Annotated in this window: 47 protein-coding genes, 1 pseudogene and 1 riboswitch; of the genes and pseudogenes, 29 read left to right on the top strand and 19 right to left on the bottom strand. The window is 62.8% G+C overall.

What is annotated here, in order from left to right; genetic code table 11:
- The 3 genes and pseudogenes from BLT65_RS47740 to BLT65_RS43630 all read left to right on the top strand — a co-directional run.
- Window positions 1–250 (top strand): annotated as a pseudogene (locus BLT65_RS47740) (hypothetical protein); the annotation flags it as partial.
- Between the two features lie 62 nt (window positions 251–312).
- A complete protein-coding gene (locus tag BLT65_RS43635; RefSeq protein ID WP_091790333.1) occupies window positions 313–1,023 on the top strand; it encodes an SDR family NAD(P)-dependent oxidoreductase in 711 nt (236 codons plus the stop codon).
- Between the two features lie 67 nt (window positions 1,024–1,090).
- Window positions 1,091–1,327: a tautomerase family protein gene (locus BLT65_RS43630; protein WP_007580254.1), complete on the top strand. Its 237-nt coding sequence runs from the start codon at window positions 1,091–1,093 to the stop codon at window positions 1,325–1,327.
- A gap of 1,079 nt (window positions 1,328–2,406) precedes the next feature.
- On the opposite strand, the gene BLT65_RS43625 is transcribed toward BLT65_RS43630, so the two are convergent.
- From BLT65_RS43625 to BLT65_RS43615, 3 genes are all read right to left on the bottom strand, one after another.
- Window positions 2,407–3,069: an MOSC domain-containing protein gene (locus BLT65_RS43625; RefSeq protein ID WP_091790332.1), complete on the bottom strand. Its 663-nt coding sequence runs from the start codon at window positions 3,067–3,069 to the stop codon at window positions 2,407–2,409.
- Between the two features lie 27 nt (window positions 3,070–3,096).
- Window positions 3,097–4,197 (bottom strand): NAD(P)H-dependent flavin oxidoreductase, encoded by a 1,101-nt coding sequence (locus BLT65_RS43620; protein WP_091790331.1) that lies wholly within the window; start codon window positions 4,195–4,197, stop codon window positions 3,097–3,099.
- Between the two features lie 235 nt (window positions 4,198–4,432).
- Window positions 4,433–5,182, bottom strand: coding sequence for a creatininase family protein (locus BLT65_RS43615; protein WP_091790330.1), 750 nt, complete (start codon window positions 5,180–5,182; stop codon window positions 4,433–4,435).
- 403 nt (window positions 5,183–5,585) lie between these two features.
- Here BLT65_RS43615 and BLT65_RS43610 point away from each other — a divergent pair, with 403 nt between their 5' ends.
- From BLT65_RS43610 to BLT65_RS43595, 4 genes are all read left to right on the top strand, one after another.
- Window positions 5,586–6,926 carry an acetamidase/formamidase family protein gene (locus BLT65_RS43610; protein ID WP_091790329.1) on the top strand — a complete coding sequence of 447 codons (1,341 nt, stop codon included), beginning with the start codon at window positions 5,586–5,588 and terminating at the stop codon, window positions 6,924–6,926.
- A 106-nt stretch (window positions 6,927–7,032) separates the two neighbouring features.
- Window positions 7,033–7,944, top strand: a complete 912-nt coding sequence (locus tag BLT65_RS43605; RefSeq protein ID WP_091790328.1) for a LysR family transcriptional regulator — start codon at window positions 7,033–7,035, stop codon at window positions 7,942–7,944.
- Between the two features lie 34 nt (window positions 7,945–7,978).
- The gene (locus tag BLT65_RS43600) at window positions 7,979–8,896 is read left to right on the top strand and encodes a LysR family transcriptional regulator (RefSeq protein ID WP_042310612.1); all 918 of its coding nucleotides are present in this window, start codon (window positions 7,979–7,981) and stop codon (window positions 8,894–8,896) included.
- A gap of 83 nt (window positions 8,897–8,979) precedes the next feature.
- Window positions 8,980–9,315 carry a hypothetical protein gene (locus BLT65_RS43595; protein WP_233446672.1) on the top strand — a complete coding sequence of 112 codons (336 nt, stop codon included), beginning with the start codon at window positions 8,980–8,982 and terminating at the stop codon, window positions 9,313–9,315.
- A gap of 13 nt (window positions 9,316–9,328) precedes the next feature.
- On the opposite strand, the gene BLT65_RS43590 is transcribed toward BLT65_RS43595, so the two are convergent.
- The gene (locus BLT65_RS43590; protein ID WP_167306658.1) at window positions 9,329–9,751 is read right to left on the bottom strand and encodes a BspC domain-containing protein; all 423 of its coding nucleotides are present in this window, start codon (window positions 9,749–9,751) and stop codon (window positions 9,329–9,331) included.
- 129 nt (window positions 9,752–9,880) lie between these two features.
- On the bottom strand, window positions 9,881–10,303 hold the full coding sequence (locus BLT65_RS48255; RefSeq protein ID WP_091790326.1) for a rubredoxin: 423 nt from the start codon (window positions 10,301–10,303) through the stop codon (window positions 9,881–9,883).
- Window positions 10,304–10,327: 24 nt separating this feature from the next.
- On the opposite strand from BLT65_RS48255, the gene BLT65_RS47535 reads away from it, so the two are divergent.
- Entirely contained in the window at window positions 10,328–10,495 is a 168-nt protein-coding gene (locus tag BLT65_RS47535; RefSeq protein ID WP_167306657.1) for a hypothetical protein, read from the top strand.
- Between the two features lie 363 nt (window positions 10,496–10,858).
- On the opposite strand, the gene BLT65_RS43580 is transcribed toward BLT65_RS47535, so the two are convergent.
- Together BLT65_RS43580 and BLT65_RS43575 are read right to left on the bottom strand one after the other, a co-directional pair.
- Window positions 10,859–11,059 carry a hypothetical protein gene (locus BLT65_RS43580; protein WP_007580266.1) on the bottom strand — a complete coding sequence of 67 codons (201 nt, stop codon included), beginning with the start codon at window positions 11,057–11,059 and terminating at the stop codon, window positions 10,859–10,861.
- 187 nt (window positions 11,060–11,246) lie between these two features.
- A complete protein-coding gene (locus tag BLT65_RS43575) occupies window positions 11,247–12,299 on the bottom strand; it encodes an FUSC family protein (protein ID WP_091790325.1) in 1,053 nt (350 codons plus the stop codon).
- Window positions 12,300–12,419: 120 nt separating this feature from the next.
- Here BLT65_RS43575 and treF point away from each other — a divergent pair, with 120 nt between their 5' ends.
- The 3 genes from treF (at window position 12,420) to BLT65_RS43560 (ending at window position 15,369) form a co-directional block, all read left to right on the top strand.
- Window positions 12,420–14,216 carry an alpha,alpha-trehalase TreF gene (gene treF, locus BLT65_RS43570; protein WP_091790324.1) on the top strand — a complete coding sequence of 599 codons (1,797 nt, stop codon included), beginning with the start codon at window positions 12,420–12,422 and terminating at the stop codon, window positions 14,214–14,216.
- A gap of 184 nt (window positions 14,217–14,400) precedes the next feature.
- Window positions 14,401–14,640 carry a hypothetical protein gene (locus BLT65_RS48250; protein ID WP_042310718.1) on the top strand — a complete coding sequence of 80 codons (240 nt, stop codon included), beginning with the start codon at window positions 14,401–14,403 and terminating at the stop codon, window positions 14,638–14,640.
- Window positions 14,641–14,892: 252 nt separating this feature from the next.
- Window positions 14,893–15,369 (top strand): hypothetical protein, encoded by a 477-nt coding sequence (locus tag BLT65_RS43560; protein WP_042310603.1) that lies wholly within the window; start codon window positions 14,893–14,895, stop codon window positions 15,367–15,369.
- A 60-nt stretch (window positions 15,370–15,429) separates the two neighbouring features.
- On the opposite strand, the gene BLT65_RS43555 is transcribed toward BLT65_RS43560, so the two are convergent.
- From BLT65_RS43555 to BLT65_RS43545, 3 genes are all read right to left on the bottom strand, one after another.
- Window positions 15,430–16,140 (bottom strand): lysophospholipid acyltransferase family protein, encoded by a 711-nt coding sequence (locus BLT65_RS43555; RefSeq protein ID WP_091790323.1) that lies wholly within the window; start codon window positions 16,138–16,140, stop codon window positions 15,430–15,432.
- A 381-nt stretch (window positions 16,141–16,521) separates the two neighbouring features.
- Window positions 16,522–18,606: a putative bifunctional diguanylate cyclase/phosphodiesterase gene (locus BLT65_RS43550; protein WP_091790322.1), complete on the bottom strand. Its 2,085-nt coding sequence runs from the start codon at window positions 18,604–18,606 to the stop codon at window positions 16,522–16,524.
- A gap of 212 nt (window positions 18,607–18,818) precedes the next feature.
- A complete protein-coding gene (locus BLT65_RS43545; RefSeq protein WP_091790334.1) occupies window positions 18,819–19,052 on the bottom strand; it encodes a hypothetical protein in 234 nt (77 codons plus the stop codon).
- A 308-nt stretch (window positions 19,053–19,360) separates the two neighbouring features.
- Between BLT65_RS43545 and BLT65_RS47530 the strand changes: the two genes are divergently transcribed.
- Window positions 19,361–19,504 (top strand): hypothetical protein, encoded by a 144-nt coding sequence (locus BLT65_RS47530; RefSeq protein ID WP_007580282.1) that lies wholly within the window; start codon window positions 19,361–19,363, stop codon window positions 19,502–19,504.
- A gap of 89 nt (window positions 19,505–19,593) precedes the next feature.
- Here the strand turns inward: BLT65_RS47530 and BLT65_RS43540 are convergent, their stop codons facing one another.
- Together BLT65_RS43540 and BLT65_RS43535 are read right to left on the bottom strand one after the other, a co-directional pair.
- Window positions 19,594–21,573, bottom strand: a complete 1,980-nt coding sequence (locus BLT65_RS43540) for a PhoX family protein (RefSeq protein ID WP_091790321.1) — start codon at window positions 21,571–21,573, stop codon at window positions 19,594–19,596.
- A 156-nt stretch (window positions 21,574–21,729) separates the two neighbouring features.
- Window positions 21,730–22,431 carry an SDR family NAD(P)-dependent oxidoreductase gene (locus BLT65_RS43535; RefSeq protein WP_091790320.1) on the bottom strand — a complete coding sequence of 234 codons (702 nt, stop codon included), beginning with the start codon at window positions 22,429–22,431 and terminating at the stop codon, window positions 21,730–21,732.
- A 455-nt stretch (window positions 22,432–22,886) separates the two neighbouring features.
- On the opposite strand from BLT65_RS43535, the gene BLT65_RS43530 reads away from it, so the two are divergent.
- Window positions 22,887–23,387 (top strand): hypothetical protein, encoded by a 501-nt coding sequence (locus tag BLT65_RS43530; RefSeq protein WP_091790319.1) that lies wholly within the window; start codon window positions 22,887–22,889, stop codon window positions 23,385–23,387.
- On the opposite strand, the gene BLT65_RS43525 is transcribed toward BLT65_RS43530, so the two are convergent.
- Window positions 23,342–24,349 carry an AraC family transcriptional regulator gene (locus tag BLT65_RS43525; protein WP_091790318.1) on the bottom strand — a complete coding sequence of 336 codons (1,008 nt, stop codon included), beginning with the start codon at window positions 24,347–24,349 and terminating at the stop codon, window positions 23,342–23,344. The two genes, BLT65_RS43530 and BLT65_RS43525, sit on opposite strands and share 46 nt — an antisense overlap.
- A 200-nt stretch (window positions 24,350–24,549) precedes the next feature.
- Between BLT65_RS43525 and BLT65_RS43520 the strand changes: the two genes are divergently transcribed.
- Entirely contained in the window at window positions 24,550–25,152 is a 603-nt protein-coding gene (locus BLT65_RS43520; protein ID WP_091790317.1) for a phosphatase PAP2 family protein, read from the top strand.
- Between the two features lie 142 nt (window positions 25,153–25,294).
- On the opposite strand, the gene BLT65_RS43515 is transcribed toward BLT65_RS43520, so the two are convergent.
- Together BLT65_RS43515 and BLT65_RS43510 are read right to left on the bottom strand one after the other, a co-directional pair.
- A complete protein-coding gene (locus BLT65_RS43515; RefSeq protein WP_007736501.1) occupies window positions 25,295–25,615 on the bottom strand; it encodes a DUF4148 domain-containing protein in 321 nt (106 codons plus the stop codon).
- Window positions 25,616–25,800: 185 nt separating this feature from the next.
- Window positions 25,801–26,529: a transposase gene (locus tag BLT65_RS43510; protein WP_091790316.1), complete on the bottom strand. Its 729-nt coding sequence runs from the start codon at window positions 26,527–26,529 to the stop codon at window positions 25,801–25,803.
- Window positions 26,530–26,730: 201 nt separating this feature from the next.
- Between BLT65_RS43510 and BLT65_RS43505 the strand changes: the two genes are divergently transcribed.
- From BLT65_RS43505 to BLT65_RS43490, 4 genes are all read left to right on the top strand, one after another.
- A complete protein-coding gene (locus BLT65_RS43505) occupies window positions 26,731–27,075 on the top strand; it encodes a cupin domain-containing protein (RefSeq protein ID WP_007736490.1) in 345 nt (114 codons plus the stop codon).
- A gap of 118 nt (window positions 27,076–27,193) precedes the next feature.
- Window positions 27,194–27,928, top strand: a complete 735-nt coding sequence (locus BLT65_RS43500) for a glycine zipper 2TM domain-containing protein (protein ID WP_091790315.1) — start codon at window positions 27,194–27,196, stop codon at window positions 27,926–27,928.
- Between the two features lie 128 nt (window positions 27,929–28,056).
- The gene (locus BLT65_RS43495; RefSeq protein ID WP_042310712.1) at window positions 28,057–28,347 is read left to right on the top strand and encodes a hypothetical protein; all 291 of its coding nucleotides are present in this window, start codon (window positions 28,057–28,059) and stop codon (window positions 28,345–28,347) included.
- Between the two features lie 97 nt (window positions 28,348–28,444).
- A complete protein-coding gene (locus BLT65_RS43490; protein WP_091790314.1) occupies window positions 28,445–28,720 on the top strand; it encodes a hypothetical protein in 276 nt (91 codons plus the stop codon).
- 10 nt (window positions 28,721–28,730) lie between these two features.
- Here the strand turns inward: BLT65_RS43490 and BLT65_RS43485 are convergent, their stop codons facing one another.
- Entirely contained in the window at window positions 28,731–29,663 is a 933-nt protein-coding gene (locus BLT65_RS43485; protein WP_167306656.1) for an alpha/beta fold hydrolase, read from the bottom strand.
- 176 nt (window positions 29,664–29,839) lie between these two features.
- On the opposite strand from BLT65_RS43485, the gene BLT65_RS43480 reads away from it, so the two are divergent.
- The 8 genes from BLT65_RS43480 to BLT65_RS43440 all read left to right on the top strand — a co-directional run bounded on the left by BLT65_RS43480 (window position 29,840) and on the right by BLT65_RS43440 (window position 38,047).
- Window positions 29,840–31,837 (top strand): sigma-54-dependent Fis family transcriptional regulator, encoded by a 1,998-nt coding sequence (locus BLT65_RS43480; protein WP_091790312.1) that lies wholly within the window; start codon window positions 29,840–29,842, stop codon window positions 31,835–31,837.
- A gap of 181 nt (window positions 31,838–32,018) precedes the next feature.
- Window positions 32,019–32,093, top strand: a complete 75-nt coding sequence (gene pqqA, locus BLT65_RS43475; protein ID WP_006410019.1) for a pyrroloquinoline quinone precursor peptide PqqA — start codon at window positions 32,019–32,021, stop codon at window positions 32,091–32,093.
- A 111-nt stretch (window positions 32,094–32,204) separates the two neighbouring features.
- Window positions 32,205–32,486: a pyrroloquinoline quinone biosynthesis peptide chaperone PqqD gene (gene pqqD / locus BLT65_RS43470; protein ID WP_042310581.1), complete on the top strand. Its 282-nt coding sequence runs from the start codon at window positions 32,205–32,207 to the stop codon at window positions 32,484–32,486.
- A 39-nt stretch (window positions 32,487–32,525) separates the two neighbouring features.
- Entirely contained in the window at window positions 32,526–32,717 is a 192-nt protein-coding gene (locus BLT65_RS43465; protein ID WP_042310579.1) for a hypothetical protein, read from the top strand.
- 582 nt (window positions 32,718–33,299) lie between these two features.
- Window positions 33,300–35,027 (top strand): methanol/ethanol family PQQ-dependent dehydrogenase, encoded by a 1,728-nt coding sequence (locus tag BLT65_RS43455; protein ID WP_091790311.1) that lies wholly within the window; start codon window positions 33,300–33,302, stop codon window positions 35,025–35,027.
- Between the two features lie 19 nt (window positions 35,028–35,046).
- Window positions 35,047–36,282, top strand: a complete 1,236-nt coding sequence (locus BLT65_RS43450; RefSeq protein ID WP_091790310.1) for a c-type cytochrome — start codon at window positions 35,047–35,049, stop codon at window positions 36,280–36,282.
- 293 nt (window positions 36,283–36,575) lie between these two features.
- Complete coding sequence (locus BLT65_RS43445; RefSeq protein WP_091790309.1) at window positions 36,576–37,454, top strand: hypothetical protein; 879 nt, start codon at window positions 36,576–36,578, stop codon at window positions 37,452–37,454.
- Window positions 37,455–37,606: 152 nt separating this feature from the next.
- Complete coding sequence (locus BLT65_RS43440) at window positions 37,607–38,047, top strand: zinc-finger-containing protein (RefSeq protein ID WP_091790308.1); 441 nt, start codon at window positions 37,607–37,609, stop codon at window positions 38,045–38,047.
- A gap of 24 nt (window positions 38,048–38,071) precedes the next feature.
- On the opposite strand, the gene BLT65_RS43435 is transcribed toward BLT65_RS43440, so the two are convergent.
- Window positions 38,072–38,755, bottom strand: a complete 684-nt coding sequence (locus tag BLT65_RS43435) for a DNA-3-methyladenine glycosylase I (RefSeq protein WP_091790307.1) — start codon at window positions 38,753–38,755, stop codon at window positions 38,072–38,074.
- Window positions 38,756–39,058: 303 nt separating this feature from the next.
- Between BLT65_RS43435 and msrB the strand changes: the two genes are divergently transcribed.
- Window positions 39,059–39,511 (top strand): peptide-methionine (R)-S-oxide reductase MsrB, encoded by a 453-nt coding sequence (msrB, locus tag BLT65_RS43430; protein WP_042310568.1) that lies wholly within the window; start codon window positions 39,059–39,061, stop codon window positions 39,509–39,511.
- Between the two features lie 29 nt (window positions 39,512–39,540).
- Here msrB and BLT65_RS43425 read toward each other — a convergent pair whose 3' ends face one another.
- Window positions 39,541–40,044 (bottom strand): MOSC domain-containing protein, encoded by a 504-nt coding sequence (locus tag BLT65_RS43425; protein ID WP_091790306.1) that lies wholly within the window; start codon window positions 40,042–40,044, stop codon window positions 39,541–39,543.
- 114 nt (window positions 40,045–40,158) lie between these two features.
- On the opposite strand from BLT65_RS43425, the gene BLT65_RS43420 reads away from it, so the two are divergent.
- Window positions 40,159–40,479, top strand: coding sequence for a hypothetical protein (locus tag BLT65_RS43420; RefSeq protein WP_091790305.1), 321 nt, complete (start codon window positions 40,159–40,161; stop codon window positions 40,477–40,479).
- Between the two features lie 22 nt (window positions 40,480–40,501).
- Here the strand turns inward: BLT65_RS43420 and BLT65_RS43415 are convergent, their stop codons facing one another.
- Window positions 40,502–41,782: a DUF445 domain-containing protein gene (locus BLT65_RS43415; RefSeq protein ID WP_091790304.1), complete on the bottom strand. Its 1,281-nt coding sequence runs from the start codon at window positions 41,780–41,782 to the stop codon at window positions 40,502–40,504.
- 221 nt (window positions 41,783–42,003) lie between these two features.
- Window positions 42,004–42,107, top strand: a riboswitch (SAM-I-IV-variant riboswitch).
- 28 nt (window positions 42,108–42,135) lie between these two features.
- On the opposite strand from BLT65_RS43415, the gene BLT65_RS43410 reads away from it, so the two are divergent.
- On the top strand, window positions 42,136–42,564 hold the full coding sequence (locus BLT65_RS43410; RefSeq protein WP_091790303.1) for a DUF3293 domain-containing protein: 429 nt from the start codon (window positions 42,136–42,138) through the stop codon (window positions 42,562–42,564).
- Window positions 42,565–43,245 lie beyond the last annotated feature (681 nt).

Raw genomic sequence — 43,245 nt, 5'->3', positions numbered from 1 at the left:
AGCCGCTTTCTTTTGCCTACTTTTCTTTGCGGCGGCAAAGAAAAGTAGGTGCCGCCCCGCACAGGGGCGACGCTTGAAGCACGCTAACAAAACGCGGATGCCAGCGAAAACACAAGCAAACCGCACCGCTTGCGCAGCAGGAAACACAAGCAAACCACCCAGCGTCGCAGACAAAAAAAACCCACTTATTCCTCCCAATCACAACAGTTTGTCCAACCCGGGTGTTCGCAACAACGCCGAGGAAGCCTAGATTTACGACCTAACGGCACTGTCAATTCGGACAGAAAGCCGAACAACTCTTCGAGGTCCATCATGAGCAATTCGCAAAAAGTCGCAATCGTCACAGGTGCATCGCAAGGCATTGGCGCCGAGATCGTCAAGGGCTTCCGTGAGCACGGTTATCGCGTCGTCGCTGTCGCGCGTTCGATCAAGCCGTCGGACGATGCGAACGTCGTGGCGATCGCCGGCGACATCGGCGACCGCGCAGTCGCGCAACGCGCCGTTTCGGAAGCGATTGCACGCTTCGGCCGCATCGACACGCTGATCAACAACGCGGGCATCTTCATCGCCAAGCCGTTCACGCAATACACGGCCGAAGACTACGCCGCCGTGCTGAACGTGAATGTGAACGGCTTCTTCCATATCACGCAGCTCGCCATCGCCGAGATGGAAAAGAACAAGAGCGGCCACGTCCTGCAAATCTCGACGAGCCTCGTCGATCACGCAATCTCGGGCGTGCCGTCGGTTCTCGCGTCGCTGACCAAGGGCGGCCTGAACGCCGCAACGAAGTCGCTCGCCATCGAATACGCGAAGACGGGTATCCGCGCGAACGCTGTTTCTCCCGGCATCATCAAGTCGCCGATGCACGCGCCGGAAACCCACGAAGCACTGGGTTCACTGCATCCCGTCGGCCACATGGGCGAGATGAGCGACATCGTCAATGCAGTGCTGTATCTCGATTCCGCATCGTTCGTTACGGGCGAGATCCTGCACGTCGACGGCGGCCAGAGCGCAGGTCACTAAGCACGCCACGAAGCACGGCGAGGCGCCGGCAACGGCGCCTGTTCCACACGACATTACGGAGATTCTGATGCCTATCGTGACTATTCAGGTTACGCGCGAGGGAAATACGCCCGGCACGAGCGCAGTAACGCCGGAAGAGAAGGCGCAACTCATCAAGGGAACGAGCGAGTTGCTGCTGAAGGTGCTGAACAAGCCGCTGGAAGCCACCTTCGTCGTTATTCAGGAAGTCGAGAAGGAAAACTGGGGATGGGGTGGGTTGCCGGTTGATGAGTATCGTCGGCTGAAAGCCGAGAAGAAGGACTGAGTGTGGGGGCCGCTTGGGCGCCTTGGCGGCGCGGGTGGTTTGGTTTGGTTTGGTTTGTTTGTGTTTGCGCTGGCATCCGGTTTGAGCCTTCGCGGCGCGGGTGTTGCCGGGCGGTGTTTTGGCCTTTGCGCTGGCATCCGCGTTTTTGCCTTCGCGGTGCGGGCGTTGCCGGTTGGTGTGTTTGCCTTTGCGCTGGCATCCGCGTGATGCCTTCGCGGGGCGGGCGTTGCCGGTTGGTGTGTTTGCCTTTGCGCTCGCATCCGCGATTCGTTAGCGTGCTTCAAGCGTCGCCCCTGTGCGGGGCGGCACCTACTTTTCTTTGCCGCCGCAAAGAAAAGTAGGCAAAAGAAAGCGGCTAACCCCGCCAGTGCTAGTTCTTGCCTGAGGGCCCCCACACGGTCTTACGCTTCACACGGCAGCCTTTCTGCTTGCGCGCGTTGCCAACGCGCTGAATGAGCGCCTCACCCGATTCGAATACCCGTACCCGGGCCAGCGGCAGCGAATGGTATGCGCCGCCCAGGTGGCAAACTGTGTGTAGGTTGTCGCGTCGTATAGCTCGGCGCTCTTACAGGGTGGGACGCGTGTACTAACGGTTCGAAGTGAGGCGTGTGGAGCACTTGGACCTACACACAGTTTGCCATCTGGGCGGCGGTGGACGATCTGGCAACGCATGCAGTAATGCGGGCGCGTGAAGCGGGTGAGGCGCTCATTTAGAGCGTTGGCAACGAACATGGGTCACGTGATTGCCGTGTGAAGCGTAAGAACCTTTGGGGGCCCTCACGCAGGAACAAGGGCTGGCGGTGTTAGCCGCTTTCTTTTGCCTACTTTTCTTTGCGGCGGCAAAGAAAAGTAGGTGCCGCCCCGCACAGGGGCGACGCGTGAAGCACGCTAACAAATCGCGGATGCCAGCAAAAAAGCCAAAACACCAAACGGCGACGCTTGAAGCACGTAGGCATCACGCGGATGCCAGCGCAAACGCTAGAACAACCAAACCGGCCGCGCCACGAAGGCAAATCGCGGATGCCAGCGCAAAGGCCCAAACACCAACCGGCAACGCCCGCGCCTCGAAGGCTCAAACCTCATGGCTCCCGCCGAGCCTTCCCGCGCCGCCAGTCGAGAATATTACTCACCGACTCCTCCCTACGCCCCGGCACGACTTCAATCCGTGCGCCAGCCTGAATAAACCCCGTCTGCAAGACACTCAGATACACACCGGCAAATCCACTCAGATACATGTGCTTAACAGCTTTCCTGTACCCCATCGCGGCATTGAGCTTGAAACACGGACTACGCGGCGCTTCCACCCGTAACCTGACCTGATCGATCACAAGCGTATCACCCACCCAAAGATCCGATTCCAGCAAGCCCTGCGTCGTCAGATTCTCACCGAGCATGCCGAATGCCAATGGCTCGCCCGCATCGGGCAGATCGGCCTCGATGCGCCGCTGCCGCCACCACGCATAGTGTTCGAACGGATAGAGATAAACGGCCTTGTCGAGACCCCCGTGAACGCTGAGGTCCGCCTGCTCGTCGCCCACAAGCCCAAGCTTCTTCACCTCGACCACCGCGCCTTCGCTCGCGCTGCTCACCGAACGCTTGCGGATCGCCGACTCGACGCTCAGACCTTCGGACGCGAGTCCCACGTCGAGCGGCTGGCACACGCCGATGTTGATCGAAAGCAGCCTCGCGCCGCTTAGCCGCGCGGTGCTGCCAGTTTCTGCATGCGTTGTCGGTTCATCCATCGGGTGGCCGTTTCTTATCTCTATGGGTCAGCGCGCGAACTGCTGCAATCGACGGATCCCTTCGTCGAGTTCCGCATCGAGCCGCGCGACGAGTTCCGCAGCAGGCAGCGACCGCGCCAGCGCCGCTGCCTGGCCAGCCCACTGCGCGCCGAAGCCGAACTCGCCCTGCGCTTTCGCGGCCGCGTGCAGCGCCTTGCCTGCATCGTAGGTGACGGGGTAATCCGGCGTCGCAGGACGATCGGCGGCCCGGCCCAGTTCCGTGAAGCGGTTGACCATGCTGCGAGCCTGACGGCCCGAAATCGCCGACGTCATCGTCGTGTGAAGCGCGGCATCGCCGAGAATCGCGCGGCGGTAGCCGTCGTCGATCGACGTCTCCGGGCACGGCACGAACGCCGTTCCGAGTTGCGCGGCCTGCGCGCCGAGCGCGAGCACCGCGGCAATGCCGGCGCCGTCCATGATGCCACCCGACGCGATCACGGGCAGATCGAATTTCTCCACGAGAAGACGGGTCAGCGCGAACGTGCCAAGGCCTTCATCGAAGGCTTGCGGGTCGAACATGCCGCGATGGCCGCCCGCTTCGACACCCTGCGCAACGATCGCATCGACGCCCGCATCGACCACCTGCTGCGCTTCGTCGAGATTCGTCGCCGACGCCAGCAGCGTGATGCCCGCGTCCTTCAGCGCCTTGATGACTTCTTTCGACGGCAGGCCGAAATGGAAGCTCACGACGGCCGGCTTTTCCTCGACGAACACGTCGAACATCGCCTTGTCTTCGACAAAGCTCGTGTAGATTTCGGCGAGCTTTTCAGGCGCGCTTGCGCCGTACTTCGCGAACTGCGGCGCGAGCCACGTCAGCCATTCCTGTTCGACTTTCGCATTGGCCGTGGCAGGCTCGTGGCAAAAGACGTTGATGTTGAACGGCGCGCTCGTCAACGCGCGCGTGTCGCGGATCGTCTTGCGCGCCGCGTCGGCTTTCATCGCGCCCACGCCGAGCGAGCCGAGGCCGCCCGCATTGGATACGGCGGCCGCTAGCGCCGGCGTGCTGACGCCCGCCATCGGCGCCTGAATGATTGGCTTACTGATGCCCAACAAACTCAACAGCGGCTTGCCTTCGGAACGAGTGCTCATGTCATGTCCTCATGAAAACGATTAGCGCATGCACGCGGCCCGCAACCGGAAATTGGCCCGGCGACCCAAAGCCGCCTGGCTCCCATTGCAAACGCTCTCGCCATGCTATCTATACCTCAGATCATCTTTTTCAGCGGACGATGGGTCAACCATTAAGCGGGCAATTCAGTCTTGAGTGCTGGGAACAGGTGAAAGGCGCGGCGAAACTCCGCGCCCATCCCACGCATCAGCCGCATCAGCCGGGAAGCGGCTCGTTGGCGAACGCGTTCAGTTCGCGCACGAGGCTCGACGCCGCCAGCCGCACCAGTTCACCACCCTTTTCCGGCGATGCCTGAGCCGGGTCCGAGCCCATGCGGCCATCCGGATAGCGCGCGCGGAAATCCAGCGCTTCGCGAATCGGGCCGGACGGCGCGATTTTCGGCGAGTAGTCGGCGGATTTGATCGCGTCCGGGAAGGCCCACTGCGTGATCGCGATCTCGGACGGCGTAGCGTGAACGCCGTGGCCTTCGGGGAACTGCTCGCGCGCGAGTTCGCCGACGCCTTCCAGATCCCACCAGTTAGCCAGCTTCATCGCAAAACCTGCGCGGCGCTTCGCGAAGCTCGCTTCGACATAGACCTCGGAAAACGCCGCCTCGATCGATGCGATGTTGCCGCCGTGCCCGTTCAGAAACAGGATCTTCTCGAAGCCGTGCGCGGCCAGCGAGCGAATCCAGTCGCCAATGGCAGCAATGAACGTGGACGGCCGCAGCGAAATCGTGCCCGGAAAGCCGAGGTGATGCTGCGCCATGCCGATGTTGAACGTCGGCGCGACGAGGATATCAGCGGACTTTTGCGCTTCACGCGCGATGATCTCCGGGCACAGCCAGTCGGTGCCGAGCAGGCCCGTCGGACCATGCTGCTCGTTCGAGCCGATGGGAACGACGATCGCGCGGCTTCGCTTCAGGTATTGCTCGATCTCGGCCCAAGTCGAAAGATGTAAAAGCATTGAAACTCCTGTTTTTTCTGCCTCGCGCCGCACGCGGCGTGGCGCGTTGATCGTGGGGAAATCCGGGGTTCGCTGCCGCAGGCGCGGGCGGCGAACCCTGATCCGCACAAGCGTACAGGCAAATCGGCGCCCTCACCAACAGCAACCAGGTCCACGAATCGTTGTCCGCAAGGCAACGACACTTCGTGAGCCAACTATTGTCCAGCAGGCACCAATCCAGAAGATTGATTCCACACGGGAAAAATGCCGCGTGCATGCGCGATGGCGCGGCGTACTCGCCGAATAAATCGCATACGATTTTATCGTACTGGATTGACATGGGGAAAACTCCGCGTATGATCCGACTCGCACGCTTTAATCGCATGCGATCTATATCGCGCCCCACTTTCAGCAGGAGACAAAATTGACGACCACGACCGCCCACTCCGACACAAAGACCGGCAAAACACCAGTCACTCAGCTTCGCGTCGATTCTTATACCAACGGCATTCTCGGCCCGAGCCAGCCGATGCTCGGACCGCTCGCCGACGGCGGCACGCTGATCGCAGGCACGCCGCCCGGCTGCTGGGGGCCGATGATCACGCCTGCGTTCCAGGGCGGTCATGAAGTCACGCAGCCCGTCGCCATCGAAGGCGCGGAGGTCGGCGACGCCGTCGCGCTGAAAATCCAGCGTATGCGCGTGACGTCGCATGCCACGTCGTCCGGCGTGATGCAATTCGTCGAAGGGCGCTATCACGGCGATCCGTTCGTCGCCAAGTTCTGTTCGTCGTGCGGCACCGAGCACCCGGCCAGCCACGTCGAAGGCATCGGCCCCGAGGCGATTCGTTGCGACCATTGCGGCGCGGAAGTCAGCGCGTTCCAGTTCAAACACGGCTACGTCATCGTGCTCGACCAGGAAAACGGCGTGAGCCTCACCGTGAACCAGGAAGTCGGCGACCGGCTCGCGGGCAAGGCATCGGCAATGTCCGCGCTGCCCGAACTGGCCGCGCAGCATTCGATCCTGTCACTGGCGCGCGCCGACATGCCCGGCCTTGCCGCGCATATGCGGCCGTTCCTCGGCAACATCGGCACGTCGCCGTCGCGCGATCTGCCCGACTCGCACAACTGCGCGGACTTCGGACAATATCTGGTCGGCGCGCCGCACCGCTTCAACATGACGACGGAAGAGCTGCACAGCGCGAAGACCGACGGCCACATGGACACGAACTCGGTGCGCGAAGGCTGCATCGTAATTTGCCCCGTGAAGGTGCCGGGCGCAGGCGTCTATCTCGGCGACATGCACGCGCAACAGGGCAACGGCGAGATCGCCGGGCACGCAACGGATGTATCGGGTGAAACCGAACTCAGCGTCGAGGTCATCAAGAACCTGACGCTCGAAGGACCGATCCTGCTGCAGAACCTCGACGACCTGCCGCCGATGGCACGCCCGATGAGCGCCGACCAGCGCAAGAAGGTCGCCGAACTCGGCGCGCGCTGGGGCCAACATCACATCGAAGAAAATGGGCCCGTGACGTTCATCGGCAGCGGCGTCAACCTTAACGTTGCGACCGAAAACGGACTGCGCCGCGCCGCCGCCGTCACCGGTCTGAGCTACGAGGAAGTGCTTAATCGCGCGACGATCGCCGGCTCGATCGAGATCAGCCGCTTGCCCGGCACGGTGCGCGTGACCATCCTTTGCCCGCTGGAAATTCTCGATCGGATCGGCATTGGGCATCTCGTCCGCGAGAAGTATCAGTTGGCTTGAGACCTGCTATCCTCTTCGGACAAGCGGCGCGGCACCCTGCGCCGCTTCGCGTTGGGCGTCTTGACGACGCCCAACGCGAACGACATCCGCCGATCACGGAAAGGACATGCAGCGTCAATTCGAAGACCTACTTCTTGGCAGCATCGAACTGTTCTGTTTCGCCGCCGAACTGGAAAGCTTCACGTTAGCGGCGACAGCTGCAAGCGTGACGCCCGCGGCCGTGAGCCGGTCGGTTGCGCGCCTGGAGGAACGGCTCGGCGTGCGGCTTTTCGTGCGCACAACACGGCAGATCAGACTCACCGACGCAGGAACCCGTTACTTCGAGCAATGCCGTCAGGCGCTCGCCCAACTCGCCGATGCCGAGCGCGAAGCGACGGGGCAGCAGAGCACACCGTCGGGCGTGCTGCGCATCAGCATGCCGACGCCGTACAGCCACTATCGCGTGCTGCCGCTGCTCGCGGAATTTCGCAAGCTCTATCCCGACGTCACGGTCGAAACGCACCTGAGCAACCGCAACATCGATTTCGCCGACGAAGGCTTCGACCTCGCCATCCGGGGCCGCGCGCCGGATGACTCCGGACTGATCGCGCGCAAGCTCGAAGACGCCGAACTCGTGGTCGTCGCTTCGCCCGCCTACCTGAAGTCGGCGGCGAAGCTGGAGACACCCGACGATCTTATCCACCACGAATGCATCCAGTTCGCGCTGCCGAGCACGGGGCGCAACATTCCGTGGCTGTTCCAACATGAAGGCGAAGAGAGCGAATTGATGACGCGCGGCGGCAACAGCACGTCGGGTGACGTACTCGCAGGCGCCACGCTCGCGCGACACGACGCGGGGCTTTTCCAGACCTATCGGTTCGTCGTCGAAAGAGACCTGAAGGATGGCACGTTGCGCGAAGTGCTCATGCCGTTCGGCGGCCGCACAAGGCCGTTCGTGCTGCTGTATCCGCATGCGCGGCATCTGTCGTCGCGCGTGCGCGCCTTCGTCGACTTCCTCGTCGACAAGCTCAGAGCCTGAAACGCTCACTTCGAATCTTCTCTCTTCCTCACTCATGCTGCCGAACGTCGATTCGATTGTCGCCCGTCTGCGGCTCAAGCAACTGCGTCTGCTGATCGCACTCGACGAACACGGCTCGTTGCATCGCGCCGCCGATCAGATGGCGCTCACGCAACCGGGCGCGACCAAGGCGTTGCGCGAGATCGAAGCCACCTTCGGCGCGACGCTCTTCACGCGCTCGCAACAAGGCATCCAGCCTAACGAACTGGGGCGCTGCGTGATCCGTTATGCGCGGCTGATTCATATGGACGTCGCGCATCTGCGCGAAGAGATGGAAGGCATCCTGCAAGGCTCGGGCGGCCGGCTCGCGGTCGGCGCGATCACGGGCGCCGTGTCGGGCGTGCTTGTGGACGCGTTGACGCGGCTGCGCGAGCGGCAGCCTACTTTGACCGTGGAAGTCGTCGAAGACACCAGCGCGCGACTGCTGGCGCTGCTCGATCAGGGGCGGCTCGACCTCGCGATCTGCCGCACGACCGTCGCGCAGCAACCCGATCACTACGACTATGTCGAACTGAGCGACGAGCCGCTGGCGATCGTCGCGAGCCCGATGCATCGACTGGCGAAGGCGCGCAAAGTGAAGCTCGCTGATCTCGCGAAGAGCCGCTGGATCGTCTATCCGAGCATCATGCCGCTGCGCGGCCTGTTCGAGCGCGAATTCAAGGAAGCGGGCCTATCGGTGCCGTCTCACCCCATCGAAACCGCATCGACGATCACCACCGTGCTGATGTTGCAGCGCGACCCGACACTGGTTTCGCTGATGCCGCGCGATATGGCGGCGCTGCTTGCCGATCACGGCCTGGCCCGGCTGCTGGCGATCGAAGTGCGCTCGCGCACCGAGCCATACGGCATCGTGACGCGGCGCGGCTCCGTGCTTTCGCCTGCAGCGCGGTTGATGATCGACGAACTGACGTAGCGCGCGCCGGCGGGGCTGCCTTGCGTTGCCGTCGTTGCGTGACTAATATCAGTTCATGGCGCGAACTCACGCATCGTGCGCGAATGACACGCCGAGATCAGACCGGCAGCCCGTCGCAGATGAAATCGTACGTCGTACTGCTCGCAGTATGGATGGCCGCGTTCGGCACAGCCGGGGTCTATTCGGCTTACGCGGACGGCCCGGTCATCATCGCGCTCGCCAATCCGTCTTCCGACTTCGACTCACCCGCGTTCGAACCTGATCATCACGACCGGCACCGCTCGGGCACGCCTTCGCCCGCCATCATCCACGGTCCGTCGTATCTTTCCGCGCTGCGTGAATACGATGTGCGTTCGCTGACGCGCAGGTTCTCATATGGCTCGCCATCGGATTTCAAGCTGAATAACCACGGCGATTGATCCGCGCGCCTCGTCAGCGCACAACGGGCGTTTGCCCGTCGACCTGCTGCAACGACACACCGACGACATGCTCATGCCAGACGCCGCACTGCGCGATCACGGGCATCCACGACTGCCGGCTACGAACGCGTGCGAACGCACGCATCGACACGGTCGATTCGACCTGCTGCGAGCCATTGCTGCCGGAAAAGAGGCCGCCGTCTTCGTTGACTTTGGCCTTCAGTACGCGACGGTCCGGCGCGAGAAACATGTCATAACGTGAGGTAGTCCGAATCCAGCGGTCGAGCTCGGCTATGCAGTTGATGACGGTGGGACGGACGTGCAGACGCGTGAGATATGCGTAGTCGTCTGGCACGTCGGTCTGGGATTGCGAGAATGCGCTCGTGCAGAACCATACGAGACTGAAGACGCCCAATAGGGCAGTAATGCTTTTCATTAGGAAGCGGTGCCCGGAAGTGCAGATGTGTTGCAAACGTTCAAGGCGCGAGAGTATACCCGCTTCGCCGGATGGTTATCGTTTGCGTCGTCTGTGGGCTTTGCGCAGCGCTTCGCCAACGCGGCGCGATCAGAATTCGACGAGCGCGAAATCTTCCTTGCCGACATCGCACAGCGGACAACGCCAGTCTTCCGGCACATCGGCCCAACGCGTGCCGGGCGCGATGCCTTCTTCCGGCAAGCCGGCTGCTTCATCATAGACCCAGCCGCAGATCACGCAGACCCACTGCTTGAGGTCGTCGGCGGATGGCTGTGTCTGTGTGGCGGCATTCGAGCCCGTTGATTCAGCTTCGCCCGCGCTCTCGTCCTTGTCGAGCGAGACGACGAGCGGCGCAGGCCGCTCGGCGGCCTGCGTGTCGAGATAGCGTTGCAGCGCCTGATGAAGCTCGACGGCTTCGTTGTGGTTCAGATCGATCCAGAACGGATCGCCCGCGCCATCGTTGAGGCGATCGGGTGAAAACTGGAGTTCGACGGCAGTGGCTTTCGTGTACATGTGAAGTGATAGCTGGACGCGCGCATGCAGCCGCTCGCCGCGCAGCGGCCGCCGCGCTCAGAAAAAGTGACGCAGCAGCGCGCTGCACAGCGCGGCAGCGATACCGACCAGACCGAGGGTTTCGAGAAGCGTCAGCGAACGGCGAGCGTTGGCACGATTAGGTGTCGACATGGGCTTAAACGGAAAAATTGACGGATGGACCGAAGCGTTGCATCCGGTCCGAAAAAAACGTGAGCCCGGATTTTAAACGCTCATTCGCCCGGTAGCTTTCTTTTCGCTGTCGGCTTGCGCGGATCGAGGTGTTGCATGCGGAAAGATTGACTTGCGTTGCGAGCCTGAATTATCGCTCGCGCGAAGGCCGTTATTAACGCTTCGTGGTTGATAGAGTCTTTCGCCGTCGGCGGGTTATTGGTGTCGGCGACGGACTCGATGTGCGCGCTCACTGCCCGATGGCGAGCGCCTACCACGCGCTGCGGGCACCTACATGGCCCCACAGCGCGCGGTGCAAATCGACGATCGATCCGCGACAGATGCAGGAGAGCCGCAGCCGCCGCTTCACTGACCGACAGGCGCGCAGTCGCCGCGGCTCTGGCAATTGCTTTGCCGCTTTGCTTCCTGCGGATCGTTGCCCGTATCGTGTACGCGGTAGTCGGCGCGATAGTAGTCGGCGTTCTGATCGATCTTCGCGAACGACGCCACGGGCGCGGCCAGTCCCGCCAAACCCGCGACAGCAAGAACAAACGCAAGGGTCTTCATTGTTCACCTCCTTGTTTGATCGTTGCGACAACAATCGACTGCGAGCGAGGCGCGATGGTTTGCAAACGTTGATGGCGGGCGTGATCCGATTCGTCAGTCGTTTGCGTGCGACGAACTATTCGGCCTCATCGAAAAGGATAGTCGCTGCCTCGTCCCGTTGTTAGTTTTGGTGAGGCATAGCGAACATTTACGGCGCCTTCGTTTTTCCCGTGGGCGTCAACACCTGCACGAGCCCGTCCGTGTCCTTGACGATCAACGCCATCACGAGCTCGATGCCCGGCGCGGGCGTCGCGTTTGCGCCATCCACACGCTCGTTGACCCGCTTGAGCAACGGGTCGAGCGTCGTGCGCGCGTCCTGCAACTTTGGTTTGTTCAACGGAATAGCGCCGACCGCATCGGCGAGCTGCGACAACGCACGCGGCACCGCCGACCACGCCTGATCGAGATGCGGCACTTCGTCGCCCACGCATGTATGCGCGAGCGCCTGGCCGAACACCAGCACGTCCCGATGCAAGCGGCTCAGAAACGGCGGCACCTTGTCGATCGCGTCGGAACTGCCGCGCAGGATCGGCACGAACACATGCTCACGCCCCGCTTCTTGCAGCGCGTCCGCAAGCGCCGTTTGCGCGGCGAGGCTGCGCTGCTCGAGACGCGCCATCTGCGCGTCATCCCGCGAGAACGCAAGCTTGTGCTCGATCATCTGGGCAAGCGTCTCCAGACATTCGCGCGCGTTCCGATGCGCGCCCTTCAACGCGCGGTTCGGCCACATCACCGTCGCGACGAACGCAGCCGCCGCGCCGATCAGAATTTCCGCCACGCGATGCGCTGGCCGCACGAACGCCGAACCGCCGTCGCCAGGCACCAGCACCACGATCACCAGCGTTACGCACGCGAGCCGTAAGCCGGGCCGCGCAGCGGCCAGCGCCGCCAATGGCAGCAGCGCGACCGAGAACACCGTCAGCGGCTCGATGCCGCGATCCATCACAACCAGCCCGATCCCGCCCACGATCCCGCCGATACACGCGCCGATGATCTGATCGCGTGCGGTCGTGATGGCCTGAGTAAGACTGGGTTGCGTCACGACGATCATCGTCGTGATCAATGCCCAATAGCCTTCGGGCAATCCCGCCAGTCTCGCGGCGCCGTAGCTGAGCACGCAGCCCGTCAGCGTGCGTCCGAAGCGGCGCGCCTCGGGCGCGCGCATCAGGTTCGTGAACCAGTCTTGCTGTTGAACGGTCATTCGGGTGTTTCCATCAAAACGCATGAAACGCGGGTTGGGCGAGCGCTATTTGCGCTCATTGGGGAACATGCAGTGCTCTCGTGACTCCCTTGGAATCGAAAGCCCTTACTCAGGAGCGTCATGCCGATGCAGCAAGCCCATACCCGCCGCATTCTCTCGACTACCCTCTGTGCCGCCGCGCTGCTCGTCGCTTGTATGCAGCCAGGCGCCGCGCAAACACCGGCGGCCAATCAGGCTGGCACTAACGGCAACGTATCGCCCGTCGTGCCCGTGCCGCCGTCCGAGCTTTACGGCGCGCTGTATCGCGATGTCGAACTCGCGCATCTCTACCCGGACAGCAAGACCTTCGCCGACATGGTGCCGAACGCGCCTCCGCAACAGATCGCCGCCGATTATGCCAGGCAGAAGGACAGCGCGCAGTTCGCGCTGAAATCGTTCGTCGAGCAGCGCTTTACGCTGCCCGCGCGCGAAACGAAGAACTACGTGTCCGACCCGAACCAGAGCATCACGGCGCACATCGACACGCTCTGGTCCGTGCTGCGGCGCGACCCCGATGCCAGCGCGAGCCCGTGGTCGTCGCTGCTGCCGCTGCCGTATCCGTACATCGTTCCCGGCGACCGCTTCGACGAAATTTACTACTGGGACTCGTACTTCATCATGCTTGGACTGAGGCAAAGCGGCCGCGAAGATCTGCTGAAGAACGAACTCGACAACTTCGCGGTCTTGATCGACCGGTACGGCCATATTCCGAACGGCAATCGCACGTACTATCTGAGCCGCTCGCAGCCGCCGTTCTTCGCGCAGATGGTGCGTCTCGCCGCCGATCGCGAAGGCGATCAGGTCTATCTGCGCTATCTGCCCCAGTTGCGCAAAGAATACGCGTACTGGATGGACGGCCATGACAAGATCGCGGCCGGCAGCGCCTACCGGCATCTCGTGCGCCTGCCCGACGGCACGCTCCTGAACCGCTATTGGGACGAGCGCGCCACGCCGCGCGACGAATCGTATCGGGAAGACGTCGCCACCGCGCAAGCGACGCCGCAGCGCAACGCCGAAGACCTGTGGCGCAATCTGCGCGCGGGCGGCGAAACGGGCTGGGATTTCAGCTCGCGCTGGTTCGCCGACGGCAAGACGCTGGCGACGATCGAAGTCACTTCGGTGATTCCCGTCGATCTGAACAGCCTGCTCGTCGATCTCGAACGCACGCTGGCCAAGGCGTATCGCGTGCAGGGGGACGCTTCGCACGCGGAGAACCTCGAACAGCGCGCTGCCGCGCGCGCCGATGCGATCCGCCGCGTGCTGTGGGACCCGCAACTCAACGCATTCGGCGATTACGATTTCGTCGCGCATCGGCTCACGCGCCGGCTGAGCGCGGCGACTGTCTATCCGCTGTACGCGGGCGTCGCGACGAAAGCGCAGGCCGCCGCAGTGGCGGCGACCGTCCGCGCTCGCCTGCTGCGCCCCGGCGGCCTCGCGACCACGACGGTCAACACGGGCCAGCAGTGGGACGAGCCGAACGGCTGGGCTCCGCTGCAATATCTCGCCGTGACGGGCTTGCGGCGCTACGGTCACGCGGACCTCGCGAAGCAGATCGCCACGCGCTGGATCGGCACGAACGTCACGTACTACCAGCACACGGGCAAGCTGGTCGAGAAGTACGACGTCGATGCCAAGGCGGGTACGACGGCGGCAGGCGGCGGCGAATATCCGTTGCAGGACGGCTTTGGCTGGACCAATGGCGTGCTGCGCACCCTGATGGCAATGTATCCCGGCGCGGCAGGCCCGTCCACGCGCCCCGCCGATGTGCCTGCGGGCCCAGCGGGCGTATCCGAAGCGGCCTCGGCTGCTGCCGCAGCGCCGAAAACGACGCACCGTCTGCGGGCGACGCCTGCGCCGTCATCTTCGCCCGCGCCGTGATGCTCGAGCGCCGCCGAAGCGCCGTCTAACTGCTTGTTACGAAACTCGCACACATGTTGCACCTTCGGCATGGGCCGCCACGTACACTGCGCTCACAGTATCCAGCGCGATTCGATGCACGACGCTATTGAAATCGGGCGCGCTGGCGCAACATCGGTTCGATCAAAACAAACGGGGTATCAGCATGACCGCTTTCGGGAAAGCCACACTCGCCGCCGCAACGCTCATTCTCGCCATCAGCGGGACGGCGCATGCGGCGGGCTGTATCAAAGGCGCCGTGGTTGGCGGCGTCGCGGGACACTACGCGGGCCATCACGCCGTGGTTGGCGCGGTCGGCGGTTGCATCGTCGGACGGCATCTTGCGAAAAAGCACGCCGAAGAAGAGGCCGCGCAACGTCAGGCCATTCACGCCCAGTACCAGTAATGCCGGCAAGCCTGCGTACGTCGCTCGAAATGGCCTTCGCGATTTAAGTCTGTCTTAATTGTCCCGGCTCATTATTCGTTCGCAGGCTTGTCGTTGGATCCCTGCCGGCGGGAGTTGCACCTCAGCGCTGACTTCCGTCCCATGTAACACCAGTCATCCCCTGTAGTGCCGCCAGAGCATCGGCGGCACCTTTTTCCTGGCGACTACAAGGCCCCCGCCCGCACAGGAAACGAAGATAAGAGGTTCATCACCATGTCGAACAAGTCGAGAAGCCGCAAACAGACCCGTCACGCTCCCGCCATGTCGCCGTTGCTGCGCGCGCTGACCTTCAGCCGCGCCGCGCACGAGCCGATCACGCGGGCCATGCTGCTGCAAGCCTACGCAAGTCTCGACGCGTTCCGCCGCGGGCAAGGCTCACGTGAGCTGTTCACGACGCTCGGCCGGCAACTGCTCATCGCGGAAGAACTCAGCCGCATCGGCCACCTGCCCGAAGCGATCGACGATATCGCCGAAGCGCAGATCGCGATGACCGATATCGACAGCGCTGAAAAGGCGCGCGGCGAGTGGACGGTCGAAGGCGACAACTACGCTTGGCTGACCATCGCGCTCGACGCGTTCGACCGACAGCTCGCCGTTGCTTCGCTGGAAGACATCGCCAAGGCTGAAGCGCGAATGATCGAAGGGCTGATGCGCACCGAGCAGGAATTCGCGCACCCCGTCGCCGCCTGAACACACAGCCTGGGGCGCCGCCCTTTCAGGCGGCGCGACGTAAAGCGGAAGCCGCGAGCGCTAGAGCTTCAGTAGCTCGGCCTGCATCCAGTCATGCACCTGATGGCTGAGTTCCTGCGGTGACCGCTCGGCAGGCGACAGCGTCGGACCGATGACCACGCGGATTTCCCCCGCGCCCATCGGCCAGCCTTTCGCGGGCCACACCTTACCGGCGTTGTGTACGACAGGCACGATCAGCGCGCCCGTCGCGCAAGCCAGACGCACGCCGCCCGACGTGAGCTTGACGGGCGCGCCGTGCGGCACCCGCGTGCCTTCCGGAAAAATCACGACCATATCGCCTTTCGCGAGACGCTCCGCCGCTTCACGCGTGACGGCGACATGTGCCTGACGCGGCGAGCCGCGGTCCAGGCTGACCATGTCGAGTCCCTTCAGCACCCAGCCGAAGAACGGAATGCGCAGCAAGTCCTGCTTGAACACAAAGCTGATCCGGCGCGGAAAGAGCGCGAGAAACGCGAGCGTTTCCCACGTCGATTCGTGGCGGCACAGGACGATCGACGGTTCCTTCGGCAAATGTTCGAGGCCTTCGATCGAGCAGCGAATGCCGAACGCCGCGCGCATCACCACGACGAGCGCCCTGCACCATAGCGCCGCGAGCCGGTATCGTGCCGACCGGCTGGTGAACGGATACAGCAGCAGCATCACCGTGGACCAGATCGTTCCGCTTCCCAGCAGATAGATGATGAACAGCCATTTTTTGAGTACAGCGTGCATGTTGTGTGACATCGACAGAAAGTGAGTAGGCGCAAGCCAAACCCAGATACTACCGGCGATGAAAAGATCGCATGCGACAAAGCCGCAGCGCAGCTCGACCCGACGCGCGACGCGCAGAAAAGAAAACGCCGGCCAAGGCCGGCGTTCATGCTGTAGTTTTGAAGGCCACGGTCGCCTGACGGCGCCGGAAGGCTAGACATTCGGCAAAGGTTCGCGCCGTGTGGCGCTCACGCTTTGCAGACGGTTCAACCCTTCGCCTCTTTCGATTTATCGCGTTACGCGCAAACTTCCCCCGTGCGCAAGCAGAGTATCGCCGACCCGCGCGCGTCGTTATGTGGTCAACCGAACGTTCAGACGAAACACGCCGCGCAGCCGCACACGTCAGGACAAACTCGGCTGCGTGCATTCCCTCGACAAGGCGTCCAGGTCCGCGGCCGGAACCGGCCGTCCGAGCAGAAAACCTTGCAGCGAATTGCACCCCAGCCGCGTCAGAAACTCCTTTTGCGTTGCGGTCTCGACGCCTTCCGCGACGATATCGATACCCAGCGTGTGACCGAGCGCGACCACGGACGAGACAATCGCCGCATCCTCCGCGTCATGCGCCAGCTCGCGCACGAAGCCCCGGTCGATCTTCAGCTCGCTCGCGGGCAAACGCTTCAGATACATCAGGCTCGAATAGCCGGTGCCGAAATCGTCGATGGAAATGCGCACGCCCATCTCGTGCAGGCTTTGCAGAATGCGCAGGCTCGCGTCGACATCGCGCATCGCCGCCGACTCGGTCACTTCGATCGTCAGACGGCGCGGATCGACGCGATGCCGCTCGAGCGTTTCGCGCACCAGCGACGTCAGTTGCGGGTGGCCAAACTGCACGGGCGACAGGTTGACGGCGACGTTCCAGTCGCACGCGCCCGAATCGATCCATTCGCGGATCTGCCGGCACGCTTCGTCGAGCACCCATTCGCCGATCGGCACGATCAACCCCGTCTTTTCGGCAAGCGGGATGAATTCGTCGGGGCCGATCAGGCCGCGCTTCGGATGCGCCCAGCGCACGAGCGCCTCGACGCCCGTAATCGGCCCATCGGGTGCGGCGAATTGCGGCTGATAGTGCAGCACCAGTTGCTTGCGCTCGACGGCCGCGCGCAGGTCCTGCGTCAGCTGCAACTGGCCCTGCATGTTCTCGTTCATCGACACATCGAAGAAGGAATACGCGTTGCGGCCCAGCGACTTCGCGTGATACATCGCGGCGTCGGCGTGCATCAGCGCCTCGTGGCCGCGAGCGCCGTCGGCGGGACACATCGCGATGCCGATGCTGGTCGAGATGCCCAGTTCGTGGCCGTCGATCTCGAACGGCGCGCCGATCACGGCCAGCAACCGGCTGGCGACGGCCATCGCGCCCGCCTGGTCCTCGCCGGGCACGAGCAGCACGAATTCGTCGCCGCCCACGCGCGCCACCGTGTCCCTTGCTCGTACCGCCGACGCGAGCCGCTCGGCCACCTGCACGAGCAGCCGGTCGCCGACCTGATGGCCGTATGCATCGTTGACGACCTTGAAGCCGTCGAGGTCCATGAACATCAAGGCGAACTGGCTGCCGTCCACGCGCGCTTTCGCCAGGGCTTCTTCGAGCCGCGCTTCGAGCAGCACGCGGTTCGGCAGCTTGGTCAACGCGTCGTGCCAGGCGAGATAGCCGAGTTCCTGATTGGCTTGCGCAAGCGAACGGGTCAGCGCCGCGTTCTCCGTTTCGAGCCGCAGCTCGTCGAGCACGGAAATCGACAGTACGACGCCCGTCACCACCAGCGTCACGATGATGATGACGACGGCGACCCACGTGGTGTTCACGCCATCCGATGCCGCGACGCACAGGCTGCCGACCGGAAAGGCCGCCGCCGACATGCCCGTGTAGTGCATGCCGACGATCGCGAGTCCCATCACGACGGCGGCGCCCGCGCGCAGCGGACGCATGCGGCGCGAGTTGTGCCGCAGGCTGAACGCCGTCTTCAACGCGACGCCCGATGCGGCGACGGCGATCACGATCGACAGCGCGAAGAGCCCGGCGTCGTAGACGATGCCCGGCTTCATCTGCATGGCTGCCATGCCCGTGTAGTGCATGCCCGCGACGCCGAGGCCCATCAGGACCGCACCGCCCGCAAGCCGCCCGGCGGGCAGCGTGTCCTGGCAGACGAGCCACAGCGCGAATGCCGACGACGCAACCGCGATCGACAGCGAAAGCAGCGTGACGACGGGATCGTAGCCAAGCCGGATCGGCAGGCTGAACGCGAGCATGCCGATGAAGTGCATCGACCAGATGCCGAGCCCCATCGCGAATGCGCCGCCCGTGAGCCACCAACGCGCGGCCCGGCCGGTCGCCGTCGTGATGCGGCCCGCCATTTCAAGCGACGTGTACGCGGCCAGCACCGCGACAAGGAGCGAGAACAGCACGAGAAGACTGTTGTAGCTGCCCTGTAACATGAGAGCCCCCAGAATGTGCCCCTCGGCCGCTCGCCGGACTTTGCTGAATGAAGCAGTCCGTTATCCGCGAAAAGAGGCGTATGAAGTACGGTTTATCGACATCCGACAGCAAAATGTTAAGTGCGGAATGTCAAATTCCGAGGCTGTGCTCGGTTTTACGATTGCGTTCGTAGGTGTCCCACTGGCCTGGCGGCGGGATTCGGTGTATTGCGCTAGTCGGCCATCACGAGTATCCGCACCTTGCTCGTCAGGGACGGCATGACGAAATCCGATATCCGGCCAGCGCGGACGTCGAACATCAGTTGCTCGAGCCTGTCGAGCAACGACGGACCTTGACTGAGCGCGAACGCCCCCGCGCTCGCACCTTCAATCTCTTTCATCAGCGCGCGCCGCGCCAGCACGATGCGCTCGACGGCGCTCGCTCTCGATACGAAAAACTCTTCCACGTAGGCCGAATCCTTTTCGGCGCGTCCATTGTATTGACAGCGCTTGCGCCGCATAGCCGCAAATAGTGACAGAGACGAATGCCTGGTGGTCTGACGTGAAAGAAGCGGTGAGGAAGCGCCATTCGCGGCAGCGCGCGCGTTGAATCCTTCGCACGTCAATCGTCCTTCTGATTGCCGGCGCGCAAACCTCACGCTTCGGCAAGGGCGAAATCTGGCTTTGGAACTTCCAGATTGTGACGGCCAGTCGGTGGACTTACGCTCCACTCACCCATCACCGTCGATTGCCCTCGCATCAGAAAGGAGACACCATGCTTTCCGCTTTGGTTGAAACGGTAGGAGCGCTCGGCATTCTGGCGAGCGTCGCAGCGAAGATCGCCGAACTGCGCAAGGAGTACCGGCGCTGCAAAAAAGTGAACGCCAATAAAAAAACCCCTCCGAAGAGGGGTCGATGAATCGCCCGCGACCGGGCCTTCCGTCCAGCCCGAAGCGTCATCAAATTTCCCCGCGATGAGACCTGTGGGGATCGCCGCAAGCTATTCCGTCAAGCGAGCTTGATCGAAGTCGGATCGGCCGTCAGATAGCCGACCGCCGCGCCGAAGCGATCCTTGTAGTTCGCACGCACGAGCGGATCGAGTGCGGTCTGCACTTTCGCGTGCAAGCTGCTCCAGTCACCCGCGTGCTGGAAATTGCTCATGATGTAGGTCCAGCCGTTGATTTCGTCGACGGCATGCAGGCCCGTCGACTCGGCGCCCGCCGGGCACGACAGGATGCGCGACAGCGTCTTCGTGTCGACGTGGTACGCCCACAGGAAGTTGTTGACGTGCATGCCGCTGTCTTCGCCGATGAAGAGCGTGCGCAGTTTCTCCGAGAACTTGAGGTTGTCGGGATTCGCGATCTTTTCCGGGTTGGCGGTATTGCCGAGGCTGTCCGCCGCGGCGAGGTCTTCGCCGACGAGCGCGGCGGGCGCGCTCATGTCGACAGGCACCCATTCGCTGTTGATCGCCGCGCCGCCCAGGTCGCTCTGGCCGCCCTTCATGTTCAGCGCGTAGACGGCGCCTGACGAGATGCCTTTGTCGAGCGCGATGTCGGTCGAATGCGCGTTGCCGCGCACCATCGACGCCGTGATCTGCGACATCGCCGAATACAGGATCTTGTCTTTCGCGTTGACCGTCGTCCCTTCGAGCTTCGTGAAGCCCATGCTCGCGCCGCGCAGCGCGGCGTAGCGGTGCGTCTCCAGGAACGCGGCCGCCTTCTCCATGCCCGGCTTGATGCGAATCCAGTTGAACTTGCCGCCAAAGTGAATCTGCGTGTACGTCGGATCGCTGGGCGCCGCTAACTCGTTCGTGACGATGTCCATGATGTCGGCGTTCGTCAGCGTGTTGGCTAGCGCTTCGATTTCATCGCTGGTCGCGTGGCCGAGATTGAGCCACGTGAGCGTCGCAGCGCCCGCGCCCGCCGACGATGTTTGCGCCCACTTCGCTACATACAGCGTACCCGCCGACAGGTCCGCTTCCTTGTCGGCGACGAACATGAAGAGGCCGCCGTTGGTCGCGTCGTCGCCCATCAGCACGGTGCGCTTGTCCGGCATCACCTGGATCAGCTCGTGCGAAATGCGGCCGAGGCAGTAGTGCTTCTTGACCGTGCCCGTGCCGTCGGGATTCACGGTGACTTCGGGCAGATGCCCGTAGTGATAGGGACGCGCCGTCGTCGTGTTGCCGTACAGGTTCTGGCTATACGCCTGGAACTGCGTGTTCGTCGCGATCGTCGCGGCGTCCGGCTCGTATTCTTCGCTCGACAGATGCGTATTCCACGGCGACAGGCTCGCGCCGCACGTGATCCACAAACCATGCGCGCCCGACGTATCGACATTCGAATAGCTCACGAGCGTAAGCTTGCCCGTCGCCGGGTCCTGATCGAGCGTGAGCACGGCGATGGGCGACGGCAGCTTGCCGTACATGTCGCCCGCGGCCGTTTGCGTCTGGTCGCGCGTCGCGTATTCGAACTGCACGACGGCGAACACCGGGTTGCCCTTGACGCCCTTCACCGTCGGCTTGTCGAGGCGGATCAGCGAGGTGCCGTCGGGACAATCGGAGAAGAACTGGCGTTCCTTGCCGGGAACGGAACGGTCGATGATCGGCTGATTGTTGATGTCGAAGTACCCGCCCGCGACGATCGTGCCGCCCGTCGTGTTCGGCACCGTGTCGCCCGTGATGAAGAACGGCTGATACGCGAGCTTGTAGCTGCGGCGGCTGCCGTCGGCGAACTGCGCGGTCATCGTCGAGGCGACCGTGGTCGTCGCCATCGCGGCGGGATCGGCGAGCGACGGTGCGGCCATGCCTGCGAACGACGCCGCCGTGAAGGCGGACGTCGACGGGGAAGGCGTAGTGCTTGCCGCGTGGTCGTTGCCGCTGCCGCATGCCGCGAGCAGCGAGGCGGCGGCCGCGCTGCCGAGCGGCAGCATCGGTGCGCCGGCGATGATCTTGAGCGCCTTGCGGCGTGAGTAATCGAGTGGCTGCGCCATGTTGTTGTGATCCGTTGGTGGGGATGGGTGGGTGGCTCAACAATCAGCCCACGCCGCGGATCAGTCGTCCATGGCGCGCCTTGATGACGCGCTAATTTAATGAATGATTATGAAATATCTTTGACAGGCGTTTGTAATGTTTTAAATCAGTTGGCCTCACACTCGTCCCGCGACGGGAATCAGCGCGCCCGTCACACACTGAGCTTCCTTCGACAGCAAAAACGCGATCACGCCGCCAATCTGCTCCGGCGTCACCCAGCGCGTGAAATCGGCATCGGGCATGTCGGCGCGATTCTGCGGCGTGTCGATGATGCTCGGCAAAATCGCGTTGACGGTTGCGCCCTTGTCCTTGAGTTCTTCGGCAAGCGCTTCCGTCAAACGCATCACGCCCGCCTTCGATGCAGCGTATGCGCCCATCCCCATAGCCGCCTTCAACCCCGCCATCGCGCCGATGTTGACAATCCGCCCGCCCGCGTCCTTCGTCAGATGATGGAGCGACGCTTTCGTGGCATTGACCGTCGTCTTTACGTTCACGTCGAACATGCGTTCCCATGTGTCCGCGCTGCCGTCCGCGACCGTCTCCCAGCTAAAGCCGCCCGCGACGTTCACGAGCGCATTCAGCCCGCCGAGCTGGCTCGCGATCGAATCGACCGCGCGTTGTGCCGCGTCCCGTTCCGCGAGATCGACGCCGCTCGCGACGTACGCCTGCGCCAGCGACGCGGGCAGATTCGCCGGCGCCTTCCCTCTGCCGATCAACGCGACTTTAGCGCCGCGCTCGGCCAGCACTTGCGCCGTCACTAGACCGAGATTGCCGAAGGCGCCCGTAATGGCGACGATGGTTCCATCCAGACTGTTCATGAATTACGCGCTCCCAACGCAGATCGATGCCCGAAGAACGAACGCCCTGTCACGCGTTGATTCGCGGCACAGGGCGCACTCGAAGACAGTGTTGTCGCAAGGTTCGCTCGCGTCAATCGAAGGAATCGCGAGGTACACGCCGATGACAACAGGACGCCCGGCAAAGCGCTCCGGACGCGCGGCAAAGTCTGCACGACGCGCACGACAAAAACGGACGATCGGACAAAGAGGCGCGACGCAAGGGCAAGGGTCTTTGAGGCACGTTGCCTCATAGTGAATCCCGAGACGGCATCGAGCACCATCCATCATCTTTTGCAGCAAGCGCGTTCAACGACGTCAGGCAGCAAGGTTTTGTGAAGTCAGGTGTCCAGCCTTTTCCATCGCCGTGGCAAGACGCGAAGCGTCCGCCATCGGCCACGAGAATCCGCGACCCTTTCGTCACAGGAGGCCTTGTCATGCGTCACCTGCCGGACTTGCAGCGACGCTGCATCAGCGACAGTTCACAGGCTGAATTGCTCGCGCTATTGCACAGCGACGTGCTGACGCGCGAGAGCCTCGCGCTCTTGCCGACCGTGCTGCTGATCGCGTGGCTGCAGGTTCATACGCATGTCGGCTGGGACACGTGCTTCGCGATCGTGCGGCAGTTGAACAACGACCACGGCAGGCATATGCGCGAACTCAGCACTGCGCTGTCGCTGTTGAGATCGCTGCGCGGCACGCGGATACTCGATCCGCTCGCATGGCATGCCGCAGCGCGTCGCATCCTCCACGCGATGGCAAGCGAGCTTCGGGCTCTCCATTCGATGCCACGGCGAGCCGCCTTTGTCCGCGTTGCGCGCGGCGGCTTGCCCAGGCGCAATCGCGTGACCTTCACGCTGCGGCGCAGCGGTCAGTTGCTGGAACTGTCGCGTTACTGGCTCGCCGCCAGAGCCTCGGCGCCGTTGACATGGCTATGACCCTTTCGCCACGCAGCGGGCGGCTGGCCGAACTCGCGCCTGAACGCGCGATGGAATGCCGATTCCGATTCGTAACCGACTTCCTCGGCGATCGCCGCAATCGCCTTGCTGCTGTACGACAGTTCCTGCGCCGCGACGATCAGACGCCAGCGCGCGAGGTATTGCATCGGCGGTTGGCCTAGCAGTTCGCTGAATCGCGCTGCAAACGCGGAACGCGACAGGCCGACTTTTCGCGCGAGTTCATCGACGGTCCAGTTGTAGGCAGGTTGCGCATGCAGAATCGACAGCGCGCGGCCGACGAACCGGTCCTTCACGCCCGCGAGCCAGTTCTTGCGGTCTGCCGGCAAGTCGTCGATGCAGCGCCGCACGGCCCACACGAACAGCAGTTCCGATAAACGCGAGAGCACGATCGCGCTGCCTGCGCGCCGTTGCGCCGCCTCGGTCGCGGCATAGCGCAGCGACGCCTCGATCCATGCCGAGTGCGGATCGTTGCGCACGTCGACCTTGAAGAGACGCGGCAGCGAGCCGAGCACCGGGTTGCTCAGCGCATCGTCGCAGGCGAGAAAGCCGCATAGCACGCTGGTCCGCGCGCCTCCTCCGCCGTACGAAAGATTCAATACTTCGCCCGGCATCGCGGCCAGTTGCGATTCGATGAGCGGTCCGGCGGGCACGGGCGTGAGATCGACGGCGCTTCCCATGATGTGCGCCTCGCCTTGCGGCACGACGAGCAGTTCGCCGGCGCCGACGCAGATGGCGGGCTCGTTGCCGTCGGGCAGCCGCGCCCAGCACATGCCTTCCGTGATCAGATGATAGGAGACGACACGATCCGACTTCGGCAGATACGCGGTACACAATGACTGATCGGCGTGACCGATCACACACCACGGCGCCGTCAATTCGGCGTGAAGATAAACCGCGCCGCCCAGGCGCACGACGCGCAGCACGTCGGAGACCGCATCCATGAAGCACCGTCCTTCATTTTCGCCATTTTGCTAAAAGACGGCACATGTGCCGTCTTTTGCAAGTTCATCGAAAGGATACTCCGTTCGCTGCGTACACGTGGTCAACATGCATTGCATGGCCCTAAGCGTGACATAAGCTTCACCCGGTACGATCGGGCGACCGTTTTCCACCAGGGTTTCTAGCCCGACACGATCACAGCATGCACACACTCGAAGCGTTCAATCAGGCGCTCTTTCTCACGATCAACGCGACCACGTCGACGCCACGCTGGCAAATCGACGTCGCGTCATTCATCGCCGACTACGTAATCTATTTCGTTCCTCTGGTGCTCGCCGCGCTATGGCTCTCGGGCATCAGGAACAATCGCGCGACGGCGCTGCGCGCATGTTGCGTCGTGCTGCTTGCGCTCGGGTTCAATCAGGTCATCGGTCATGCGTGGATGCATCCACGGCCGTTCATGATCGGGCTTGGTCATACGTTCATCGAGCACGCGCCGGATTCGTCGTTTCCAAGCGATCACGGCACCGTGTTCGCCGGCGTTGCGCTGACCTTGCTGTTGGCGCGCAAGCGTTGGTACGGTGAGCTAACGCTCGTTGCAGGGCTGGCCGTCGCGTGGGCGCGCGTGTTCGTCGGCGTGCATTACCCACTGGATATGGTGGGCGCCGTTTTGATTGCATGCGTGGCGTATGTGGTCGTCACGCCGCTTTGGTCGCTGGCGGGTGAGGCGGTGACGGACAAGTTGATCGCGTTGTATCGGAAGGTGCTGGCGTGGCCGATTGGGCGCGGGTGGCTTGTTCAATGAAGCTGGTGGTCGCTGCTCGTCAGCGATGTCAAAACACGCGCCCAAAAAACAAACCGCGACAGGCGTTCCGTCATATAACGGCGCGTGTCGCGGTCGATTCAATCAGGCAGTTGCGCTGGCTACGAGGCCAGCGCTTAGCAGATCAGTGGTGTTCGAAAACAGGCACTGAGTAAGAGCTCGGGGAGAACGAAGCGCGTTGACCACCTTGCGACGAGCCATCTGCAACGCCGCCGACACCGCTGTTTTGAATGCCGTTTGCAACATCAACCTTTGCTTCTGCGGCCTGAATGTTGGCCGGGTATTGCGTGTCGCTGCTATTCGACGGGACATAACCCGCTTTTTCCAGTTGCACCAGCTCGGCGCGGACTTGGGCACGGGTCACCGGCTGGCTGGATTGCGCGAATGACACGACCGGAACAGCGAGGACAGCAGCAACTGCAAGAGCCTTGATGAGCGATTTCATGATCATTACCTCCAGATTTGTTTTCGGATGCTTCGAACTGTTTTGTTCGTTGCGTTGAAAACAGTGTAGGAGTGTCGGCTCTGCGGATAAACATCTGATCAACCAACTCACAGTTTCAGGAAACGTTATAAACCGCCCGAAACTGGTGCGCGATGCAGTCCGGATCATGTGTGAGGCCGCGTGCGTCAGTCGGCCGCTCTGTGTAGCAGTTCCAGTTCGAAACGCACGCCGTGCAATTCGATCCAGCGTCGCGCCCACGTCAGCGCGCATTGCAGCGCGTCGTCCGGCATGTCGAACTTCGGGCCTACCAGGCCGGAGCGCGCGACGCGCCTGCCGTCCCGCGTGATCTCCGCCCAGCCGCGAAACATCGCGCCCGGCACCGGATCGGCCGCGACGTACACGACATAGCCTCTCTCGTCGATGACGCGCGCGCCCTTCGCAGCGAGCCCCATCCAGAATGCGCGGCTCGGGTTGTCGGGGCGCAGCTCGTGCGCGGCTTCTTGCTGTGCCGGCGATGCCTGCCACGACGCCTGGCTTTTCCAGATCACGCGAGGTATGCCCCGCTCGCTCATCGTGCAATCGTCGCGTTTCGGCACGGGCTTTTTGCTCACGCATGGCGCGTCGGGCACATATGAAAAACTGCGTCCCAGCTCGCTCAGGATGCGGATCATCTCGGCGAGCTTGCCACCGAGCCGCCACTCTTCGAAACGGCATCGGCAAGTCGGTTGCGACGGATAGTGCGCGGGCAGCTTCGACCACGATTGCCCGGTGGTCAACACCCATAGCACCGCATTGGCGACCACGCGCGTCCTGATGCGCGGACGCCCACGCTTGAGGACGCCTGCACGCGGTTGCGCACTGAGTATCGGTGCGACCAGCGACCACTCTTCGTTGGAAAGCTCCTCAAAATGCATTCCCTTCTCCCGACCTGTCTGCGCGTGCCGTCCAGCCCAAGCGAAAGTCAGGTGTGCGCTATCGGCAAGCGACACACGTACGCGCTTTGACATTGACCCACGCCGCAATTTTTGATGCAGTCAGGATTGGGAACGGGCTCGACGTCAAGCCCGCTGAATCTCGCGTCAGGAAATCCCTAACGAAAACAAACGGGAGATGAGATGAACCAGCAACCTACCGCGCCGCGCTTTTCATCCGTCGATGCGCAAGCGCTGCCGTGGACACCGTCGGCGTGTGCTAGCGGCGTCCAGATCAAGAATCTCGGCAAGGCCAACGGGCGCGCGATGCAGCTCGTTCGCTTCGAAGCGGGAACGGTGTTCCCGATGCACCTGCATACGGGACCGGAGTTCATCTACATGCTCGAAGGCGAGGCCATTCAGAACGGCCAGCGTCTGTTGCCGGGATGGGTGGGCATCGCGGAAGCGGGAACGGTCGACGATCGCTTCAGAAGCGATACGGGTTGCGTGTTTCTGTTGATCTACGATCTCGCGCAGCGCTTTTGCTAAGCGCGCATATCGCATCGAAACACCCGCTACAAATGCTTACAAAGCCGTTGCAGTAATACGTACACCGCGCTCGGTCGAGCGGCGTTATTGCAGGCACACACCAACCGTGGAGCCTACGATGAGCGCCAACGTCACGAACAGCATTGCGCAACGCAGCCGTATCCATCCCTTGATCGCGGGCGCGGCTGTGTCCGTGATACTCGCTAGCGTCACCGGCGTTGCAGCGATGACGGGCATTCTGCCCGTATCGCACGCGACGACCCCGGCCAACGAGCAGGTCGCGCCCCCCGTGGCGCAAGCGGCGAGCGCGCCGCTCGCCGCTACCCAGCAAACGGGCGTGGTGCAACAAACGAATGCCGCGCAACCGGTCGCGCAGCCCGTCGCGCAGCAAGCGGCGACCGAGGCTCCCAAGCCCGTTCATCACACGCGCAAGCCGCGTGTCACACCGGCTCCGCAATACGCGAACGGTGACTACGCGCAAGCGTCCGCGCAACCGGCAGGCACACGGCAAGTCGCCGCAGATCCCTATGCGGGCGAAGTCGTTGCCGTCAACGCCGTGCAATCGCCCGAGCCGACGACGGGTCTCGGCGCAGTCGGCGGCGCGGTCGCGGGTGGCCTGATCGGCAATCAGTTCGGCGGCGGGCGTGGGCGCATTCTCGCTACTGTGGTGGGCGCTGTCGGCGGTGGTGTCGCGGGTAACGGCATCGAGCACGCCGTGCGCAAGCAGACGAGCTACCAGGTGCAGGTCCGCATGCAGGACGGCACCTATCGCAACTTCACTTACCCGACGCAGCCGCAGGTGCAGGTTGGACAACGCGTGCATGTATCGGGCGATTCGCTCACGGCTTCCTGATCGCGCGGTTACCTCGCGTTACACACGCAACAGGGTGGAAGCAACATGAGAACGACTGCATTTCTACAATGCGCGTCACTCGCCATCAAATGGCATCCATCTGCGGACGCCCTGAACGGAGCAACACGTTGAAACACCTGACACTCATCTGCGCGGCCGGACTCTTCAGCGCATGCGCGTCCACAGCGGCACTCGCTCACGTCGATGTCGGCGTGACGTTCGGCGTGCCGGCGCCGATCTATGTCGAGCCGGCTCCTGCCGTCGTCTACGCACCGCCGCCGCCCGCCGTCTACGCGCCAGCGCCCGTCTACTACGGCGAGGGCTACGGGTACGGATACGGCTATCGCGACGATCGCAGGTGGCACGATCACGGCCACCATCGCGGCTGGCATCGTCATCACGACGATGACGACGATTAAGGCACCGTGACTCAACGCCAATTCAAATAAAGCATTGCCATGCGACCAGGCGCCGTGGTAGAAGCACGGCGCAGAGTTATGTCGACAGGAGCATGCGTTGAAAAGAACCGCCGATAACAGGCTACAGGTGGTTGCAGTACGAGTGGAACCGGCGATCGAACGGAGACTGAGGCTATTGGCCGAAGTCACTGGACGCCGGCAATCGTTTTTTCTGCAGCAGATGATCGAGAGCGGCATTGCCGCGATGGAAGAGACGTGGCTGCCGCCCGCCGTCCTCGCGCAAGTCCGCGATGGCACGCTGCCGTCGCGGGAACCGGAGCGCGTTCCCGAGCCAGATCTTTTCGGCGATCTGTTCGCCGATCAAGGCAGTTGACGCGATCGCGCTAACAAGCGACGAACGCTTCGCGGATTGCAGCAACGAGTGCTTCCGCGAGACGCGGGTCCGACGCCAGATGACCCGCGTCGACAAACCTGCCATGTACCCCGGGAACGGCGCGCATCAAGCGAAGCAGATTGTCGGGCGGACAAACGGGATCGCGAGATCCATGCACCGCACGCACCGCCACACCCGATGCGACCGCGAGCTTCGCCAGCGCGATCAGACGACGTTCGCCAAGCCAGCAATCGTGCGCGAGGTAGCGCGCTTGAATGCGGTACTTCGCTGTCGTCGCTTCATCGTGCTTCGATGACGTTCGCTTGTGAGCCGCAGTCTGCTTGTGCATCAATACCGCGTTTTCATATGCGCGCCACGCGGCAGCGACGGCATCGGCACGCCCGCGTGATTGCGATCGCATCGACCGGACGCAGGCCGATGGCAGCGACGACGCCCGCTCGCAACGCGTTGCTCGCATCAACGCTCGCCACTCGCGCGGCGCACGAAAACGCGACGTCACGAACAGGCGACGCACTTCGCGTTCCGACGTGAGAAAGAGTCCGCGCAACACGACGCCGCTAACGGATGCGGGATACGTTCCCGCGTATGCCAGCGCAAGCGCCGCGCCCCACGATCCGCCGACAACGCCCCAACGTGCGATGCCCAGTTGCGTGCGTATCGCTTCGAGATCGCGGATCAGGCGCTGCGTGTCGTTATGGCGAAGGCTGCCACGCGGCGTCGATGCACCTGTGCCTCGCTGGTCCACCATCACGACGCGAACGCGCGTGAGATCGAACAGACGCAACGCGCCAGGCTGACTGCCGCTTCCCGGCCCGCCATGCAGCACGACGACGGGCACGCCGTTTGGATCGCCATGCACGGTATAGGCGATTGCGTGACCATCGCGAGTGATCGTTCGATGCATCGTGTCGTGTGAACTCATATGCGTTCCCGGCGACGAACGCGTGTTCAGAAGAATGAATCTTCGCATGCCCGATTCCCGTAGACCGCTTCGCCCGCAACACATCCTTTCGTCTGGCTAACAGCAAGGAATGGCGCGCGTCTTGCTTTTAACTCCCGCGATGCCTGCACGACGACAGGCACGATACAGGAGGAGAGATGCGCGACGATGCGAAGACAACCGGATCACTGACAGGCCGGGAGAGCGGCTGGCTCACCCCGTCGATCCAGAAAGCGCACGAGAGGTCGGAAACGTTCGGGCTAAGTGCGGCCATGCGTCCCGACTACGATGTGCTGACGCACGGCGAATTGCGCATGAAGCTCGAACAGAATCTCGTGCTGTGCGCGCACGCCACGCCCGTGATGGAAACGCTGCGCGAGCAGATCGCGAACACGCAAAGCATGATCGTGCTCACCGATGCGCAAGGGCTGATTCTTCATTCGATCGGCGACGACGATTTTCTGCAGCGCGCCGAGAAAGTCGCGCTCATGGCGGGCGCCAACTGGGCCGAGGAACGGCAAGGCACGAATGCGATCGGCACGGCCATCGCCGAGCGCACCGCCACCGTCGTACACGGCGATCAGCACTATCTCGCCGCTAACCGCTTCCTGACCTGTTCCAGCGTGCCGATTCTCGATCCGTACGGCGATCTGGTCGGCGTGCTCGACGTGACGGGCGACCATCGCGGCTACCATCAGCACACGATGGCGCTCGCGAAGATGTCCGTGCAGATGATCGAAAACCATCTGTTCGCGAACACCTTCCGCAACACGCTGCAAATCGCGTTTCATGGCCGGCCCGAATTTCTGGGCACGTTGATGGAAGGCATCATGGCCTTCACGTGCGACGGGCGCTTCCTGTCCGCGAATCGCAGCGCGCAGTTCCAGGTCGGGCTGCCGCTCGCGGCGATGCGCGCGCATACGCTGTCTTCTCTGTTCGGGCTGACCACGCCGCAGTTGATCGACCGCCTGCGCGCGAGCCAGGGCCATCACATTACGCTCGATCTGAGCAACGGCACGGTCGTGTGCGCGAACGTCGAGTTTCGCCGCCCGACGCTCGGCAGCGAGACTTCATGGCCCGCCGACGCTGCCGCCAGCGCGCGGCCCGCCGCTGCGCGCGCACCGCTGACCAAAGCCGCCTCGCCTGCCAACGCGCCGTCGCGGCTCGACTCGCTCGACACGGGCGATCCGCAGATTTGCGCCGTCGTCGCGAAGGTGCGCAAGGTGCTCGGCAAGGACATCCCCATCCTGATCACGGGCGAGACGGGCACTGGCAAGGAACTGCTCGCGCAGGCCATTCACAACGATTCGCCGCGCCGCGCGGGCCCGTTCGTCGCGGTCAATTGCGCGTCGATACCCGAAAACCTGATCGAGTCGGAGCTGTTCGGCTACGAAGACGGCGCATTTACGGGCGCGCGGCGCAAAGGTGCGGTCGGCAAACTGCTGCAGGCCAACGGCGGCACGCTGTTTCTCGACGAGATCGGCGACATGCCGTATCCGTTGCAAGTGCGGCTGCTGCGCGTGCTGCAGGAACGCGTCGTCGATCCGCTCGGCTCCAGCAAGTCGATTCCCGTCGACATCGCGATCATCTGCGCGACGCACCGCAATCTGCGCGAAATGATCGTGCAGAACCGGTTCCGAGAGGACCTGTATTACCGTTTGAACGGCCTCGTCGTCAAACTGCCGCCCTTGCGTGAACGCACCGATCTCGCCATCGTCATCGAGCGGATGCTGCAATCGGTGCCGCCCGACGAAATGGAAGGCGCGCCGCTCAGCGTCGCGGACGACGTGAAGACGCTGTTCGAGCAATGCGCATGGCCGGGCAACTTCCGGCAACTCGGCAATCTGCTGCGCACGGCAGCCGCGATGGTCGACGACGACGGGCAAATCCGCCGCGAGCATCTGCCCGACGATTTCTTCGACGATCTGCGCAGCAGTTCAGCACTGGCGGCGCGCGCGGCAGACTATCCCTTGCCGCTGCACGACGCGCGGATGCAGGACGTGCAGGCCTCCGCGATTGCGGCGGCTGTCGCGCGGCATAACGGGAACGTGTCAGCGGCGGCGCGCGCGCTCGGCATTTCGCGCAACACCGTCTATCGCAAGATGCCTTCCCTGTGTGCCGCAGATCCGCGGGACAGCGGCGCGAGCGAGAACTAGCACGGTCGTCCGCTGTTGCAGGCTGTTGATTTTTGCAACACCTGTGCTCCGAATGTGGACAGCGTGTTCACTGAGAATCTCTCGCACATCGCGCGAACGCCCTTCGGCATGGAGCTTGCGTTCAACAGCCCCGACCGCAGTTCAACCGCGGTTCTTCGTCAAACCCACCAAGGAGACAGCCATGCAATGGACTACGCCCGCCTACACGGATCTGCGTTTCGGCTTTGAGATCACGATGTATATCGCCAACCGCTGACGTTGCGCCGATGCGCCGCCGCGCGTCGCGTGCGGCGCTTCGACTGCCTGCTCGAACGCCTCAGCCCGCTTCGTGACAGGCGCCCGACGCCATTGAACAAGAACTGACGCCATGATGCCGATGCCTGCGAACACCGGTGCGAGCGAGCGCCCGAGGCTACGTGATCTTTTCCGACTGCAATGGGAGCCAGTCCAGGACGCGTATGTCCTGCTGTATCCGGAAGGCCTGGTGAAACTCAATCCGAGTGCAGGCGAAATTCTCTCGCGCTGCGATGGCACGCGCGATCTCGACGACATCATCGGCGAGCTCGAAGCGCTCTTCAATGCGACCGGTCTCGCGAAAGATGTGTATCAGTTCATCGATCATGCGCGGCAACGCGGCTGGCTCGATTGACATGCACGCGCAACCACGGATGAACCTGAGGGCAGCCTCATGTCCGACCTGATGATGTTTCTGATCGTCGGTGGAGCGCTTGGCGTGCTGGCGTTGCTATCCGTCGCCATGTGGATACTGATTCTGCACAAGTCGCACACGGAATGGCGGCTTGCCGCCGACAACTACCGCTTCACGTCGTCGGCCTGGAACGAGACATCCGCGGATACCCCATCACAATCGGCGCGCTAGCGGGCGGAAACACACGCCACATGCCGTCGCAATGTCGAAAGAAGTGAATCGCGACATCGCCTTCGGGACGATGCACGTGGACACGCACATGACAGCGCCTTCCGCTGCTGTCGCATTTGAATCTGGCAAAGCTGACTCTGGACGGCGGCATATGCGCCAGCCATCGCTCGACCATCGCACGCAAACTGTTCATGACATTGCACCCGCTGTTTGACGATACGACGCAGCGGCACGATACGTCGCGGCCGCTCATCGTCGCCATGCAGCGTGCGAGAAGCGTGCCATTGCGCATGCGGCACTCATCGTGAACACCAGGCACACGACACACGTGTGCTGTCACATACGGCAACAGGTGAGTTGTCCCTTGCTCCACGATGCAACACGTCGCGTGACGCTTCCTGATGCGTGATAACAAGACGCTCACGGGCTTCGATACGCCCCGCGCGCCAGTTAGCAAGGATAGCCAATCAATGGCATGCGACTTGCCTTTACGACCGCGCAGCCGCCATGCAAGCCAACGATGCCTTGCTGACAGGCGTCGCACGATAACTCACCCACAACGATGTTGGATAGGAGACAACGATGAAGACAAGTCAGGCTTCGGCCACACGGCTCGCGATGCTCGTCGCGGGCGTGGTGGCGGCAATCAGTCTGAGGCCCGCAACGGTAGCCGCCGCGGCCGACTATCCCGCCGTGACCTACGAGCGGCTCTCGTCGGCGCAAAGCGATCCAGGCTGGCTCACGTACTACCGCACGTATAACGGTCAGGCGCATTCGCCGCTCAAGCAGATCGACACGTCGAACGTGAAGAACCTGAAGCAGACGTGGGCCTACAAGTTTCCTTCGGAGCTTCAGCAAGGCTTCGAAGCGACGCCCATCATCAACGGCCGATACCTGTTCGTGACGACGCCCAAGGACAACGTCTATGCATTCGATGCCGCCACCGGCAAGCAGTTGTGGAAGTACGAACCGAAGCTCGGCGCGGAAGCGTTCAAGAACGCGTGTTGCGACGTCGTGAACCGTGGCGTCGCGCTGTATGGCAAGAACGTGTATGTCGCGATGCTCAATGGAGAAGTGGCCGCGCTCGATGCGCAAACGGGCGCGCTGGTGTGGAAGAAGTCGATGTTCGAGCCGGCCACCGGCTATGCATTCTCGCTCGCGCCGCTGGCGCTCGACGGCTCGATCGTGGTGGGCAGCTCGGGCGGTGAGTATGGCGCGCGCGGATTCATCGCGGCGCTCGATCCCGAGAACGGCAACGTGCAATGGAAGCGCTACACCGTGCCCGGCGCGAAGGAGCCGGGCGGCAACACGTGGCCCGACGGCACACAGGAGCATGGCGGCGCGCCCGCATGGCTGACGGGCACGTTTGATCCCGGCAGCAAGACGCTCTATTGGGGCGTCGGCAATCCAGGGCCGTGGCTCGCGGATCTTCGCCCTGGCGACAACCTCTATTCGGACTCGCTGCTCGCGCTCGATCCGAAAACAGGCAACCTCAAATGGCACTACCAGTACACGCGTCACGACACGTGGGATTACGACGGCGTCAACACTCCCGTGCTCGCCAATATCAACTACGAAGGCAAGGACTATGACGCGATCATCCATGCCGACCGCAACGGTTACTTCCATGCAATCGATCGCAGCAACGGCAAGCTGATCTATGCGCGCCCGTTCGTGAAGGCGACTTCCGTCACGGGCTACACCGCCGACGGCAAACCCGTGCAGGACGAATCGAAGTATCCGAAAACGGGCACGACGATCGAAACCTGCCCAAGCTTCCTTGGCGGCAAGAACTGGTGGTCGGTTTCCTACGACGCGGACAGGCACATCGCGGTCATCCCGACGCTGCATTCGTGCATGTCGCTGTCCGGCAAGTCGGTGACGTACATGGAGGGCTTGCCGTACCTCGGCGAAAGCTTTGAGATCAAGCCCGAGCCGGGCAGCAAGGGATACGGCGAATTGCAGGCCATCGACGTGAATACAGGCAAGAAGCTCTGGAGCCACTGGAGCAAGCTGCCGTGGAACGGCGGCGTGGCCACCACGGCGAGCGGCCTCGCGTTCAGCGGCTCACTCGATGGGTATCTCTACGCATTCGATGTCACGAGCGGCAAGGTGCTGTGGCAAAGCCCGAAACTCGCGAGCGGCATCATTGCGCAGCCGTCCGTGTTCGAGATCGACGGCAAGGAGTATGTCGCGGTGCTGGCGGGCTATGGCGGCGCCAATCCGATCTGGGGCGGCCCGATGGCCAAGGCCGCCGACAAGGTGCCGCGCGGCGGAACGCTGTACGTGTTCGCGCTCAACCACTCGTGATCTTTCCGGACGTCCAGACATGAACCATTTTCTCAATCGTATTCCGGCAGCGAGCGTGCTCGCTGCCTGTCTCGCGCTCACGTCGATTCATTCGATGGCGGCTGTGAAGGTTTGCACGTTTCCCGGCAGTCCGTCGGCGGCGCTGGACGAAGCCGTCGCGCGCGATGCGTTTGCGCAGGCAGGCATCGCCGCGACGATCGTCAGGCACGGCATCGGCGAAGGCGACGACGACGGCGTCTCGCTTGGAGAGCTCGACAAGACGCTCGCACGCGACTGCGACGTGATCGCGGGCTTTCCGCGCTCGAATGTGGCCGATGCTTCCAGCAGCAAGCTGCAGTTCTCGCACGGCTACCTGCGCGCGGGCTATGTGAACATCGAAGCGCCCGACGCCAATCCGCAAGGCGCGGCGAAGAACACGGTCGCGGCGACCTATGCGAGTCCCGCGCAACTGATCGCCGTGCAGCAGCCGAGCGTCACGCTCGATCTGGAGAACACGTCGGCATTGACTGTCGAAGCGGTGGCGAAAGGACAGGCGCAGCGTGCGATCGTCTGGTATCCGGCTGTCGTCGCGTATCGGCTTGCACATCCGCAACGGCGGTTCACTGTCTCCGCCGCTCGCTCGCCCTATGCGGACTGGCAACTCGTGTTCGCATTCGGGCCACGCACGGTGGCGCTGCGCGAGCGGATCGATGCGGCGCTCGACAAGATGTCGGGCAGTGGACGGCTCGCTGGTTTGACCCACGACTGGGCGATGCCCGCGCACGCGCTCGACGCAACCGCCCGCGACGACGATGCGCGCTTTCGCGACGGTCCTTCCGCATCGCACGCAGTCGCGCAACGTGCGCTGCTGGCGTCGGCGAATGCCGACAGCGCGGGCGGCTTCGTGAAGATCGCCGCCGACGCGGCGGGAGGAACGCCCGCGTTCGATCAGGCGCAAGCGACACACGGCAAGATGCTCTATTCGGCCGCGTGCGCAAAATGCCACGGCGCGCAGTTGCAGGGCGTGACGGCGCCCGCGCTGCAAGGGCCGGCGTTCGCGCCGGCATCGAATGCGCATCTGACGATTGGCGGCGTGTTCACGTACATGTCGACGAACATGCCCGCTGACAAACCAGGCAAGATGAAGGATCAGGATTACGCGGACATCATGGCATTCCTGCTCTATTCGAATGGTTATCGGGCGAGCGGCGCGAAGATGACGGCCGACAATGCTCGCGCTTTGGCGACGCCACTCAATGCCGGAGCTGGAAAGTGAAGCTTTTGTGATTGCTTGACTCGAATGCGTGGGCGGCCGGGACTTTGACGATCTTCGTCGTAACGTATCCCGCCCACGCTCAGCGCCACGAACATTACGCAACCGCTTCTTAACATCGCGACTTCATTGCATCGACGATGCGTATGTTGGTGGCACATACGCCGACTATTTGCATCAGTGTACGCAGGGATGTCCTAACATCATATTGAGTCGGCGCCGCGTAGCGACAAGTCGCATTTTCCGTTTTCCGTCAATCACGACAGGCGCAATCGATTCGCAACCCTGTCATCCCGATGAGACGGTCTGCTTTTTTCCTCGCGCCGATCGCTGCGTTGACGGCCGCGACGCTGGTCAGCGCGGCGATCCGCCACGACCTGGACTCCGCCCCGCAGCCTGTCGCGCCTGGCCCGATCGCGGGCGCGGTGGAATACGGACAGCGCGACCTCCATCAACTGCTGCGCAACCACGGCATCGATCCAGATTCGAACAAGGCGCACATCATCCTCGCGTGGGTGGAGAAGATCCAGCATGACCCCGTCATCGCGTCGGACACTCACGGTGGCGCGCGGCACGTCGGACAGATCTTTCTCGACTCCAGAGCACGCGAAGAATTCATGTCGAACGGTCTTGTGCATCTCTCGCCTTCGGACCGTCTTCAATACGTGAAGCTGTTGACCAAGTTCCTCGATGAGCTGGTGCCCGTCAACTGCTTCGGTCTCGACGATATGCGCGCGGTGATGAACCGCGTCTCGCTGCGTGACATGTCGGATGCGGACGTCGATCAGTATTTCGGCCTGCTCTACAAGGTACTGGTCAACGATGCATCGAGTGCGCCCTTGCCCGCGCCGACGCCGCAGCAGTACGCGGCGGCCGAGCGTCAACTCACGCGGACACTGATCGCCGAGCTGCGCGGCGATCAGGTGAATATCGAGCGCTTCACGTTCTATGCGTCCAACCCGACGCTCGCGACACCGTCCGATGTGTGCTGGACGACGAGAGTGACCTTGCACGCGATCATCGCGATGCCGGAGCCCGAGCGCGATGTCGTGCTGCTTCGGACGATGGCGCCGCACAAGCGACAAGACGCCTCGCCGCCAGGACGCCTCGGCACACCAGCGACAGCGTTTCCGCCGCCGGCATCGTCGGCGCCTGACGGTGCCCGCGCGCCGTAGCGAAGGGACGGTTGCCCGCCGCTCGCTCAAACACCGATGACACAGCACGCACGCGTTGCCTCTCGTGCGGAAAGCGGCCATTTGGTATCTTTGGGAAAGCCACCCACTGTCGAGCGCTGTATGAAGCAACTGAAACCGGCCGAGGCGCAGCGATGCGCGTAGGCAAACCCGTCAAGGCGCTGCCGCAGCCGCTGTGTGATTACTGCGGCGCGAAAGCCGTGCTCGCGCGCGCGGGCGAAGAGAGCTATCCGTATCGCGACGATCACGGTCCCGTCTGGGTCTGCACGCCATGTCAGGCGTGGATCGGCATTCATGCGCGCAGCACGCGGCATGTGCCGCTCGGACGCCTCGCCGACGCCGCGCTGCGCGACGCGAAAAGCCGCTTGCACGACGCGCTCGAACCGCTCGTCGCCAGCAAGGTGCGGCGCGACGGCGTCAATGCTTTCGAAGCGCGCTCGAAAGCGATCCGCTGGGTCGCGACCGAGCTGGGTTTCGATCCGCTGCCCAATTCGATTCACATGCTTTCGCCCGATCAGTGCGAACAGGCGCTGCGCTATGTCGAGGCGTTCATGGCTGCGCGGCGAAGTAGCTGAGGCCGCCGCACGTCGGCGTGTTGGTCACTCGCGCGGCCACACGCCCGACGTGCCACGGCGATGGCTATCGACGAGATGCGTGTCCACGATGCCCGTCGCTTCCATCAGCGCATGCATCGTCGTCGGTCCGACGAATACAAAGCCGCGCTTGCGCAACGCCTTGCTCAACGCAAGGGATTCCGCCGACGTGGTCGGAATCTCGGCGATCGTGCGCGGCGCGGGTGTCGTGTGCGGCTGGAACGACCAGATCAGCGCGGCGAGGCCACCCTCGTCGCGCAAGCGGATCGTCGCGGCAGCGTTGGCGATCGTTGCAAGAATCTTTGCCCGGTTGCGAACGATGCGCTCATCGTTCATCAGGCGTTCGATGTCCTTCTCGTCGAACGATGCGACCACGTCCGGATCGAAGTTGGCGAACGCCTCGCGAAACGCGTCGCGCTTGCGCAAGATGGTCGCCCACGATAGCCCCGACTGAAACGCCTCCAGGCTCAACCGTTCGAAGAGGCCGCGCTCGTCGCGCACGGGCATGCCCCATTCGGTGTCGTAGTAATCCTTGAGCAGCGGATCGACGGATGCCCACGGCGGACGGGCGAGACCATCGGCGCCGATGATCGCGTCGAGCGGTTGCGGCTTCTTCGGACGCGCCGCTTTCTTTGCAGCGGCGTGCGCCTTTTTTGCGGCGGGCTTCGTGGTGGAAGTTGTTTTCTTCATCGTCGGTGCCCATATAGGGCTGTGGGTCAGCGGCATGGTTCCTGAAGCGCGCCTATTGTCGTCTTGCTCGCTGGCCATTCGCAAGCATCCGCGAATGATTCAGCAAATGCATCAATCGCAGCGCACGCGCCAGCGGCGCACCTGGCGCGCGCGCTGCAAGCTGCGGGACATTTGCGTATGCTTGTGCGTATCCACAGTGCCCATATATACGAGTGCCCGTCACCGGCAACGCTGGAAAACGGGCCGTCAGACTCGTGTGGCAAGCGTCAGCGCTGGCCGCGCCTATCAAGGAGAGATTCACACATGCCCGCGTACGAAAAAACACCGGAAGCAGTGGCCCGACTCACCGCCGAACAGCGTCGCGTGACGCAGGAAAGCGGGACGGAACGCCCCTTCTACAACGAGTTCTGGGACAGCAAGGAAGCCGGCTTGTATGTCGACGTGGTTTCCGGCGAGCCGCTTTTCACGTCGATGGACAAATTCGACAGCGGTTGCGGCTGGCCGAGCTTCACGAAACCGCTGGAAGACGAGCACGTCGTCGAACTGCGCGACATGAGCCACGGCATGATCCGAACCGAAGTGCGCTCGAAACATGGCGACAGTCACCTTGGTCACGTGTTTCCGGACGGACCGCGCGAAACGGGCGGACTGCGTTATTGCATCAACTCGGCGTCGCTGCGCTTCATTCCTGTCTCGCGGCTGGAAGATGAAGGTTACGGGCAGTACCGGAATCTCTTCGAAGTCGCGAAGAAATAAACCGTGCGGCACGACGTGCATCGAACGCGCTAGTCCACAACGGGCAGCGCTTCGATCACGTCGCCGATCCCGATCGTGCCGCCTTTCACGACGCGCGCCGTAATGCCGCCGAAGCCGCGCACGGCGTTGTATCCGCCCACGCCCAGCACTTCTTCCATACGCGAACACGGGTGACATTCGCCCGTCGTTTGCAGCACGGCGCCGCCGATCCGAAATTGCCGGTCTTTCAACGCCATCAGATTGATGCCTTGCGTCACGATGTTGCGGCGCACGTCGATTGCGGCAACGTCGCTGCGTCCCAGATGACTGGCGATGCTGCGCAGGCTTTCAGCCTGAATCAGCGTTACCTGACGCGCGCCGGCGCGGCTCGCGTAGTGATCGCCAACGAGCCCCGCGTCGGCGTCGATCTGCGCCGTCTCGACCACCGACATCGCGACTTTTCGCCGCGTCCGCAAGCCGATCCAGACGACCTTGCCGGGATGGATCGGACCGTTGAGCAGTCGGGCGAGCGGCGACGAAGGGTTGAGCGGCATGGGCGTCCTGCGGGTGCGCGTGGCGTTGAAATGAGCGGGTGGGCGTGAGCGCGAGGCTGGGTGGCGGCGGCGCCCGTCTTTATACTATCGCCCATCTGACAACAGGAACCGGAAATGAAACGAGCAGTAGCCGCGGCGGCGCTCGCCGTCTGCCTCGCGCAACCGTCGACGCCGACGTTCGCGCAGACGGTCGCCGACCAGTGCTTCGCGATCGGCGATATTGCGGGCCAGGTGGCGTCCTGGCGCCGTCACAAGAAAACGAAGCAGCAGGCGTTGACGCAGGCGCAGACGTACTACAAGGATGCGTCGGATCGTCAGGCGGTCACGGCTGTCATCGACAGGATTTACAGCGGCGAGGCGATGACGCCGGACCAGGCGAGCATGCTTTTCACGCAGGAATGCGCCCAGCAGAAAAAGCCGACGGCTACGCAATAAGCGTGTCCGTGTTCGTGCCGCGCTACCAGAGGTGTAGCCGCACGAGCGCGAAAATCTGCGAGCTTCCATAAAGCAGCAGGCCGATGCATCCGCCAACCAACGTCCCGTTGATGCGGATGTATTGCAGGTCTTTACCGATGTTCAATTCGATCTGCCGCGACATGTCGCGCGAATCCCAGTTCTTGACCGTGTCGCTGATGTGGCGCGTCAGATAGCCTGCAAAATCCGGCGCCATCGCGCGCGCCGCTTCTTCCATATGATCGTTCAACGAGCGGCGCAGCGATTCGTCCCGCGCCAGTTCGCGTCCGACCCATTGCCCCATCGCGGCCACCTTCGCGTGCAGCACGGAATCGTCGCGCTCGAGGTCGCGCCGCAACCAGTCGCGCAACTGGCTCCACAGATCTTTCACGTATAGCGCGAGATTCTCGCTTTCTTTCACGTAACGCTTGATCTCTTCGCCCTTCTGCAGAAATGCAGGATCGGACTTCAGCTTGACGATGAGACGCGCGGCCGCTTCGTCGAACTTGTGGCGCAGCTTGTGATCGGGGTCCTCGCTCACGCGGAGCAGCATGTTGTTCACGGTGTCCGCGACGACGTTCGCGCCGCTCTCGCCAAGCCATTCGGATGGCATCAGTTTCTGCAGCGTCGGGTATTCGCGCTTGAGCCAGTCGACGATCTGCTCGGCAATGAACGCGCGGACGCCCGGTTCGCGCAGCAATGCCATCAGATGCTCGATGCCTTCGTCGAGCAATTGCTGGTGACGGCCGTCGCGCGTCAGCGTGTCGAGGATCGCGCCCGTCGCTTTCGACAGGTCGATCTTGTCGAGCATCGCGTCCAGCGCATCCTTGATGAAGGCCTGGATGCGCGTATCGTCCAGCAATTCGAGGATGCCGCTCGTCAGCTTGACCACATAGCCGCCGAGGCGCTGCGTGTTCTCTTCGACACACAGCCAGTTCGTGATGCTTTGCGCGGGATCGTGCTTGCGGATCAGGCCGACTATCGACGAATCGTCGAGAAACTTCTCGCGCACGAACAGCGCGAGGTTATCGGCGATCTTGTCCTTGTTCTGCGGGATGATCGCGGTGTGCGCGGCGACGCCGGGAATCGGCACGCGGCGGAACAGCGCGACGACAGCGAACCAGTCGGCGAGCGCGCCGACCATCGCGGCTTCTGCAACCGCCTTGATACCGTCGATCCACAGGCTGCGTTGCATGAAGGCCGTCGCGATGAAAATGCCGGTGGCGATCAGCAGCAGGAGCGTCGCGCGACGCTTGGCTCGTTTGAGTTCGACTTCCTTGTTCATTGAGTAGGTTCGTTCGATTCGTTCGATTCGCGTTCGGGATGCACGGGGTGTTCCTGCGATGCGTTTGGCTCGCGTGCGGTCAGTCGCGCCGTGAGTCGCACCACGCTCGGTTCATGCGAACGATACGGGTGCGATTTTCGGCGAGCAACCCGTTGTCGTATGCAGGTGTGCAGAAGCGGAGTCTGCCGCCTTGACGCTGAATTGGCCACCATGCTCTACTGCCGGTTCATCTTGAATTGGGTCGACGCCCATGCCAACCTGCCCGCCCCGGCAAGGTGGATCGCGAAAGCGGATGTGGCTCAGCTGAGCAACCAAAGGGTGACGCGTCGACCCTCCCGCAACTGGAGGGTTTTTTGTTTTCCGAATCACAGATTCCCCGCGCGACGATCCAGGCTTATCTGGAGACGCACTATCGGGTTCACGGTTCCACGCCGGCCTTGCTGAAGATCGGCGAGGGTAATGCGTCGCTAGCTGCGATTCACCGTTTGAACGGCGTGGAGAGCAGCGCGTTTGTTACAGCGTGCAATCCTTTCAGCGAACCGCTCGATGATGCAGCGAACGCTGAGAGGCAGAAGTCGCTTGCTGTCGAACTGATGCAGCGTGGGTTGACGTTTATCGAGGGCGTCGGCCAGCACCCGTCCAATGATTGGACCGGTGAAGCTAGTTTTCTTGTGCTGGGGGTGTCGGTTGAAGAGGCTAAGGCGCTTGGCGTGCGGTTTGGGCAGAACGCGATCGTTTGGGCTGGAAGCGATGCGGTGCCTCAGTTGATGCTGTTGCGGTAACGCTTGGGCGCGGCTTTTTCGGGTTTTTACGGCTGGTTGCTGGTCGAGCGGGCTTCCGCTGTATTGAATACGACAGACTACGTAGCGAATGATACGGATTGATCGTTTTCGCTTAGAAAATCAACGAAACCGGTGTTTGGCGCGAAATATCTCGCTTGAAGCATGTAGAAGCGTGGAACATTCGGCGAATGATCAGCTAACTCATTGCATTATAAAGGTTTCTTGGACTGCGTGGTTTTCTTAAGGTTGTTTCACGGTTTCGGCCGCAAGTCTTTGCTGGGAAATACTTTTTGCGCGTAGCGGCGAATTTGGGGCCATTTGGGGGCTGTAGGCGGGTTTGGGCGTTGGTCTGCTGGTCTGCGCATCTTCTGGCAGTCGCGGGCGCCTGTGGGGCGCATTCTGTGGTGGAGACGGGCTGGTTGCTTTGGGGTTGTCCATGTTTGGGTCGCTGCGAATAATCAATCAGTAAAGCTTATTAATTTTGAGATAGGGCTGCGCCGTACGATTGGTGACGTCCCGTCGAAGCTGGGCTTGCGGGCAGGCCGCGCTGTGTCTGCAATCCGGCGCTAGTGTGTCTCGGATGGTCTTCTTGGTGGGCAGAGGACGGCGAGCGCTTTGGTGCCCCTGCCCTCTCCGGCCCCCGGCTCGCTGTCGCTGTCGCTGTCGCTGTCGCTGTCGCTG

Origin of the sequence: Paraburkholderia steynii (genome assembly GCF_900100565.1) — a bacterium.
GTDB classification, from domain to species: Bacteria; Pseudomonadota; Gammaproteobacteria; order Burkholderiales; family Burkholderiaceae; genus Paraburkholderia; species Paraburkholderia terrae.
The sequence above is the reverse complement of the archived record's forward strand: the minus strand, read 5'-3'. Positions and strand labels throughout refer to the sequence as shown.

Bases quoted from the DNA above. Each gene is read 5' to 3' on its own strand.
- BLT65_RS43635 (WP_091790333.1), top strand. From the start codon at position 313: ATGAGCAATTCGCAAAAAGTCGCAATCGTCACAGGTGCATCGCAAGGC.
- BLT65_RS43630 (WP_007580254.1), top strand. From the start codon at position 1,091: ATGCCTATCGTGACTATTCAGGTTACGCGCGAGGGAAATACGCCCGGC.
- BLT65_RS43625 (WP_091790332.1), bottom strand. From the start codon at position 3,069: ATGGATGAACCGACAACGCATGCAGAAACTGGCAGCACCGCGCGGCTA.
- BLT65_RS43620 (WP_091790331.1), bottom strand. From the start codon at position 4,197: ATGAGCACTCGTTCCGAAGGCAAGCCGCTGTTGAGTTTGTTGGGCATC.
- BLT65_RS43615 (WP_091790330.1), bottom strand. From the start codon at position 5,182: ATGCTTTTACATCTTTCGACTTGGGCCGAGATCGAGCAATACCTGAAG.
- BLT65_RS43605 (WP_091790328.1), top strand. From the start codon at position 7,033: ATGCAGCGTCAATTCGAAGACCTACTTCTTGGCAGCATCGAACTGTTC.
- BLT65_RS43600 (WP_042310612.1), top strand. From the start codon at position 7,979: ATGCTGCCGAACGTCGATTCGATTGTCGCCCGTCTGCGGCTCAAGCAA.
- BLT65_RS43595 (WP_233446672.1), top strand. From the start codon at position 8,980: ATGACACGCCGAGATCAGACCGGCAGCCCGTCGCAGATGAAATCGTAC.
- BLT65_RS43590 (WP_167306658.1), bottom strand. From the start codon at position 9,751: ATGAAAAGCATTACTGCCCTATTGGGCGTCTTCAGTCTCGTATGGTTC.
- BLT65_RS48255 (WP_091790326.1), bottom strand. From the start codon at position 10,303: ATGTACACGAAAGCCACTGCCGTCGAACTCCAGTTTTCACCCGATCGC.
- BLT65_RS47535 (WP_167306657.1), top strand. From the start codon at position 10,328: ATGCAGCCGCTCGCCGCGCAGCGGCCGCCGCGCTCAGAAAAAGTGACG.
- BLT65_RS43580 (WP_007580266.1), bottom strand. From the start codon at position 11,059: ATGAAGACCCTTGCGTTTGTTCTTGCTGTCGCGGGTTTGGCGGGACTG.
- BLT65_RS43575 (WP_091790325.1), bottom strand. From the start codon at position 12,299: ATGACCGTTCAACAGCAAGACTGGTTCACGAACCTGATGCGCGCGCCC.
- treF (WP_091790324.1), top strand. From the start codon at position 12,420: ATGCCGATGCAGCAAGCCCATACCCGCCGCATTCTCTCGACTACCCTC.
- BLT65_RS48250 (WP_042310718.1), top strand. From the start codon at position 14,401: ATGACCGCTTTCGGGAAAGCCACACTCGCCGCCGCAACGCTCATTCTC.
- BLT65_RS43560 (WP_042310603.1), top strand. From the start codon at position 14,893: ATGTCGAACAAGTCGAGAAGCCGCAAACAGACCCGTCACGCTCCCGCC.
- BLT65_RS43555 (WP_091790323.1), bottom strand. From the start codon at position 16,140: ATGCACGCTGTACTCAAAAAATGGCTGTTCATCATCTATCTGCTGGGA.
- BLT65_RS43550 (WP_091790322.1), bottom strand. From the start codon at position 18,606: ATGTTACAGGGCAGCTACAACAGTCTTCTCGTGCTGTTCTCGCTCCTT.
- BLT65_RS47530 (WP_007580282.1), top strand. From the start codon at position 19,361: ATGCTTTCCGCTTTGGTTGAAACGGTAGGAGCGCTCGGCATTCTGGCG.
- BLT65_RS43540 (WP_091790321.1), bottom strand. From the start codon at position 21,573: ATGGCGCAGCCACTCGATTACTCACGCCGCAAGGCGCTCAAGATCATC.
- BLT65_RS43535 (WP_091790320.1), bottom strand. From the start codon at position 22,431: ATGAACAGTCTGGATGGAACCATCGTCGCCATTACGGGCGCCTTCGGC.
- BLT65_RS43530 (WP_091790319.1), top strand. From the start codon at position 22,887: ATGCGTCACCTGCCGGACTTGCAGCGACGCTGCATCAGCGACAGTTCA.
- BLT65_RS43525 (WP_091790318.1), bottom strand. From the start codon at position 24,349: ATGGATGCGGTCTCCGACGTGCTGCGCGTCGTGCGCCTGGGCGGCGCG.
- BLT65_RS43520 (WP_091790317.1), top strand. From the start codon at position 24,550: ATGCACACACTCGAAGCGTTCAATCAGGCGCTCTTTCTCACGATCAAC.
- BLT65_RS43515 (WP_007736501.1), bottom strand. From the start codon at position 25,615: ATGAAATCGCTCATCAAGGCTCTTGCAGTTGCTGCTGTCCTCGCTGTT.
- BLT65_RS43510 (WP_091790316.1), bottom strand. From the start codon at position 26,529: ATGCATTTTGAGGAGCTTTCCAACGAAGAGTGGTCGCTGGTCGCACCG.
- BLT65_RS43505 (WP_007736490.1), top strand. From the start codon at position 26,731: ATGAACCAGCAACCTACCGCGCCGCGCTTTTCATCCGTCGATGCGCAA.
- BLT65_RS43500 (WP_091790315.1), top strand. From the start codon at position 27,194: ATGAGCGCCAACGTCACGAACAGCATTGCGCAACGCAGCCGTATCCAT.
- BLT65_RS43485 (WP_167306656.1), bottom strand. From the start codon at position 29,663: ATGAGTTCACACGACACGATGCATCGAACGATCACTCGCGATGGTCAC.
- BLT65_RS43480 (WP_091790312.1), top strand. From the start codon at position 29,840: ATGCGCGACGATGCGAAGACAACCGGATCACTGACAGGCCGGGAGAGC.
- pqqD (WP_042310581.1), top strand. From the start codon at position 32,205: ATGATGCCGATGCCTGCGAACACCGGTGCGAGCGAGCGCCCGAGGCTA.
- BLT65_RS43465 (WP_042310579.1), top strand. From the start codon at position 32,526: ATGTCCGACCTGATGATGTTTCTGATCGTCGGTGGAGCGCTTGGCGTG.
- BLT65_RS43455 (WP_091790311.1), top strand. From the start codon at position 33,300: ATGAAGACAAGTCAGGCTTCGGCCACACGGCTCGCGATGCTCGTCGCG.
- BLT65_RS43450 (WP_091790310.1), top strand. From the start codon at position 35,047: ATGAACCATTTTCTCAATCGTATTCCGGCAGCGAGCGTGCTCGCTGCC.
- BLT65_RS43445 (WP_091790309.1), top strand. From the start codon at position 36,576: ATGAGACGGTCTGCTTTTTTCCTCGCGCCGATCGCTGCGTTGACGGCC.
- BLT65_RS43440 (WP_091790308.1), top strand. From the start codon at position 37,607: ATGCGCGTAGGCAAACCCGTCAAGGCGCTGCCGCAGCCGCTGTGTGAT.
- BLT65_RS43435 (WP_091790307.1), bottom strand. From the start codon at position 38,755: ATGAAGAAAACAACTTCCACCACGAAGCCCGCCGCAAAAAAGGCGCAC.
- msrB (WP_042310568.1), top strand. From the start codon at position 39,059: ATGCCCGCGTACGAAAAAACACCGGAAGCAGTGGCCCGACTCACCGCC.
- BLT65_RS43425 (WP_091790306.1), bottom strand. From the start codon at position 40,044: ATGCCGCTCAACCCTTCGTCGCCGCTCGCCCGACTGCTCAACGGTCCG.
- BLT65_RS43420 (WP_091790305.1), top strand. From the start codon at position 40,159: ATGAAACGAGCAGTAGCCGCGGCGGCGCTCGCCGTCTGCCTCGCGCAA.
- BLT65_RS43415 (WP_091790304.1), bottom strand. From the start codon at position 41,782: ATGAACAAGGAAGTCGAACTCAAACGAGCCAAGCGTCGCGCGACGCTC.